The organism is Isoptericola sp. NPDC060257 (assembly GCF_042726645.1).
GTDB lineage: Bacteria > Actinomycetota > Actinomycetes > Actinomycetales > Cellulomonadaceae > Isoptericola > Isoptericola nanjingensis.
The window spans coordinates 1-40,492 of the sequence record NZ_JBHXAW010000004.1 but is presented as its reverse complement, the minus strand read 5'-3'; the positions used below and the strand labels follow the sequence as shown (position 1 = coordinate 40,492).

Here is a 40,492-nt window from a genome sequence, read left to right as displayed (position 1 = left end):
GCGTACGGCATCTTCGAGATCGAGACGCCGGGCGGCGACCCGGTCGTGGCGCAGATCAACTCCTCCTGGGCGGTGCGCGTGTACCGCGACGAGCTCGTGGAGTTCCAGGTCGACGGCACCCACGGCTCCGCCGTGGCGGGCCTGCGCAAGTGCGTCGCTCAGCAGCGCGCCCACACCCCCAAGCCCGTGTGGAACCCGGACCTGCCCGTCACGGAGCCTTTCCGCGACCAGTGGCTCGAGGTGCCCGCGAACGCCGACCTCGACAACGGCTTCAAGCTGCAGTGGGAGGAGTTCCTGCGCGACGTCGTCGCCGGCCGCCCGCACCGCTTCGACCTGCTGTCCGCCGCGCGCGGCGTGCAGCTCGCCGAGCTGGGGCTGCAGTCGTCGGCCGAGGGCCGCCGCCTCGACGTCCCGGAGATCACGCTGTGACGCCCCCGGCTCGGCTCGCCCCGGCCCTCGACCCCGCGCTCGCCCCCGAGCTGGCGCCCAGCGGCGTCACCGTGCGCCTCCCCCGGTTCGACGCCGCGGGACGCGCCACCGGCACCGAGGTGCGCGAGCTCAACGCGCCGGGCCCGTGGCACGCCCCGGCCGCGCCGATCACGTCGCGCGTCGCGTTCGCGGCCGCGCACGTCGTGCCGCAGGTCGGCGCCGAGAACGTGCCGGGCGCGCCCGCCGTCGTCGACTGGGACGCGACGCTCGCCTACCGGCACGAGATCTGGCGGTTCGGGCTCGGCGTCGCCGACGCCATGGACACGGCCCAGCGCGGGATGGGCCTGGACTGGGCCGCGACGCAGGAGCTGGTGCGCCGGTCGTCGGCCGAGGCCGCGTCCGTCGGAGCGCGCATCGCGTGCGGCGCGGGCACCGACCAGCTCGACCCCGCGTCGGTCGAGCCCGGCGAGGCGGGCCTCGCCGCGGTGATCGACGCCTACCGCGAGCAGGTGCACGTGGTGCAGGACGCCGGGGCGCAGGTCATCGTCATGGCCTCGCGCGCGCTGGCGAAGGTCGCCCGCTCCCCCGAGGACTACGCCCGCGTCTACGACGCCGTGCTGGCCGAGGCCGACAAGCCCGTCGTCCTGCACTGGCTGGGCACGATGTTCGACCCGGCCCTGGCGGGCTACTGGGGGTCCGACGACGTCGCGTCCGCGACCGCCACGTTCCTCGACCTCATCAAGGCCCACCAGGACCGGGTCGACGGCGTCAAGGTGTCGCTGCTCGACGCGCAGCACGAGATCGGGCTGCGCCGGGCGCTGGCTGGTCTCGACGGCTCGCCCGTGCGTCTGTACACGGGCGACGACTTCAACTACCCCGAGCTGATCGCGGGCGACGAGCAGGGGCACTCCGACGCCCTGCTCGGCATCTTCGCCGCGATCTACCCGGCCGCGTCCACGGCCCTCCAGGCGTTCGACGCCGGAGAGGGCGCGCGTGGGCACGCGATCCTCGCCTCGACCGAGAAGCTGGGCCGGCACATCTTCGCGGCGCCGACCTACTACTACAAGACGGGCGTGGCGTTCCTGTCGTGGCTGAACGGCTTCCAGTCCGGCTTCCAGCTCGTGGGCGGCCTCCAGTCCGGCCGCTCGCTGGCGCACCTCGTGGAGCTGGCCCGTCTCGCCGACGGCTGCGGCATGCTGCTCGACCCGGCCCTGGCCGCCCGCCGTCTGGACGCCCTGCTGGTGACGAACGGGGTGTCCGCATGAGCCTGTCGGGCACGGAGCCCACCGGGGCGGGCCACGCGTCCGACACCGACCTGAGCCGCTGCTCCCTCAACACCGCGACCGTCAAGCACGCCACGCTCGCGGAGGCGGTCGACGCCGCGGCCGCGGCCGGGCTCGGCGCGGTCGGCCTGTGGCGCCACCAGGTGCAGGAGCACGGCGCGGAGAAGGCGGCACGCATCGTGTCGGACGCCGGCCTGCGCGTCTCGTCGCTGTGCCGCGGCGGGTTCCTCACGGCCGCGGACGACGCGGGCATCGCCGCCGCGCTCGACGACAACAAGCGCGCCATCGAGGAGTCGGCGGGCGTCGGCACCCGCGAGCTGGTGTTCGTCGTCGGCGGCCTGCCCGCCCTCAGCAAGCCCGGTCGGGGCCCGCGGCCCGACGCCGGGCCGGGCGACCGCGACGTCGTCGCCGCCCGCGCCCGCGTGGCCGACCGGATCGCCGAGCTCGCGCCGTTCGCGGCCGAGCACGACGTCCGGATCGTGCTCGAGGCGCTGCACCCGATGTTCGCCGCCGACCGCGCGGTGATCTCCACCCTGGGGCAGGCGCTCGACCTCGCGGCGCCGTTCGCGCCGGAGACCGTGGGCGTCGTCGTCGACACGTACCACGTGTGGTGGGACCCGCAGCTGCGCGGGTCGATCGCGCGCGCCGGGGCGGAGGGGCGGATCGCGGGCTACCAGGTCTGCGACTGGAACCTGCCGCTCGCCGCCGACCCGCTCAACTCGCGCGGCCACGTGGGCGACGGGTACGTCGACTTCCCGACGATCTCGCGCTGGGTCGCCGAGGCGGGCTACGCCGGGGACGTCGAGACCGAGATCTTCAACGAGGAGATCTGGGCCGACGACCCCCGCGACACCGCCCGCACGGTCGGCGAGCGGTACGCGCGGCACGTGCTGCCGCACCTCTAGGGCCGACCGCCCTCCAGCACACCGGGCCTTGACACCCCGGTGCGGGTCTGTCGCCGACGCCGGCCCGCCGCACGACGCCCCGTCGCCTCCCCGGACGGCGGGGCGTCGTCGTGCGCGGGCCCGTGTCCCGCACCGGTCCCGCACCCGTCCGTACTGATCAGGAACGGAGAAGCGCGGCGGGGAGGTGTCTCCCTAGCCTGGTTCTCAGCGGCGCACGACGGCGCCGCCCCACCCACCGGGAGGAACGTCATGGCCACGTCCGAGGGTCTGAGCGCCGACGAGCGCGCGGCAGTGAAGCAGCGCGCCAAGGAGCTGCGCGAGCAGGAGAAGGCCGGCAAGAACCGTGCCGCGGGCGAGAAGGCGGTGCGCGAGGCGATCGAGCCACTCGAGGGCACCGACCGGGCCATCGCCGAGGGGCTGTACCGGGTCACCTCCGAGGTCGCGCCCCACCTCGTGCCCAAGACCTACTACGGCATGCCCGGCTTCGCGGACGCCGCCGGCAAGATGGTCGTCTTCGTGCAGCCCGCCGCGAAGTTCAAGACCCGCTACGCGACCGTCGGCTTCGACCCCGCGGCGCACCTCGACGACGGCGACTTCTGGCCGACCGCCTTCGCGGTGCTGGCCTGGACCCCAGCGTTCGAGGAGAAGCTCACCGCCCTGGTGCGCAGGGCGGCGGGCTGAGCCGGCGTCAGGCCGGCCGTGCCTCGGCGCGCGCGAGCTCGGTGATCCCTCGCGCCTCCAGCGCCGCCGGGTCGGCCGCGGTCGCGCTCGTCACGACGGTGACGTCCGTGCCCCGCTCACGCAGCTCGTGCCACAGCTCGAAGACGGCGCCGCCCGGCCCGAGCGAGGGCCGCGAGCGCGGGAGGTCGTCGTCGTCGACGTCGACCACGACGCCGACGGTGCGGGGCTGCGCGAGCGCCAGCGCTCCCCGCCGGGCGTCCGCGACGACCTCGGCGAACCGGCGGCCGAGCGGCTTGACCCGGTTCTCGGTGTCGAGCAGGCCGAGCGAGTACTCGAGGTCCTTGTAGTCGGCGAGGTCGCGCGTGACGTCGTGCGAGCACCACCAGGTGACGGCGAACAGCTCGCTCGAGGTGAGGGCCGCCTCGATGGTGCGCGAGCAGAACTCGGGCATCTCGGCCTCGGCGAGGTTCATCGACGGGGCGCCGACCTCCTGGAGCCACACCTGGCGCCGCGGGTCCGTCGCGAAGGCCTTCGACAGCTCGATCATCCACTCCGCGTGGCGCACGGACTGCGGCGAGAGGGCGCCGTAGGTCGCGGCCGTGCCGTTGAAGATCCAGGAGTGCACGGTCGTCATGTCGCCGAGGCGCGCCGCGTGCTCGGGCAGGAACGAGTGGTCGTCCCAGTACCAGAGGTGGTCGTTCTCGCTGTGCACGACGACGTGGCGCGGGTCGCGGTCGCGGGGCGCGTCGAGCAGCGAGGTGAGCCAGTGGGTGACCTCGTCCGTGGTCGCCGGCATCGCCGCGGGGTTCGGCTCCAGGAACTGGTTGAGCTCGTTCCCGAGGGTGAGGCCCAGGAAGTTCGGGCGGTCCCGCACGGCGTCGTACACGGCGGCCACGAGGGCGGCCTGGGCGTCGACCGCGCCCTGGTCGGCGAACATGTTGCCGTCGTGCCAGTTCACGAGCCAGGCAGGGACGAAGTCGAAGCCTGACATGTGCCCCTGGATGACGTCGACCGCGACGTCGAGCCCGAACTCCGCGGCGACGTCGGTGACGAGCGCGACGTCGTCGAGGGCGCGCCGGCGGACCAGCGTGCGGTTCGGCTGCAGCACGGGCCACAGCGGGAAGACGCGGACGTGGTCGGCGCCGAGCCCGGCGATCGCCTCGAAGTCGGCGCGGACGACGTCGGGGTCGACGGCCATCCACTGGAACATCCAGTCGCGGGACGGGGTGTAGTTGACGCCGAAGCGCGGCACGGTCGAAGTCAAGGTGCTTCCTCGCTGTGTCTCGGTGGGGCGGGTCTCGGTGGGGCGGGTCTCGGTGGGTCTCGGTGGTGCTGGGTGGGTTACCGGGGTGCGGGCGCCGTCGAGTCGCGCACGACCAGACGACGGCCGCTGACGGTCCGGGACTCGGCGGCCTCGCCGCGCACGAGTCGTTCGAGCAGCGCGACCGCGGTGCGCGCGCTCTCCTCGACGGGGGCGTCGAGAGCGGTGAGCCGCGGCCGCACGAGGGAGGACACCCAGGAGTCCTCCCAGGCCACGACGGACAGCTGGTCCGGCACCCGGACGCCGACCTCCGGCGCGTGCGCGACGATCTGGGCCGCGATCGACTCGCTGTCGACGACGATCGCGGTGGCGGCACCGAGGCGGCCGAGCAGCTCGGCGACCGGGTCGTCGGCCTCCGGGTCCCAGGCGTGGAAGGTGGCCTCGACCCCCAGCTCGGCGGCCGCACCCGCGAAGCGTCGGTCGCGGGTCCCCGTGTGCGCGAGGCCCGGGGCGTCGGTGACGCGGGCGACGCTGCGGTGGCCGAGTCCGGCGAGGTGGCTGAGGACGGTGGTGAACGCCGTCTCGTCCTGCACGGTGACGGCCGCGACCCCGTCCCCGACCGGCGCACCGAGCAGCGCCGCCGGGGCGCCGAGCTGCTTGACGAGGAACAGACGCGGGTCGTCGTCCCGCACGTCCACGAGCAGGAACGCGTCGACCCGCTGCTCCGCCCACCACTGCCGGTAGACCCGCTCCTCCTCGTCGGCCTGCACCAGGGTCAGCGAGAGCGACCACCCGATGTCCGCGAGCGGCTCCGTGAGCCCGGCGAGGAGGCGCATGAAGAACGGGTCGCGGCCGAAGGTGTCCCGCGACCGGGCGATGACGAGCCCGAGGCTGCGGCCGCCCTGCCCCGAGACCTTGCGGCTCGCGTAGTTCGGCCGCCAGTTGAGCTCGTCCGCCGCCGCACGGATCCGGGCCGCGGTCGCCTCGGAGACGTTGGGCCGCCCGTTGAAGGCGTGCGACACGGCGGAGGGCGAGACGCCGGCGCGCCGGGCGACGTCCGCGATCGTCACGCGTTTCGGGCTCGTTGCAGTCATGGTGCGTCCGAGAGTAGGGGGTTGACCCTCGCATGTAAAGCGGTATACGTTGCACGCCACTTGATGTGTACCGCTTTACAACGAGCGGTGTCGGAGGACGGTCTCCGACCACCCGAACGACGCACCGTAGCTCCCAGGGAGGCTCAGTGACCCACGACGTCAGCAGGCGTGCCGTGCTGAAGGCCGTGTTCGGCAGCGCCATCGCCACGCCGCTCCTCGCGAGCTGTGGGGCCCTCGTCCCCGCCTCCAGCGGGCCGGGCTCGATCTCCGTGCACACCCAGCTCAGCGGCGCCGTCGCCGGCGCCCAGGTGTTCTCGGAGGTGGTCGCGGCCTACCAGCGCCGCACGGGCCGCACCGTCGCACAGCTCAAGAACGGCTCCGACCTTCCCATCGTCTTCGAGACGAGCACCCTCGCCGGCAAGCAGGCCGACGTCGCGATCGTCAACATGATGGGGCGCACCCTCGGCTGGACGGGCGCGGGCGCGACCATCCCCGTCACCGACCTGCTCGACGCCTGGGACCTGCGGGACAAGATCCTCCCCGAGGCCGTCGCCGAGTGGACCGACGACGAAGGACGTCTGCGGGCGTTCCCCTTCACGCGCACCAACTGGCCCGTGTCGTTCAACACCGGGCTGCTCGAGGAGGCCGGCGTCGAGATCCCCACCACCTCGGACGAGCTCGTCGCCGTCGCGGACGCCCTGCGCTCGAAGGGCATCGGGCCGGTGACGGTCGGCGGCTCCGACTGGAGCGGGCAGAAGCTGTTCCTCCAGATCCTCCAGGGCTTCCTGAGCCAGGAGGAGGCGCGCACCGTCTTCTCGACCGGCAGGCTGTCCGAGAGCGCAGGTGCGGTCGCCGGCGTGGAGCACTTCGTCGAGCTGCGCGACGCGGGCGTCTTCGTCGACGACGTGCAGGGCTACACCTCGGACTCGGAGCTCACGCAGTTCAACACCCGCAAGGCCGCGATCGTGCCCGCGATGTCCTCGGCGCTCGCGCTCGTCCCGAACGAACGGGCGAAGGAGGTCACGGTGGGCGGCTGGCCGATGCCGTCCGAGGGGGGCGTACTGGCCCGCCCCAGCGTCATCAAGAGCTACAACGGCCACGGCATCTGGATCAGCGAGAACGGCGCGGACAAGCTCGACCTCATCAAGCCGTTCGTCCAGGACCTGTACTCCGACGAGGTCACCGACGCGTTCATCCTGGGCTCCGGCCGCGACATGAACCGGGTCACCGACACGGTCAGCCAGGACTTCCCCCTGGTCGCGCAGGCGTCCCGCCTCACCGACGACGACGTCACGCCCGTGATGCTGCCCGACCTGCTCATCCCCGACTCCGTCTTCGAACCGATGATCAAGGTGACCGCCATGGCCTACGGGTCCTCCGCGTCCGCCGAACGGATCGTCGACGCGTTCGAGAAGTCCTACGACGCGGCCTGACCGCCGGCGCCCCGAAAGGATCCCCATGACCGCGCTCGTCGACGCCGACGCCCCCGCCGCCACCCGCACCCCACCGCCGGGCACCTCCCGGACCCGCCGCCGGACGCTCCGCGAGCGGTTCCCGGGCCTCGCCCTGCCCGCCCTCGTCTGGTACGCGGTGTTCATGATCGGCCCCGTGGTCGCGATGTTCGTCATCGCGTTCCTGTCCTGGCCGGGCATGCTCGTCACGCCGAGCTTCTCCGGCCTCGACAACTTCGCGGCCGTGTTCTCCGACGCGACCTTCTGGGCCGCGACGCGCAACTCCGCCGTCCAGATCGTCGTCGGGCTGCCGATCATGATCGTGCTGGCGTTCCTGCTCGCGTTCTACGTGGTGCAGAAGCCCCGCGGGCACCGGGTGCTGCGCTATCTGCTCTTCATCCCGGCGCTCATCTCCGCGCCCGCCACCGCCATGGTGTTCTACGCGATGCTCAACCCGGACGGCCTCGTCAACGGCGTGCTGCGCCCGCTCGGGTTCGACGGCACGGCCTGGCTCGCGGACCCGAGCACCGCGCTCGGCGCGATCATCGCCGTCGAGCTGTGGAGCGGCATCGGCTACTCGGCCGTGCTCATCGCCTCCCGCCTCGACGGCGTGGACGCCGAGATCGTGTCCGCGGCACGGATCGACGGCGCCGGCGACTGGCGCATCGCCTGGCGCATGTACTGGCCGATCGCCCGCGACTTCATCGGCGTCGTCACGATGCTGCAGTTCCTGTCGATGCTGTTCAACTCGGCGCAGAACGTCCTGCTCCTGACCCAGGGCGGGCCCGGGACGTCGACGACGACGCTGGCCTACCTCATCTACCAGAAGGCGTTCGTCGAGGCCGACCTGGGCTACAGCCAGGCCGTCGGCGTCATCCTCTTCGTGATCGGGCTGCTGGGCATGGGCGTCATCCGCCGCGTGCTCCGCGCGACCCACTGATCCCCGACCTGCCAAGGAGACCGCCATGGCCCGGCGCACCGCAGCCCTGCCCCTGCGCGACCGCATCGGCTCGATCACGAGCGGCACGCTCGCCTGGATCTACGCCGCCCTGCTGATCGTGCCCTTCTACTACTTCATCGTCTCGTCGTTCAAGGACAACGAGGAGATCTTCGAGTCCCCGCTGGCGCTGCCGATCACGTGGGACCTGTCGAACTTCGTGACGGCGATCGACCAGGCGGACCTCTGGCTCGCCATCGCGAACTCGGTGCTGACGACGCTCGGCGCCCTGGTCCTCACGCTCGTCCTCGCCCTCCCTGCGTCGTTCGCCCTGGCCCGCGCCCGGGGCCGCGCCGGCAAGGTCGTCGAGGGCGTCTTCGCGCTCGGCTTCCTCATCCCGTCGTTCGCCGCGCTCTTCCCGACGTTCCTGCTCGCGGCGGCGCTCGGACTGTTCCACACGCGCACGTTCGTGGTGCTCCTGCTGCCGGCCACCGCGCTGCCGCTGTCCGTCGTCATCCTCACGTCGTTCATGCGGACGATCCCGCGGGAGCTCGAGGAGGCGGCGTCGATGGACGGTGCCACCTCGCTGCAGGTGCTCCGGCAGGTCTACCTGCCGATCTGCATCCCCGGCATCGCGACCGTGCTGCTGCTCAACTTCCTGTCGTTCTGGAACGCCTACCTGTACCCGCTGATCCTCATCGGCCCGGACACGGCGCAGCGCACCATCCAGGTGGCACTGCCGACCCTCAAGGTGGACGCGGGCACCGACTACGGCGTCCTCATGGCCGGCACGCTGTTCACGCTGCTGCCCGTCTACCTCGTGTACACGGTGCTGCAGCGCCAGATGCAGCGCGCGCTGCTGTCGGGGGCGGTCAAGGGATGACGGCCGTCGTCGCCGGCTCGCTGTCCCTGCGCTCCCGCATCGGCCAGGTCAACCAGCGCCTCAAGGGCTGGGAGGCGGTCCGCTGGGTCGACGGCGCGCCGCGGGTCACCGACGCCCTGCGCGCCGAGGTCGACCGGTGGGGCGGGCTCGGCGCCCTCTACGGCGTGCTCCGCGCCGACCCGTGGTCGGCGGTGCACTGGGGGAACGGCGTGCCCCCGGAGCGCAGCGCCGAGGCGTACGCCGCGGTGCAGGAGCACGTGACCCGGCACGGCGACGGCCTGCCCGTCCTGTTCGTCGAGGAGGCCCCGCACGGGCTGATGGCGCTCGGCGGGACGACGCTGCCGGTCAACCTCGCGCTGGGCGCCGGCATGGACGTCGCGCTCACCGAGGAGCTCGGTGCCCTCGTGGCGGCGGAGGCGCGCGCCCGCGGCACGCACGTTGCGCTCGTCTCGGGCCTCGACGTGCTGCGCGACCCGCGCTGGGGCCGGGCCGAGGAGTGCTTCTCGGAGGACCCGGCCCTCGCCGCGATGCTGGTCCGGGCGACGGTCCGCGGGATGCAGGGCACGACGTCGTGCGACGACGCGATCGACGGCGCCCACGTCGCGGTCGTGGCCAAGCACCTCGCCGGCCAGGGGGCCGGCATCGGCGGTCGTAACGGGTCGGGCGCCCCGATCGGGCGGCGCGAGCTCGGCGAGCTGCACCTGCGCCCGGCGTACGCCGCGGCGCGCGCGGGCGTCGCGGGGTACATGGCCGCGTACAACGACGTCGACGGCGTGCCGTGCAGCGCCAACGAGGAGCTGCTCACCGGCACGATCCGGGAGGCATGGGGCTGGCGCGGGCTCGTCATGGCCGACGGCACCGCGATCGACCGCCTGCGCGACAGCTCCCCCGACCCGGCGTCCGCCGCGGCGCTCGCGCTGGAGGCGGGGGTGGACCTCAGCCTCTGGGACGAGGCGTACACGCACGTCGAGGAGGCCCTGGACCGGGGCCTGGTCGAGGAGTCCGTGCTCGACCGCGCCGTCGACCGCGTGCTCGCCCTCAAGCACCGGCTCGGGCTGCTCGGCGATCCCGTGCCCGCCCCGCTGCAGACCCCGGCACGGGACGTGGTCGCCCTCGTCGAGCGTGCCGCGCGGCAGTCCGTGGCCCTGGTGCGCGACGACGGCGTGCTGCCGCTGCGTGCCGGGACGACCGTCGCCGTCGTCGGCCCCAACGCCGACGACCTCGACGCCCAGCTCGGCGACTACACGCCGCCGCGCCCGCCGGCGGACCCGGCCGCGTCCACCGTGCTGTCCGCGCTCGCCGACCGGCTCGGCGCCGACCGGGTACGGCACGCGCCGGGCAGCCGCCTGCGCGGTCCCCTCGACGAGCAGCCCGACGGGACCGGCGCGCTCGACGCCGTCCGGGACGCATGCTCTGCGGCCGACGTGGCCGTGGTCGTGCTCGGCGGGACCAGCCGTCGCTCCTACGACGACGAGTTCGCCGACAACGGCGCCGTCGAGGGGCCCGCCCCCGACACCACGAACGGCGAGGGCGTGGACCTCTCGTCGGTCGCGCTGCCGCAGGCCCAGCTCGACGTGGCTCGCGCGGCGCGGGAGTCCGGCCGGCCCGTGGTCGGCGTCGTGGTCGACGGCCGCCCCCGGGTGCTCACCGCGCTGCTGCCGCTCGTCGACGCCCTGCTCGTCGTCCCGTTCCCCGGCCCCACCGGCGGCGCCGCGATCGCCGACGTGCTGCTCACCGGCGCCGCCTCCGGCAGGCTGCCCGCCACGTTCCCCGTGGCCGACGGCGTCGTGCCCGTGGCGCACGACGAGCGCCTCGAGACGGCCCGTGGCTACCTCGACCACCCCGGGGTGCGGGGGCTGCCCTTCGGCGCCGCGCACGCACCGGGCGTCACGACCACCGTGCGCACCCGCGCCGCGGCCGTCCGCGCGGACGACCTCGCCGCCGGCGCCACCGTCGCGCTGTCCGTCGAGGTGACGAACTCCGGGCCCGATGCTCTCGAGCTGTCGGTGCCGCTCTACGGGCGCCGGCACGAGCGCGGCATCCGCCCCCGGCGCCGTACGCTCCTGGGCGTGCGGCGCGCCACGGTCGCGGCCGGTGCCACGACGTCCCTGACGTTCGACCTCGGCCTCGACGCGCTCGGCTCCTGGGCGACCGGCGAGCCGGCCGCGGTGCCCGTGACCGTCGGCGCGTGGTGCACCCCCGACCTCGACGAGCCCGCCGACGCCGCCGTCGTGCGCGTCACCGACCGGGAGGACACCACCCCGTGGGACCGCTGACCACGACCACCCCCCTCGACCCGGCGCCACTCCACCCGGCGATCGACGCGACGCTGCACGCGGCGGCCGAGCGCGTGCGCGCCACGTCGGGCGAGCGTGTCGGCGCGATGGTGCTCGCCGCGCTGCGGCGCACGCTCACCGACACCCTCACGGTGGGCGCGGACGGCAGCATCTTCGTCATCACCGGTGACATCCCGGCGATGTGGCTGCGGGACTCGACCACCCAGCTCACGCCGTACCTGCGGTTCCTCGCGGACTGCGCGCCCCTGGCCGCCCTCGTGGCAGGCGTCGTGCGCCGACAGCTCGCCTGCCTGGACCACGACCCGTACGCCAACGCGTTCAACGACGGCCCCACCGGCGCGCACTACGATCCCGACGACGTCTGCGACGACCCGCACGTGTGGGAGCAGAAGTACGAGGTCGACAGCCTCGCGTACCCGGTCACGCTCGCCCACCGGTGGTGGCGCGAGACGGGTCGCACGGACGTGTTCGACGACCGTGCGCACCGCGTGCTGCGGACGGTCGTCGACCAGTGGCGCACGGAGCAGCACCACGACGCGTCGCCGTACCGCTTCAGCCGCGAGACCACGATCCCCACCGAGACGCTCGCGCGTGACGGCCGCGGCACCCCGGTCGGCTTCACGGGCATGACGTGGAGCGCCTTCCGCCCGTCCGACGACGCCTGCACGTACGGCTACAACGTGCCGGCGAACCTGTTCGCCGCGCAGGCTCTGCTCGCGGTCGCCGAGATCGCCGAGGAGGTCTACGGCGACCGGGCACTGACCGACGACGCACGCGCGCTGTCCCGCGAGCTCGTCCGGGGCGTCGAGGCGCACGGGACCGTGCCCTCCCCGGCCGCCTCGGCTCGCGGCGCGCTGATCTACGCGTACGAGGTCGACGGGCTGGGCGGCGTGCTGTGCATGGACGACGCCAACACTCCGTCCCTCCTCTCCCTGCCGCTGATCGCCCCCGACGTGCTCGACGACGACGTCTGGCGGGCCACGCGCTCCTTCGTGCTCAGCCCCGCGAACCCGTACTGGTTCTCGGGCACCGTGACGGCGGGCGTCGGCAGCCCGCACACCGGACCGGGCCGGGTGTGGCCCATCGCGCTCGCCGTCGAGGGACTGACGGGCACGCCCGAGGACCGGGCCCGTCTGCTGCAGCTCGTGGCCGAGACCGACGCCGGTACCGGCCACGTGCACGAGAGCTTCGACCCGTCGGACCCGACATCGTTCTCCCGGCCCTGGTTCTCGTGGGCCGACTCGATGTTCTGCGAGCTCGCGCTGGCCGTCGCCGACGACGCGCGGGGCTGAACCGGACACTGACACGAGCCCCGGGCGGCGCGCCGTCCGGGGCTCCCGTCGCGCCCGCTACCTTGCGACGCAAGAAACTGCTATCTTGTGTGGCATGGTACCGGGCTCCGACGTGGTCCTCACCCAGCTCCGCAAAGGGGTCGTGGAGTACTGCGTCCTGGCCTGCCTGCGATCGGGGCCGGCCTACGGCCTCGAGCTCGCCGAGCGCCTCGGCGCCACGAGCACCCTGCTGACCAGCGAGGGCACCCTGTACCCGCTGCTCTCGCGGCTGCGCCAGCAGGGCTGGGTCACGACGACACAGGTCGCGTCCCCGATGGGCCCGCCGCGCCGGTACTACGAGCTCACGACCGAGGGCCAGGCGGCGCTCGAGACGTTCACCGCCACCTGGTCCCGGTTCACCGCCGACGTCCGCACGACCCTGGAGCCCTGATGACCGCAGCACCCGCGTTCCCCCCGCTCGTCGAGGCGTACCTCGCCGACCTCGAGCACGCGCTGGCGGCGAGCGAGCCGCGCGAGCGCGCCGAGACCCTCGCCGCGGTGCGCGAGCACGCGGCGGAGTCGCTCGCGCTGCACGGGTCGGACGACGCCGGGGCCCGGCGCGTGCTGGACGAGCTGGGCCCGGTGGACGCCATCGCCGCCGCATCGACCCCGGCCGCACCGGCGGTCCCGGCGGCCCCTGCGCCCCCGGCCGCCACGCCCGCCGCGGACGTCTGGCTGGTCGTGCTCGCCGTCGTGTCCCTGGCGCTCTTCGTGGTCCCGCTCGTGGCCGCCGCCGCCGTGATCTGGGCGGCCGTCCGGCTCCGCGGCGGCGTCGGCCACCGCCGCATGCAGCAGGTGGCCCTCGCCGTCGGCGCGGTCTCGTTCGTCGGCGCCGCGGCCCTCTACGTGTCGCACGTGCTGGCCGGCTGAGGGGCCCGCCGCACCGTTTCGACGCACCGAGCGTTCCCTCCGGCGGAAACCGGTTGCTAGGCTGGGCACAGCACGGCGGGAACCGGTTTCTCACGGTTTCTCGCCGACTGTCCCAGCGACGTGACGGAAGGCGACCATGACCTACTACAGCAACCCGGTCCTCGACGCGGACTGGCCGGACCCCGACGCGGTGCGCGTCGGGGACGACTACTGGCTGATCGCGTCCAGCTTCAACCGCGCCCCCGGGCTGCCCGTGCTGCACTCGCGCGACCTCGTGAGCTGGGAGCACGTGGCGAACGCGCTGCCCGCGCTGCCCCAGTCCGGGCACTACGCGCTCCCCCGCCACGGCTCGGGGGTGTGGGCGCCCAGCCTGCGCCACCACGACGGCCTGTTCTGGATCGTCTACCCCGACCCGGACCACGGGATCTTCGTCCTCACGGCCGCCGACCCGCGCGGCCCGTGGTCCGAGCCCTGGTGCCTGGTGCCGGGCCAGGGCCTCATCGATCCCTGCCCGCTGTGGAACGACGACGGCCGCGCCTACCTCGTGCACGGCTGGGCCAAGAGCCGCGCCGGCGTGAAGAACCGCCTCACGGTGGTCGAGGTGGACCCCGCCCTGCGCCGCGTCGTCGGGCCGGCGCGCACCGTGGTCGACGGCGACGAGCTGCCGGGCTTCCGCACGCTCGAGGGCCCCAAGCTGTACCAGCGCGACGGCTGGTACTGGATCTTCGCGCCGGCGGGCGGCGTCGCGACCGGCTGGCAGACGGCGTTCCGGTCCCGGTCGGTGTGGGGCCCGTACGAGCACCGCGTGGTGCTGGCCCAGGGCGACACCCCGGTCAACGGCCCGCACCAGGGCGCCTGGGTGGACACCCCCGACGGCGCCGACTGGTTCCTGCACTTCCAGGACCGCGGCGTCTTCGGCCGCGTCGTGCACCTGCAGCCGATGCGATGGGACGACGACGGATGGCCGGTCATGGGCGAGGAGGGCTCGCCCGTGCTCACGCACCCGACGCCGGTACCGGCCGCCGAGCCCGGAGAGCCGGTGCGCGGCGACGACTTCGCCTCCCCGGGCCTCGCACCCCGCTGGCACTGGCAGGCGAACCCCGCCGAGGGCTGGGCCGTGGCCGACGGCGGCGGCACGCTGCGCCTGCCTGCACAGCCCTCGCCCCGGGGCAACCTGCGCGACCAGGGCGCCGTCCTGAGCCAGCAGCTGCCGGGGCAGCCGAGCACGTGGGAGACCCCGGTCGGGCTCGTGGGCGACGCGCCCGGCACCCGCGCCGGCGTCGTCGTCCTCGGCCGCGAGTACGCCTGGGCCGGGCTGGTGCGCACGCCCGGCGGCGTCGAGGTGACGGTGCGACGGGGCGGCACCTACGGCGACGAGGAGATCCTCGCGCAGGAGCCCGTGCCCGCGGGCGCGACGGGCGTCGTCCTACGCACCGCCGTCGACGCCGAGGGCCGCGTCACCTGGGCCTGGCGCGACGACGCCCCGCCCGGGGACGACGACGCGGAGTGGCACGAGGCCGCGCCCCCGTGGCAGGCCGTCGTCGGCCACTGGATCGGTGCGGAGGTCGGCCTGTTCGCGAGCGCCCCGCTCGGGGCGGACCTGCGGCCGGGCGACGGCGGCGCCTTCGGCCCGGTGCGCGTCACCGTGGCCGGGAAGGACGCCTGATGGCCCGCTCGGGCGGCCCGACGATCGACGAGGTGGCGGCCGCCGCCGGGGTGTCGCGGGCGACCGTCTCGCGGGTGATGAACGGCCGGGCCAGCGTCGCCCGGGACATCGCCGAGCGGGTGCGCGTCGCCGCGAAGGACCTGCGCTACCAGCCCAGCCGGGTGGCGCGCAGCCTGTCCCTGGGTCGCACCAACTCCGTGGCGCTGGTCGTGCCGGACCTCGCGAACCCGATGTTCCAGCAGATCCTGCGCGGCACGATGGCGGCGGCCGCCCCGCACGACTACCGCGTCCTGGTGGCCGACACCGCCGAGAACACGGCCGACGAGGCCGAGGTCGCGCTCGAGGCGCGGCAGCGGTGCGACGCGCTCGTGCTCGCCGCGCCGCGCACGTCCGAGGACGCGCTGCTCGAGCTCCTGCCGCGGCTGGAGCCGGTCGTCGTGGTCAACCGGCACGTGCCCGGCCTCACCGTGCCGAGCGTGCGCGTGGACTACGCGGCCGGCGTGCGCAGCATGGTGGACCACCTGGTCGCGCTCGGGCACCGCGAGCTCGCGTACGTCGCCGGCCCGCGCTCGAGCGCGTCGAACGGGCTGCGCGCCCGCGCCCTCGACGACGCCCGCGAGCGGCACCCGGGCCTGCGCGTCACGACCGTGCCGTGCGGCCCCACCGTGGACGCCGGGTACCGCGCGGCGGACGCGGTGCTGGCGACCGGGGCGACGGGCGTCGTGGCGTTCAACGACCTGGTCGCGTTCGGCCTCCTCGCGCGGCTCAACGAGGCCGGCGTGGCGGTGCCGGGAGACATCTCGATCGGCGGCTTCGACGACATCGAGCTCGCCCGCTACGCGACGCCGTCGCTGACCACGGCCGCCGTGCCGCAGGCCGACCTCGGCCGTCGCGCGTGGGAGCTGCTGCACGCCCGCGTGCTCGGCACCGAGCGCACGCGGCTCGGCGCGGAGGGCATCGCCGTGCACGTGACCCCGGGGCTGGTGGTGCGGGGCAGCACCGGGCCGGTACCGCCCGCGCGCCGGCTCGGCGTGACCTCGGCGGACCTCGCGGGGCGCGCCCACGCCCGCGACGACACGGTCCGGGCGCGGTGGCGGCCCGTCGACGACGACTGGGTGCTCGGCGTCGGCGACGACCGCCCCCTCAGCCGCTACTCGCGGGGCGAGGGCATGCCCGGGGTGCACAGCCCGCGGCCGTTCCTGCACCCGGTGCACTCGGCGCAGGGCGTCGCGATGACGACGAAGAGCCCGCTGGACCACCGCCACCACTACGGCGTCTCGATGGCGGTGGCCGACGTGGACGGCACCAGCCACTGGGGCGGGCGCACGTACGTGCGCGACCAGGGGCCGACGCTGCTCGCGAACCACGGCCGCCAGGAGGCCGGGCGGACGGAGGTGACGGACGACGGCGCCACACTGACCCAGCAGGTGCACTGGCTGGACGAGCGCGGGGGCGTGCAGCTGACCGAGGAGCGGCGGCTCACGGCCGTCGTGCTGCCGGAGGTCGACGCGTGGGCGCTCGGCTGGCACGGCAGCCTGCTCGCCGGCGACGCCGACCTCGAGATCGGCAGCCCGGCGACCCACGGCCGGCCCGGCGCCGGGTACGGCGGCTGGTTCTGGCGGCTCCCGTCCGGCGACGAGGCCTTCGCGCTGAGTCCCGACCGCGGCGGCGACGTGCACGGCTCGCGCAGCCGGTGGGTGGCCGTCGTGCGGCGCACCGGGCCGGCCTGGACCACCCTCGTGCTGGCCCAGGCGTCCGGGGAGCCCGACCCGTGGTTCGCCCGCGTGGGCGACTACGTCGGGCTGGGCCCGGCGCTCGCCTGGGACACGGTCCGCACGGTGCCGGCAGGGTCGTCCCTCGAGGTCGACGTCGTGGCGGCGGTCGTCGACCGGCGCCTCGACATCACGGGCGCCGGGGACGTCGCCGACCTCGCGGTGGGACGGGTGGGCGCCGCCCGGCTGTCCTGAGGGGTGGCGGCCGAGGCCCTCCCGCCTCCTCGGCGGGTGGGCTTCCGCCGTCGCTGCCTAGGCTGGCCACGTGACGCCGGCACCGTGGACCACGCGCACCAGGACGGCCTGGAGCCCCTCGCCGGGGCGGCCGACGTGGGGCATCGTGCTGGGCGACGTCGTCCGTGCCGCGGCCCTGGTGAGCCTCCTGGTCGCCGCGGCGACGTCGGACTGGGTCGCGGTCGCGCTGTTCGCCCTCGTCCTGGGCGGATCGATGGTGCCCCGCGCGTCCGGCGCCGCCGCGTGGCTCGACGTCACGTGCGGGACCGCCGTGCTCGCCGCCGCCTGGTGCGCCGTGGCCGGTCTCTACGAGCGGGTCGCGGGCCTGGACCTGCTCGTGCACGCCGTCGCGACCGGTGCGCTCGCCGCCCTGGCCCACCAGGTGCTGACCCGGGACGGCCTCGCGACGTCTCCCGTCCGCCCCCGCGCGACGGCCGCCCTGACGACCCTCGGCCTCGGCGCGCTGCTCGCCGTCGTCTGGGAGCTGCTCGAGGCGGTGGGGCACCGGTTCGTCGACGACAGCATCCACGTGACGTACCCGGACACCGCCGGCGACCTCGCGGCGGCGCTCGTGGGCAGCGTCGCGGCGGCATGGCTCGTCGCCCGGGGTGCCGCCCGGACCCCGGCACGGGGGCTCCCGTGACGAGGGCGCCGGGTGCCCGGTTCTCGGGACGGCCGCTCCCCACGGTCTCGGTCGTCATCCCTGCCCGCGACGACGCCGCAGCGCTTGAGCGGTGCCTCGCGCTGCTCGCGGCGCAGACGCTCGCCCCGCTCGAGGTCGTCGTGGTGGACAACGCCTCGACGGACGGGACCGCCGACGTCGCCCGACGCGCGGGGGCGGTCGTGGTCCACGAGCCGCGGGTCGGCATCCCCGCCGCCGCGGCGGCGGGGTACGACGCGGCGGCGGGCGAGGTCGTGGCGCGCCTCGACGCCGACTCGCAGCCCGCGCCAGGCTGGGTGCGCGCCGTCGCCCAGCACCTGGCCGACGACCCCGCCGCCGACGCCGTGACCGGGACGGGGACGTTCACCGACCTGCGGGGCGGCCGCTGGGCGTGCGCGCTGTACCTCTCCGCGTACTACGCCAGCACCCGGATGGCGCTCGGCCACACGGCCTTGTGGGGCTCCTGCATGGCGTTCCGTCGCAGCACGTGGTGGGCCGTGCGTGACCAGGTCGAACGGGTCGACCCGGAGATCCACGACGACCTGGACCTCGCGTTCGCCCTCGGGCCCCGCCGCCGGATCGTCCGCGACCGCCGGCTCCGCGTCGGCGTGTCCGCCCGGTCGCTGCGGTACGCCCGCCGTCGACGCCTGGTGCGGGCCGTGCGCACGCTGCGGCTGAACTGGGCGGTCGCACCGCCGTGGGAGCGCTGGCGGGACCGGCTCGGCATCGCCGCCTGACAGCTCCGCCCTCCGAGCCGATTGATATCGGCGGCTGAACTATTGACGCGGGCGCCGTCCTCGGCTACGTTGTGAGAAACCGGTTTCTGAGGCGTTTCCGGTCGCAGAGCGCGACGGGCACGGGAAGACCGACACCGACGTCGGCCGCACCACGAGCAGCACGACCAGCAACGACAGGCACCACCGGGCACCCCGCCGTCGTCGACGGGCCCCGGCCGCCGCCCCGCTCGTCCCGACCCGAGGGCCACCGGGCCCGAGTCTCACGAGAGGCGCGACGATGCCCTTCAGCGCGGACCATCGACCCACCCCGCACCGCACCCCCTCCCCCCGCTCCCGCCGCCCGGGACCGCGGGCCCGCCGTGCCGCGGCGGCCCTCGCCGCCCCGGTCCTGGGCCTGACGCTGCTCGCCCCGGTGGCGCACGCGACGTCGGGCACGGACGCCGAGGCCGCAGGCCGGGCGCTGCTGCACCGCATCGGGGCCCCGCCCACGACCTCCGCGGACGGTCCCGTGTGGTCCCCCACCGCGACGGGCTTCGCGTCCGTGCCGACCGACGAGCTCCCCGCCGGCACCACGGGCGGAGCGGGCGGGCGGACCGTCACGGTGCGCGACGCCGCCGCACTGGCCGAGGCGGCCGCGGCCGAGGAGCCGCTGACGATCCTGGTGCAGGGCACCCTCGACGTGGAGCCGTTCGGCTCGATGATCGACGTGGCGAGCGACAAGACGATCGTCGGCGCGGCGGCGGGCGGCGAGCTCGTCGGCGGCGGGCTGCGGCTGCTGGAGGTCGAGAACGTCATCATCCGCAACCTCACGTTCCGCGACTCGTACGTCGCGGCCGACTGGGACGGCAAGAGCGCGGACAACGACAACGACGGCATCCGCATCGACACGTCGGACCACGTCTGGGTCGACCACAACGAGTTCGCGCGGCTCGGCGACGGCCAGCTCGACGTCCGCAAGGACTCCACCGCGGTGACGGCGTCGTGGAACTCCTTCCACGACCACAACAAGACGCTCGGCGTCGGGTGGACGGACAACGTGGTGACCACGCTGACGCTGCACCACAACCGGTTCTCGAACGTGCACCAGCGCAACGGCAGCATCGACAACGTGGCGCTCGGCCACCTCTACAACAACTGGCTGTCCGGGGTGAGCTCGTACGGCACGACGTCGCGCGGCGGGTCGCAGCTGCTGGTCGAGTCGAGCGTCTACGAGAACGCCCGCAACCCGCTCATCCTCAGCGGCGACGCCGCCAGGCTCCACCAGCGCGACAACCTGTTCCGCGGGAACTGGGGCGAGGAGCCGGCCGAGACCGGGCCCACGTTCGAGGCGTCCGACCTCTACGACTACGAAGCCGACCCCGTCGAGGACGTCGTGCCGCTGCTGAGCCGGTACGCAGGCACCCGCACCACCCGCGACGACCGGCTCGGCCGGCAGGTCACGGTGGCGCAGGACGGCACCGGCGACTACCTGTCGATCCAGGCCGCCGTGGGCGCGGCGTCGCGCTCGCCCCGGCCGGTCGAGATCGTCGTCGGACCGGGCACGTACCGCGAGGTGCTCACCGTCTGGCCGGGCGCCGAGGGCCTCACGATCCGCGGCGCGACGGGCGACCCCGCCGACGTCGTCGTGACCTACGACAAGCCCGCGAGCGACTGGGCCACCGCGACCGTCCTCGCCGACGGCGTCACCCTGCGCGACCTCACGCTCGAGAACGCGTACGACGCCGAGGCCGGCGGCCCGAGGGAGACCCTCGCCCTGCGCGACGCCGCCGGCGGCACCGTGCTGGACGACGTCCCCCTGGTGGGCGGCGGCCTCTCGACCGACGACCCCCGCCACTCCTGACCCTCCTGACCTGATCGAGGAGCAACGATGAGACTCACGACCACCCGCGCCGCCGCGCTGCTCGGCACCCCGGTGCTGGCCCTGACCCTGCTCGCCCCCGCCGCCCAGGCGGCGCCGTCCGACGGCGACCCGGCCGCGGCGGGCGCCGCCGTCCTGGAGCGCATCGGCGCGCCCACGACGACGACGGCCGACGGGCCCGTCTGGTCGCCCGTCGCGACGGGCTTCGCCTCCACGCCCACCGACGACCTCCCGCACGGCACCACGGGCGGCGCGGGCGGGGGCTCCGTCACCGTCCGCGACGCGGCCGCGCTCGCCGAGGCCGCGGCGTCCGACGAACCGCTGACGATCTACGTCAAGGGCACCATCGAGCCGGCCGAGTTCGGCTCGATGATCGACGTGGCGAGCGACAAGACGATCGTCGGGTTCGCGTCCGGCGCCGAGCTGGTCGGCGTCGGGCTGCGGCTCGACCACGTGGAGAACGTCGTCGTGCGCAACCTGCGCTTCCGCGACTCGTACGTGCCGGGCGACTGGGACGGCAAGAGCGCCGACAACGACAACGACGGCATCCGCGTCGACACCTCCAGCCACGTGTGGATCGACCACAACGAGCTCACGCGCCTGGGCGACGGGCTGATCGACGTCCGCAAGGACTCCACGGCGGTCACGCTGTCGTGGAACTACCTGCACGACCACAACAAGACGGTGGGCGTGGGCTGGACCGACAACGTGGTCACCGAGATCACGATGCACCACAACCGGTTCTCGAACACCTACCAGCGCAACGCGAGCATCGACAACGTCGCCGCCGGCCACCTCTACAACAACTGGTTCGACGGGCAGGCGCAGTACGGCACGATGTCGCGCGGCGCGTCGCAGCTCGTCGTCGAGTCGAGCGTGTACTCGAACGGCGAGGACGCGATCGTCGCCAAGGACCCGGCGTCGAAGGTCGACTCGCGCGACAACCGGTTCACGACCATCCGCGGGCGCAAGGACGACACCGGCCCGACGTTCGACCCGGCCGCGCGGTACGCGTACACGCCCGACGCCGTCGCCGACGTCACCCGCATCGTCACGGCCGGCGCGGGCACCCTCGGCGCGCCGGAGAAGGTCCGCCGCACGGTCACGGTCGCGCTCGACGGCACCGGGGACTACGCGTCGATCGGGGCCGCGGTGGGCGCGGCGTCGCGGTCGCCGCACCCGGTGGACGTCGTCGTCGAGCCGGGCGTCTACCGCGAGGTGGTGCGGGTCTGGCCCGGCGCCGACGGGATCACGATCCGCGGCGCCACCGGCGACCCGGAGGACGTGGTGCTCACCTACGACCTCGCCGCCGGCCAGGCCAAGTTCTACGGCGGCACGTTCGGGCACACCGGCTCGCCGGTGCTGTCCGTGCTGGCCGACGACGTCACGCTGCGCGACCTCACCGTGGAGAACGCCTACGACGAGGCCGCGAACGGCGGCAGCCAGGCGCTCGCGCTGCGGACGTCGGGCGACCGCACCGTGCTCGACGGCGTGCGCCTGCTCGGCAACCAGGACACGTACCTGGCCGACCCGGGCTCCGGCGCCACGGCGGCGCGCACCTGGGTCACCGGCTCGTACATCGAGGGCGACGTCGACTTCGTCTACGGCGGCGGCACCCTCGTCGTCGAGGACTCGGAGATCCGCTCGCTCGACCGCGGGTCCGCGACCAACAACGGGTACGTGGCCGCCCCGGCGACCGTGCCCGGCGGCAAGGGCTTCCTGTTCACCGGCACCCGGTTCACGTCGGACGCCGCGGCGGGCACCGTGTTCCTCGGCCGCCCGTGGCACCCCAGCAGCAACCCGCTCGTCGACCCGTCGGTCGTCGTCCGCGACTCGTGGCTGGGCGCGCACGTCAGCACGCCCGCCTGGTCGGACATGAGCGGCTGGTCGTGGCGCGACGACTTCATGCGGGAGTACCGCAACGCCGGCCCGGGCGCCGCGCCCGCCGGCGAGGTCGTCGACGGCCGCCCGCAGCTGACCGACGACGAGGCCGCCGCGCACACCCGCGAGGCGTACCTGGCCGGCGCCGACGGGTGGGCGCCCTGGCGCTGACCTGACGCGTGGTGAGCGCGGTCCGCGGGCGTGGGCCGCGCTCACCACGACGTTCGTCACAGCGCGCGCGGGGGCGGCCTCGGGGCAGTAGGGTCGACGACGGTTCAGGCCGCTGTCGCGGCCCTCGGAAGGCACCCATCCCCCGTGGCCACAGGAGGCTGCTGCATGGTTCCGGACGTGCGCCGGTGACGCCGGTCGAGGCCGTCCCCGTCGGGCGGCTCGACGTGGTCGGGGCGTGGGCCGTGCGCACCGTCGACGACCTCGCGGACGTGCGCGCGGCGCTCGAGGCGCGCCTGCCGTGCGACTGCCCGGCGGCGCAGGTGGGCCCCACCGCGGACGTCGGCGGGCTGTCCGGCCGCCAGCGCATGGTGCTGGTGGCGAGCGAGCTGGTGGCGAACGCCCTGGAGCACGCCCGGCCGCCCGTGGTCGCGCGGCTCCTGTGCGACGGCGACGTCGCCGTCGTCGACGTCGCCGACCACAGCCCGGACGCCCCGCCCGTCGTCCCGCACGACCGGGAGCCGGGCGAGGGCGGCCACGGCCTGCGCCTCGCGAAGACGATCGCCGACGAGGTCGGCTGGTACTGCACCGACCGCGGCGAGAAGCACGTGTGGGCGCGGTTCACGACCGCCGACCGGGCGCCCGTCGCCGCGCCGGAGGGCCTGGCGACCCACGGCGCGGCGTCCGGCGGGTTCTACCGCGGGGCGTAGCGCTCGGGTGTGAACGCCGCGGCGACGAGCGCGCGCAGGTCCTCCAGGCCGCCGTCCACGAGGCCTCGGGCCCGGGCCTGCACCAGCAGGTTGCCGATGGCGGTGGCCTCGACGGGGCCGGCGACCACGGGAAGCCCGGAGCGGTCCGCCGTCGCCTGGCACAGCAGCGTGTTCTGCGCGCCGCCGCCGACCACGTGGATGGCCGAGACGGTGCGCCCGGCGAGCCGCGCGGCCGTCGTGACGGCGTCCGCGAACGCCTGCGCGAGGCTCTCCACGATGCTGCGCACGTACTCCCCGCGGGTGGCCGGCACGGGCCGGCCGTGCTCGCGGCACCAGTCGGCGATCCGCCCGGGGATGTCGCCCGGCGGCAGGAAGCGCGGGTCGTCGACGTCGAAGACCGCGACGGGCGCGGTGACGTGCGCCGCCTCGGCCAGCAGCTCCTGCAGGGTGCTGGAGCGCTGGGCCGCCGTGGACTCGCGCTCCCAGGTGCGGATCGACTCGCTGAGCAGCCACAGCCCCATGACGTTGTGCAGGAAGCGCGTGCGGCCGTCGACGCCGCCCTCGTTGGTGAAGCCGGCGAGGCGGGCGTCCTCGGAGAGCACGGGCGCGTCGAGCTCGAGGCCGACCAGCCCCCAGGTGCCGCACGAGACGTAGGCGACGTCCCGGTCGGTGGCGGGCACGGCGACGACGGCGGAGGCCGTGTCGTGCGAGCCGACGGCCGTGACCTCGAGCGCCCGGCCGACCAGCTCCGCGACGTCGGGGCGCAGGGCCCCGAGCGACGCCCCCGGGTCGACGAGGGGCGGCAGGATCCCGGCCGGGATCCCCACGAGGTCGGCGAGGCCCGTGTCCCACTCCCCCGTGCGCGCGTCGAGCAGACCGGTCGTGGAGGCGTTGGTGCGCTCCGCGACCTCGGCCCCGGTGAGCCAGTGCGCGAGCAGGTCGGGCACCAGCAGCAGCCGGTCGGCCAGGTCGAGCAGCGGCCCCTCCGTGGCCAGCTGGAACACCGTGTTGAACGGCAGGTGCTGCAGCCCGTTGCGCGCGTACAGCGCCGCGGCGTCCACGCGCGCGTGCACGCGCTCCACGCCGTCCGCCGTGCGCGCGTCCCGGTAGTGGTACGGCACGCCGAGCAGCCGGCCGCCGCGCAGCAGGCCGTAGTCCACGGCCCACGAGTCGATCCCGACGCCCAGGATCTCCCCCGGCGCCTCGCGCTCGGCCGCGGCCAGCCCGTCGAGCACCTGGCGGTACAGCTCCAGCAGGTTCCAGTGCAGGCCGTCGGGCGTACGGACCGGGTCGTTGGGGAACCGCGCGACGTGCTGCAGCCGCAGCCCCTCGCGCCCGCCGAAACGGCCCAGGATGACGCGCCCGCTGGTGGCGCCCAGGTCGACGGCGGCGAGGGTGCCCTCCGCCGTCGAGGGGGTCGTGCCCGTCACCGCAGGAACGCCTGGGCCACGCCGGCGTCGACGGGCACGTGCAGGCCGGTGGTGTGCGAGAAGTCGGACGTGCACAGCGCGTAGACGGCGTTGGCGACGTGCTCGGGCAGCACCTCGCGCTTGAGCAGCGTGCGCTGGGCGTAGAACTTGCCCAGGTCCTGCTCCTCGATGCCGTACGTCTTGGCGCGGTTGGCGCCCCACCCGGAGGCGAAGATGCCCGAGCCGCGCACGACGCCGTCCGGGTTGATGCCGTTGACCTTGATGCCGTGCTCGCCGAGCTCGGCGGCCAGCAGCCGCACCTGGTGCGCCTGGTCGGCCTTGGTGGCCGAGTACGCGATGTTGTTCGGGCCCGCGAACACGGAGTTCTTCGACGAGATGTAGACGATGTCGCCGCCGAGCTTCTGGTCCACGAGGATGCGCGCGGCGTTCTTGGCCACGAGGAACGAGCCCTTGGCCATGACGTCGTGCTGCAGGTCCCAGTCCGCCTCGGTGGTGTCGAACAGCGACTTGCTCAGCGACAGGCCGGCGTTGTTCACCACGATGTCCACGCCGCCGAAGGCGAGGACGGCGTCGGCGAGCGCGGCCTGCACGGCGGCCTCGTCGGCGACGTTCGCCGCCAGGCCGATCGCGACGTCGGTCGAGCCCAGCTCGGCCGCGGCGGCCCGGGCCTTCTCCAGGTCGAGGTCCGCGACGACGACGCACGCGCCCTCCGCCGCGAGGCGGGTGGCGATGGCCTTGCCGATGCCGGAGGCCGCGCCGGTGACGAACGCGATGCGGGTCGCGAGCGGCTTGGGCTTCGGCTTGCGCTGGAGCTTCGCCTCCTCGAGCGCCCAGTACTCGATGCGGAACTTCTCCGACTCGTCGATCGGGGCGTACGTGGACAGGGCCTCCGCGCCGCGCATCACGTTGATGGCGTTGACGTAGAACTCCCCCGCCACGCGCGCCGTCTGCTTGTCTGCGCCGTAGGAGAACATGCCCACGCCGGGCACGAGGACGATCGCCGGGTCCGCGCCGCGCATGGCGGGCGGCTCCTCGCCGCGGGCGCGGGCCTCGGCGGCGCCGCGCTCGTAGTACGCGGTGTAGTCGGCGCGGTACGCCTCGTGCAGCTCGGGCAGCCGCTCCACGATCTCCTCGACCGTGGCGGTGGCCGGCAGGTCCACGACCAGCGGCTTCACCTTGGTGCGCAGGAAGTGGTCGGGGCAGCTGGTGCCCAGCTCCGCCAGGCGCGCGTGCTCGGCGCTCGCCAGGAAGTCGAGCACGACGTCGGCGTCGGTGAAGTGCCCCACCTGCGGCTTGTCGTGCGACGCGACGGCGCGCAGGTGCGGGGCGAGCGCGGCGGCCTTGGCGCGGCGCTCGTCGTCGGGCAGGGCGCCGTAGCCGTCGAGGGGCGGGCCGAAGGGCTCCGGCGCACCGTGCTCGGCGATGTACGCGGCGGCGGTCTCGATGATCCACAGCGAGCTCGCCTCGGACTCCTCGGCCGTCTCGCCCCAGGCCGTGATGCCGTGCCCGCCGAGCACCGTGCCGATCGCGTCCGGGTGGGCGGCCTTGATCTCCGCGATGTCGAGGCCGAGCTGGAAGCCGGGGCGGCGCCACGGCACCCACACGACCTTGCCGCCGAAGATCTTCTGCGTCAGCTCCGGGCCGTCGACGGCGGTCGCGATCGCGATGCCGGCGTCCGGGTGCAGGTGGTCCACGTGCGCGGCGTCGACCAGGCCGTGCATGGCCGTGTCGATGCTCGGGGCGGCGCCGCCCTTGCCGTGCAGGCAGTAGTCGAACGCGGCGACCATCTCGTCCTCGCGCTCCACGCCCGGGTACACCTCGGTGAGGGCGCGCAGGCGGTCGAGCCGCAGGACGGCGAGGCCCTTCGCGGTGAGGGTGCCGAGGTCGCCGCCGGAGCCCTTGACCCACAGCAGCTCGACGTCCTGCCCGGTGACCGGGTCCTTCTCGATCCCCTTGGCGGACGTGTTGCCGCCGGCGTAGTTCGTGTTGCGCGGGTCGGCGCCCAGGCGGTTCGACCGCGCGACGAGGGCCTCCACGGTCGGGTTGACGGTCTGCTTCGTCATCGGTGCTCCGGTGGTCGGTCCGTCGGCCGACGGACGGGGGTGGGTGCGGTGAGGGGTACGGGGGGTCAGCGCTCGTGCGCGGCGCCGACGAGGGCGTCCGTGGTGAGCCAGGCGGCGATCCGTGCGAGGCTGCGCGCGCAGCCGGGGTGGTCGGGCTGGTTGAGGTGGCCGTGCGTGGTGCCGTCCTCGCGGACGAGCAGGACGTCGACCCCGGCGGCGGCCAGCTCCGCGGCGTACGCCTCGCCGGACGAGCGCAGCCCGTCGCTGTCCGACGTCAGGACGAACGTCGGCGGCAGCCCGCGCAGGTCGTCCCCGGCACCGCCCGGGAACGCGTACGGCGACGCCGGCCCGTCGGCGTGCCCGAGGTAGTTGTCGTTCATCGCGGCGACCAGCTCGGGCGGGAAGCTGCCCCCGATGGCCTCGACCTTGGCCGCGAGCTCGTCCGAGTGCGGCGGCAGGGCGTAGTGCGCCACCGGGTAGGCGAGCACGGTGCTGCGCACCGGCGTGCCGGCGTCGCGCAGCCGCAGCGAGGCGCCGGCGGCGAGGTTGCCGCCCGCGCTCGCGCCGCCGATCGACCAACGCTCGGGCGCCACGCCGAGGTCGGCCCCGAGCGCCCAGTCGTACGCGAAGCCGACCTCCTCGGAGGGCACCGGGAAGCGGACGCCCTCCGCGCTCACCCGCCCGGCGCGGGCGCCGGACCGGACCGCTTCCTCGTCGAACGGGAGGACACGGCGGTAGTCGACGCTGACGACGAGCACGCCGGACGCCGCCAGCGCCCGCGCGACGCCGTCGGCCTCGGGCATGTCGAGGTCGCCGTGCATGAAGCCCCCGCCGTGCGCCCACACGAGGCCGGCGACCGGCGTCGTCCCCGGCGTGTAGACCCGCACCGGGAGGTCACCGTGCGGGCCGTCGAGAACCCCGTCGACGACGGTGGTCTCAGCCGTCGCCCCTGCCGTCGTCGTCATCCTCAGGCGCCCCAGCCGGCCTGCTGGCCGCCGACGCGCTCGGCCGCGATCTGCGCCAGGTAGCCGGACGCCGCGAACGCCTTCATGGGCTCGGGGTCGAGGCCCTGCTCGGCGCGCAGGTCGGCGAGGAGGCCGCGCACGTCCGTGTTGTAGGCGTCCATGAGCGCCCCGTTGGCGCCGAGCACGTCGCCGGAGCGCTGCGCGGCGTCGAGGGCCTCGGCGTCGACGAGCAGCGCCTTGGCCGTGGCCTCCTGGACGTTCATCACGGAGCGGATCTGGCCGGGGATCTTGTCCTCGATGTTGTGGCACTGGTCGAGCATGAAGTTCACCCCCGACTCCGGGCGCAGCGCGTCCGCCTGCACGATCTCGTGCATGATCCGGAAGAGCTGGAACGGGTCCGCGGCGCCGGCCATGAGGTCGTCGTCGGCGTAGAAGCGCGAGTTGAAGTCGAACGCGCCGAGGCGGCCCTGACGCAGCAGCTGCGCCACGATGAACTCGATGTTGGTGCCGGGCGCGTGGTGGCCCGTGTCGAGCACGACGTTCGCCTTGTCGCCGAGGGCGAGGCAGTGCAGCAGCGACGTGCCCCAGTCCGGCACGTCCGTGTGGTAGAACGCCGGCTCGAAGAACTTGTACTCGAGCACCATGCGGTGGTCGTCGTCGAGCTGCGCGTAGATCTCCGCGAGGGACTCGGCGAGCCGGTCCTGGCGGGCGCGGATCGAGTCCTGGCCCGGGTAGTTGGTGCCGTCCGGCAGCCAGACCTTCAGCTCCTTCGACCCCGTGGCGCGCATGACGTCGATGCACTGCACGTGGTGGGCGATCGCCTTGCGGCGCACGGCCGGGTCGGAGTGCGTGAGGGAGCCGAGCTTGTAGTCGTCGTCCTGGAACAGGTTCGAGTTGATCATCCCGATGGTGACGCCGTGCTCCTTGGCGTGCCGGGCCAGGTCGGAGAAGTCGTCGACCAGGTCCCACGGGACGTGCAGCGACACGCGCGGCGCGATGCCCGTGTAGCGGTGCACCTGGGCGGCGTCCGCGATCTTCTCGTACGGGTCGCGGGGGGTGCCGGGCGTGCCGAACACCTTGAACCGGGTCCCCGAGTTGCCGAACGCCCACGAGGGCAGCTCGATGGTCTGCTCGCCGAGGGCCTTGCGCAGCCGTGCGTCGAGCACGGGCGTCGTCGCCGTCATGTCTCCTCCTCGTCCGCGCTCCCTCGCGCGGTGCTGGTGCGGCCGGCGGGGCGACCGCGCTTTGAATCGTTTCATAGCCTAGGTGGGGCGCGAGGCGGCGTCAACCGTCTGCGCATCTTCGAACCCTCGCCCGCCGACGTGTCAGGGCCAGGAGCACGTAGACGTGAACGTAGTCCTGACGACTCGCGAGCGCTGGGAGCCGTCAGGGCCGAGAGCAGGCTTATGTGTGCGAGGTCCTGACAGGTCGCGGGCGGTCAGTCGGCGCGGCGCGCGGCGTCGAGCTGGGACTCCAGGTGGAAGACCTCCTCGAGCTGGACGAACCCCTCGTCCGGTCGCCCCTCGGCCGGCTCGAAGAAGTCCTTCATCGCGGCCTGCCAGCGCTCGTTCACCTCGCGGGCGGCCATGTCGCGCTGGGCGCGCTCGTAGTCGTCGGTGCGCAGGACGCCGACGAGCAGCCCGTCGGCGCCGAGGAACAGGCGGTAGTCGTGCCAGCCGGTGTCGGCCAGCGCCTCGAGCATCTCGGGCCAGACGGCGGCGTGGGCCGCCTTGTACTCCTCGAGCCGGTCGCGCCGTACGCGGGACACGAAACAGACGTGCGTCGTTGCGCCGTCATCGGTGAAACGGTTCATAGCATGAAACCTAGCAACACGAGACGGCGCCGGGCAGCAACCGGACCGGCGCCCAGGTACCTCTACGCTGGAGCCCAGGCGCGACGACGCGCCCGAACCCGAGGAGCAGCCCATGACGACGACCGCCCCCCGCCGCCGCGCGTCGATCAGCGACGTCGCGCGCCAGGCCAAGGTGTCGGTCGGCACGGTCTCGAACGTGCTCAACCGTCCGGACCGCGTCTCCCCGGCCACGCGCGAGCGGGTGCTCGCCGCCATCGACGACCTCGCATTCGTGCCCAACGGGTCCGCGCGCCAGCTCCGCGCCGGCACGATCACCACGGCGGGAGCCATCGTGCTCGACGTCTCCAACCCGTTCTTTACCGACGTGGCGCGCGGCATCGAGGACCGCCTCGAGGAGGCGGACTACACCCTCATGCTCGCCAGCTCCGACGAGAAGCCGGAGCGCGAGGCCCGCTACCTGCGCCTCTTCGAGGAGCACGGCGTGCAGGGCGTCATGGTCGTGCCGGCCACGCAGGACCTCGAGCACCTGGAGACCCTGCGCGCCCGGGGGCTGCGCGTCGTGCTGCTCGACCGCCCGTCGCCGGTCGACACCCTGTCGTCGGTGGCCGTCGACGACCGCGCGGGCGCCGCCGCCGCCGCGCGCCACCTCGTCGACCTCGGGCACGAGCGGATCGCCTTCCTCAACGGCCCGCACACCATCCGCCAGTGCGCCGACCGCAGCGCCGGCCTGCACGACGCGCTCGTGGAGCTCGGCCTCGACCCCGCCGAGGCACTGGTCGAGATCACGATCTCCACCCTCAACGCCGACGGCGGCCAGGCCGGCACCGAGCAGGTGCTCGCACTCGCCGAGCGCCCGACGGCCACGATGTGCGTCAACGACCTCACCGCCCTCGGCGCCCTGCGCACGCTCCGCGCCGCCGACGTCCCCGTGCCGTCCGGCATGGCGGTAGTCGGGTACGACGACGTCACCTTCGCGGGCGAGCTGGCCACGCCGCTGACGTCGGTGCGCCAGCCGACGCACCAGCTCGGCCACCGCGCGGCGGACCTGCTGCTGGACCCGGACGACGTCGTCGAGCAGGTGACGTTCCAGCCCGAGCTGGTGGTCCGCGAGTCCACCATCGGCGTCGGCTGACCCCACCGCCTCGACTGTCGACCGTGCACCGCGCTCAGGGCGCACCGGCCCACGGAGCACCGGTGGGTGCTCGGCGGGCCGGACGTCGAACGCCTCGAGCGGGCAAGGAGAACTCACCCGGAACAACCGGGTTCATCGGCTGGGGACGAGCGCGGGTGCCGCGATGTGACGGCTCGCGTCGGCGAGCCGACCGCAAGGCGGCCGCCGTCAGTCGTTCGCGAGCATCTGCTCCGTGAAGTAGTGCCAGTACGCCCTGACGATGGTCTGAAGCAGATCGGCGTCGCCCTCGCGGACCGCCGCTGAGATCGCCGCGAGCTGCTGGGCCTGCTCCAGATGCACCAGGAGGCCCTGCCTGGCGAACACGAGCCTCTGGATGTGGGGCCGTAGTGCGGACGTCAGTGTCGCGAGCACCGCGTTGTCTGCTCGCGCGATGAAGAAGTCGTGCAGCTCGATCGCCCGAAGCGGGTAGTCCTCGGGCGAGGAGAGCGCGGTCCGCAGCTGCTCCTCGCTGAGCGTCTCGAGCCAGCGCACGTCGTGGTCCGACAGCCGCGGCAGGGCGAGGCGGCTCGCGTAGCCGACCAGTTCGGCCAGGACGTCGCCCACCTGCCTGAGATGGTCGGGGTCCAGGTCCGCCACCCGGCTGCCGCGGTTGACCTCGATACGGAGCAGGCCGCTCTCGGCCAGTCGGCGGAACGCCTCGCGTACGGGGGTGCGGGACACGCCGAGGAGCTGCCCCACCTCGGACTCCTTGACGACTTCGCCGGGGGCGAGCTCGCCCGAGACGATCGCGTCGAGCAGCACCTGGTACACGCCGTCGACGAGGGCGCTCGTGGCGGGAAGGGGACGGCGGGGTGGACTGAGCGGCACGGTTCCTCCATCGGTTCGGGACGAGACTAGAGGCTGGAGCGCGGCGGGCCGTGTCGGGCCTGCCGAGCACGCGGGGTTCCGGGTACGACGGCGGGCCGACGCCCGAGGGCGGCCGGCCCGCTGTGTGTGCACTGCTCGCGTCATCCGCGTCGTGCCGCGCGCCTGCTCCGCACGCGCAGCAGGACGGCACCGGCGAGGACCAGCCCCGCGGCGGCCAGGACGAACCAGCCCAGGCTCGCCTGTACTCCGGTCATGGCCAGCACTGCTGCGCCACCACCGGTCACCATCGGCATCCCGTCGCTCATGATCTGTGTCACCTCCTCTTGTTTGTATCCGTGTATACATGCATACTAAAGGTGTCAGCACGAAGAGTTCAACCCCGAACCTCGAAAGAAGCGCGATCATGACCACCGTCACCACGACCCGCCCGGCCACCACCCCGACGGCCGTCCCCGCGACCGCCCCGCGCGGCGCGACCGCCACGTTCGACCTCGCCGTCGTCGGGCTCGGCTATGTCGGCCTCCCGCTGGCGCAGGAGGCGAGCACCTCCGGCCTGCGTGTGGCCGGCTTCGACATCGACGAGGCCCGGGTCGACGGGCTGCGCGCCGGCCGCTCGGCGGTGGACGACATCAGCGACGACCAGGTCGCCGCGATGGCGGCGGCGGGCTTCGTCGCCGACACGGACGAGCGGCTGCTGCGCCGTGCCCGTGCCGTCGTCATCTGCGTACCCACGCCCCTGGGAGCCGACGGCGGGCCGGACCTCTCCGCAGTCCGCAGCGCCGTCGTGACGGTGGGTCGCAATCTCCAGCCGGGCACGCTCGTCGTGCTGGAGTCCACCACGTTCCCGGGCACCACGGAGGACATCGTGGCCCCCATCCTCTCGGAACAGTCCGGGCTCACGGCCGGTGCCGACTTCCACCTCGCCTTCTCCCCCGAGCGGGTCGACCCGGGCAACGGCACCTTCGGCGTCCGGAACACGCCCAAGGTCGTCGGCGGTCTCACCCCGGCCTGCACCGACCGCGCCACCGCGCTCTACTCCGCGTTCGTCGACCGCGTCGTGCCGGTGTCCTCACCCCGCGAGGCGGAGACCGCGAAGCTCTTGGAGAACACCTACCGCCAGGTGAACATCGCCCTCGTCAACGAGCTCGCCCAGGCGTGCCACGACCTCGGCATCGACGTGTGGGACGTCATCGGAGCCGCGTCCACCAAGCCCTTCGGCTTCCAGCCGTTCCGGCCCGGCGTCGGCGTCGGCGGGCACTGCATCCCGATCGACCCCATGTACCTCAGCGCCCACCTGCGCGAGCAGACCGGCCGGCCCCTCCGCATGGCGGAGCTGGCGCAGGAGATCAACGTCGGGATGCCCGCATACGTCGCGCGCCGCAGCCAAGACCTGCTCAACGACGCGGACATCACCCTGCGAGGCGCCCGGGTGGTCCTCCTCGGCGTCGCGTACAAGCGGGACATCTCCGACGACCGTGAGACGCCCGCCCGCCCCCTGGCCCAGGCGCTGCTGAGCCACGGCGCCCAGGTCGAGTACCACGACCCGCACGTCTCGGCCTGGGACGAGCCCGGTGTCCGGCGCGTCGACGACGAGGACCTGCGCGCCGCCGTCGCCGAGGCCGACCTCGTCATCCTCGTCCAGAAGCACAGCGCCTACGACCTGTCCGGCCTCGCGGCGACGGCGCAGCGCTTCTTCGACACCACCGGAACGCTCGACCAGGCCTCCGACCGGCTCTGACCACGTCCATTCCACTCGATACGTCATCGCCGGAGAGCATCATGACCGCACCATCACAGGAGCACGCGCCCCTCGGCGCCACGCGGGTCCCGGGCCGCGTCCGCTGGGTCCTCGTCGCCGGGGCGGGGCTCGGCATCGTCTGGGCCACCCATCGGCTGGCCTTCCTCGTGACCGGCCACAGCCCGGTGCTGTGGGTGTACGTCGCCGGCATGGCCTTCCTGGTCTGGCAGCTCGCAACCGCCGCCTTCGACCGACCTGCCGTCGCGTCCCCCGACGGCGCGGCGCGCCTGGCCGCCGCGCGGGTCGCCGTCCTCGTCCCGGTCTACAACGAGGCCGACGACATCCTGCGCGGCAACCTCGAGGCGCTGCTGCGCCAGACCCACCCGCCGGCCGCCGTCTGCGTCGTCGACGACGGGTCCACCACGGGCGACTACGCCACGGTGCGGGACTGGTTCACCGAGGCCGCGTCGCGCGCGGGCGTCACCTCGACCTGGCAGCGGCAGGAGAACGGCGGCAAGCGCAGCGCCCAGGTCGCCGGCGCGCGCACCTACCGGGACGCCGACTTCTACGTCACCGTCGACAGCGACACCCAGCTCGACGTGCGGGCGATCGAGGAGAGCCTCCAACCGTTCGAGGACCCCCAGGTCCAGTCGGTGGCGGGCACGATCCTCGTCACCAACTACCGCACCAACGTCCTGACCCGCATGCAGGAGGTCTGGTACCTGTCCATGCAGATGGTCGACCGTGCGGCGCTGTCGCGGGCCGGCGCCGTCCTGGTGAACTCCGGCGGGATGGCGACGTATCGCGCCGCCATCCTGTGGGACCACGTCGACGAGTACCTGACCGAGACCTTCCGCGGGCGTCCAGTACACACCTCGGACGACAGCCTGCTGACCCTCTTCGCCCAGCAGCGGGGGCGGACGGTCCACCAGCCCAGCGCCTTCGCGTTCACGGCGATGCCGTCCACCTTCGACGGGCACCGGCGCCAGCAGCTGCGCTGGATGCGGGGGTCCTTCCTGCGGTCGGGCACCCGGCTCCGCAGCCTGCCCCTCGGACGGTTCTCCTACTGGTACCACGTAGCCAGGTGGGCGCAGTACGCCGCCGCCACCGTCGCCCTCGTCGTGGTCCTCGCCTCCGGCGCGCTGTTGAACCCCATGACGATCCTCCTGGGCGCGTGCATCGTCGGGAGCGTCCAGCTCATCGTCGCCTCGACCTACCTCGCGCTGCGGCGCAACGACCAGACGACGGGCCAGCGACTGGCCGTCTTGGCCTGCGCCCCCCTCGTCGGCCTGTGGTCCGTGACCTTCCTGCGTGTCTTGCGCTGGTACGCGATGGCCACCGTCAGCAACGTCTCCTGGGGAACCCGGCAATCGGTCGAGATCACGGGCAGGGAGGCGCCCGCCCAGCGGCCCGTCCTGGCGCTCGACGACGCGTGACGCCAAGCCCGGTCCTGTTGCGGCCGGGTGTTCGGTGGCACAGGGGCCGTGCGCGCTGGTGTACCCATCGCGGCAGCGCGCGAACCTGCGCCGGTCGGGCTCGAGCTATCGATGCGGTGGGCGACGGTGACCGGGTGGTAGGGCGGCGGTGGTCGCTGCGGCCTGGCGTCATGCCCGGCGACGCTGGTGCAGGCGAGCCACGGCAAGCGCTTCCCCATTGAATCGATACATGAAAGACTCGGGTCATGCGACGACGCACGACACCGGAGTCCACCCCGACCCCCCGCCCCTGGAACGCCGGCCTCGACGGTCTCGGCTTCGGCGGTGACTACAACCCCGAGCAGTGGCCCCAGGACGTGCGCCTCGAGGACCTCGAGCTCATGCGCGAGGCGGGCGTCACCATCCTCAGCGTGGCGATCTTCTCCTGGGCCACGATCGAGCCGCGCGAGGGCGAGCTGGACTGGACCTGGCTCGACGAGACGATGGATCGGCTGCACTCCGCCGGCATCCGGGTCGCGCTCGCCACCGCCACCGCGTCGCCGCCGCCGTGGCTCACCCGCAAGCACCCCGAGATCCTGCCCCGGCTGGCCGACGGCACCGTGCTGCAGCAGGGCGGCCGCCAGGCCTACGCCGTCACCCACCCCGTCCACCGCGACTACGCGCTGCGCATGACCACCCGCATCGCCGAGCGCTACCGCGACCACCCGGCGCTCGCCGTCTGGCACGTGGACAACGAGATCGGCTGCCACGTGCCGCGCGACTACTCGGACTCCGCCGCGGCGGCGTTCCGCGACTGGCTCCGCGCGCGCTACGGCACGGTCGACGCCCTCAACGAGGCGTGGGGCACGGCCTTCTGGTCGCAGCGCTACGGGTCGTTCGACGACGTGCTGCCGCCGCTGGTCGCACCGACGTTCGCCAACCCGACGCAGCAGCTCGACTTCCACCGGTTCTCCTCCGACGCGCTGCTCGACTACTACCTCGACCTGCGCGACACGCTGCGGGAGATCACGCCGGACGTCCCTGTCACGACCAACCTCATGGCGACGGCGCACTGCCGGGGCATGGACTACTTCTCGTGGGGGCCGGAGCTCGACGTCGTCGCGAACGACCACTACACGTACCCCGCGGACCCCGAGCGGCACGTGGACCTCGCGTTCTCCGCCGACCTCACGCGCGGCGTCGCGGGCGGCGCGCCGTGGATCCTCATGGAGCACTCGACGTCGGCCGTGAACTGGCAGCCCCGCAACACGCCCAAGGCCCCGGGCGAGATGCTGCGCAACTCGCTGCAGCACGTGGCCCGCGGCGCGGACGCGGTGATGTTCTTCCAGTGGCGCCAGTCGAAGGCCGGCGCCGAGAAGTACCACTCGGCGATGGTGCCCCACGCCGGCCGGGACTCCGACGTCTGGCGCGACGTCGTCACGCTCGGCCGCGCGCTGCGGGCGCTGGGCGAGGTGCGCGGCTCGCGGGTGCGGTCGCGCGCGGCCGTCGTCGTCGACTACCCGTCGTGGTGGGGTTCGGAGCTCGACTCGCACCCCACCCAGGACCTGCGCTACATGGACCAGGTCCAGGCCTGGTACCGGGCGCTGTGGCGGCTCGGCGTCACGACCGACCTCGTGCCGCCGGGCGCCGACCTCGACGGCTACGACCTGGTCGTGCTGCCCACGACGTACGTCGTCACGGACGCCGACGCCGCGAACGTCGCGGCCGCCGCCGAGCGCGGGGCGACCGTCGTCGTCACCTACTTCTCCGGCATCGTCGACGAGCACGACCACGTCCGCCTCGGCGGCTACCCGGGCGCGTTCCGCGACCTGCTCGGCGTGCGCACCGAGGAGTTCCACCCGCTGCAGCAGCCCGAGTCGGTCCGCGTGGTCGGCAAGGCCGTCGGGGGCGAGGCCACGGCCGACCTGTGGACCGAGAAGACGCACGTCGCCGACGGCACCGAGGTGGTCGCGTCGTACGACGACGGCGCCCTCGCCGGGCGCCCGGCGGTCACCCGCCGCGAGGTCGGGGCGGGTCGGGCGTGGTACGTCGCGACGCGGCTCGACGACGCGGGCCTGGGCGCGCTCGCCGAGCGCCTCGTGGCCGAGGCAGGCGTGGTGCCCGACGTCGTCGCGCCGGCGGGCGTGGAGGTCGTGCGGCGGTGGGCCGACGACGGCGCGACGGGTGCCGCGACATCGTGGCTCTTCGCCATCAACCACACGGACGCCGACGCGACGCTCGGCACGCCGGGCGCCCCGGTGACCGGCACGGAGCTGCTGAGCGGCGACGCGGTCGAGGGCACCCTCGCCGTGCCCGCCGGCGCCGTGCGCGTGGTGCGGGTCGACGGATGACCGACCCGCACCCACAGCGGCCCGGGGCCGGGCCGGTGGGGCCGTACGCGTTCGTGTTCTGGAACGACGACCTGGACGACGACGTCGTGCTCGCGCAGCTCCGGGAGATCGCGGACGCGGGGTTCGTCGGCGTGACCCTGAGCGCGCGCGTCGGACTGAGCCGGCGGGTGGGTTACCTGACGGACGAGTTCCTGCGGCTGGTGCGCGTCGCGGTCGACGAGTGCGCGCAGCTGGGGCTGGCGGTGATGCTGTACGACGAGGCGTCGTACCCGTCCGGCTCCGCCAACGGCGCCGTCGTGGCGCGCGACCCCGCGTTCGCCGCCCGGTGCCTGGTGCCGGTGACGCACGACGTCGACGTGCAGGTCGGCGCGCCGACGGGCGACCCCGCGGACGCCGGGTACTGGCGGCCCGCGCTGGGCCGCGACCTCGACGCACGCCTGCTCACCGTCGTCGCGCGGCGCGTGGACGGCGCGGACGATGACGCCGTGCTGCTGCCGGTGCGCGCGCCGGGGCTGGTGCGGCTGGACCTGCCGCCCGGCGCGTGGCGCGTCACGGCGGTGTTCGACGCCGCCAGCGGGGGCACGATCCGCGGGGCGCACGCGGAGCAGGACGACGGGTCGGCGCTCGCACCGCCCGCGGCGGACCTGCTGAACCCGGACGCCGTCGCGGCGTTCCTGGAGCTGACGCACGACGCCTACGCCGGCGCGCTCGGGGAGCACCTGGGCACCACGGTGGTCGCGATGTTCACCGACGAGCCGTTCCTGCTCGGCCGCGGGCACCGGCCGCTCGCCCGCCCGTACACGCCGGGCCTGGAGACAGTGGTCGCGGCCGCCCTGGGTATCAGCGAGGCGGACGTGCTGCGTCGGCTGCCGGGCCTGTGGGACGGCGAGGGCACGCGCCCCGGAGGCACGGACCCCGACGCCACGGGGTTCGTGCGCGACTGGGACGACGCGGTTCGGGCGCGGCTGCACCGCGTGTACTACGACGCGCAGGCCGCGTGGTGCGCCGCGCACGGCCTCGCGCTGACCGGGCACCCTGCCGAGCCGGACGACCTGGGCACCGCCGCGCGCCTCCACTGGCCCGGACAGGACACGGTGTGGCGCTGGGTGCTGCCCGGCGACGACGCCGCGACCAGCGGGCTCGACGGCCCGGAGAGCACCGCGCCGAAGGTCGCGGCGAGCGCCGCCCGCTCCCGGGGCGGGGTGCCGGCGGTGACGGAGGTGCTCGGCGCGTACGGCTGGCGGCTGAGCCTGGACGAGGCGCGCTGGCTGCTGGACTGGTACCTGTCGCGCGGGGTGACGACGCCCGTGCTGCACGCGTTCTTCTCCTCCGTGCGCGGCGGGCGGGCGTTCGAGAGCGAGCCCGACCTGGGCCCGTGGAACTCCTGGTGGCCGCACCTGCCGCCGCTGGTCCGGTACGTGCGGCGGGTGGCGCAGCTGCTCGACGCCGCGCCCCCGGTCTGGCCGGTCGGCGTGCTCAGCCGCGCCGATGCCGCGCCGTCCGGCCCGGTCGTCCGGGCGCTGCTGGAGGCGCAGGTCGACTTCGGATACGCGGACCGCGACGACGAGCGCGCGGCCGCCGGCTACGCCGTCCTGCTCGACCCGGCCGACGGCGTCCCCGACGTCGTCACCCTCAAGGAGCATCTGCGCGCGGCCGGCGCCCCGGTGGTGGAGGCCGAGCCCGCCGCGCCCGACCTGCGGGCCGTGCTGCTCTCCCGCGGCGCGGGTACGTCGTCTTCCACGAGGGCGAGGCGCCGATCCGCTCCTGGCTGCGGCTGCCGTCCGTGCCCGACGACGCGTGCTGGTGGGACCCGTTCACCGACGCCCGGCACGCCGTCGAGCGCGACGACCACGGCCGCGTGCTCCTGGAGCTGGCGCGTCGCCGCACCCTGGCCCTGGTCCCGGCCGCCGGGCACCCCGTCGCGAAGGTCGGCCCGGCGGCGGGGCGCCGCGTCGAGGTCACCGGCTGGCGCGGCACGGTCGAGCGCGTGGTCGGCGCCCCGGACGCGATCGCGGACGGCCCCGCCGACGTCGTGCCCCCGGAGCTGCGGCTCGGCGACTGGACCCACGTGCCCGGCCTGCGCCGGCTCTCCGGGTCCGTGCGCTACACGGCCGAGGTGGACGTGCCGGACGGCGCGGTCACGGCACGCCTCGACCTGGGCGAGGTGGGGGACGCCGCCACGGTGAGCGTGGACGGCGTCGTCGCCGGGCACGCGCCGGCCGCGCCGTACGTCGTCGACCTCGGCGCCCTCGCGCCGGGCTCCCGCACCGTCGAGGTGCTGGTGAGCAACAGCGCCGCGAACTGGTACGAGGGCGACCGCCGCCCGTCCGGGCTGATCGGCCCGGTCACCCTGACCTGGTGACCACCCGGGCGTGGTGGGCAATCCCCTGGCGGCGGCGGACGGTGGTGCGTAAGGTCACGGCGATGGGAACTCTGTGAGCACTCCGGCGCCGACGCGTCGAGCAGGCACGACCGCGCTGCTCCGCGTCGGCGTTCGCACGCCCGCCGTCCTCCACGACCGCCGACGCCGGCGACGGAAGGAGTCCCGCCCGTGGACCCGTCACAGCTCACCCTCACCGACATCACCCTGCGCTACGCCGACCGCGTGGTGCTCGACCGCCTGTCCCTGACCGTCTCGCCGGGCGAGCGCGTCGGCGTCGTCGGCGACAACGGCTCCGGCAAGTCCACCCTGCTGGCCGTCGTCGCCGGCCTTCTGGAGCCACAGAACGGCACGCGGGTCGTGCGTGCCCCGGGCGGGCTCGGCCACCTGCCGCAGACCCTCGACCTGCCACCTGCCAGCACGGTGGCCCACGCGATCGACCACGTCCTGGCGGACGTCCGCGCGCTCGCGGCGGAGGTCGCCGCGCTCGAGGACCGGCTCGGGACGCTCGACGGCGCCGCCCTGGACGACGCGCTGCGGCGGTACGCGGAGCTCACCGCGCGCTTCGACGCCCGCGACGGCCGCGGCGCCGACCGCCGCGTCGACGTCGCGCTCCATCGCCTCGGGCTGCCCGGCCTGGACCGCGACCGGGCGCTCGGCACCCTGTCGGGCGGTGAGCGCTCGCGCCTCGCGCTGGCGGCGACGCTCGCCGCCGACCCCGAGCTGCTGCTGCTCGACGAGCCGACCAACGACCTCGACGACGACGCCCTCGACTGGCTCACCGAGCGGCTGCGGTCGCACGACGGCACCGTCGTCGCCGTGACCCACGACCGCGCGTTCCTCGCGGACCTCACGACGACGCTCGTCGAGGTCGACGGCGGTCGCGCCCGGCGCTACGGCACCGGGTGGTCGGGGTACCTCGCGGCGAAGGAGGCCGAGCGCGAGCAGCTCCGACTGGCGTACGAGCGGTGGCGCGCGGACCTCGACCGGCAGCGGCGGATCGCGGCCACCAACGTCGAGGCGATGGAGCAGATCCCGCGCAAGGTCCCCATCGCGTCGTTCGGGTCGGGGGCGTTCCGCCTGCGGTCGCGGGCGCACGGCGCCACCGGGCGCATCCGCAACGCCAAGGAGCGGGTGCGGCGCCTCACCGACGACCCGGCCGCACGGCCCGCCGACCGCGCCGTGTTCCGGACGGACGTCGCCACCGCCGCGCCCGTCGGGGCCGGCGG

At 74.3% G+C, this 40,492-nt stretch carries 33 protein-coding genes and 1 pseudogene; 25 read left to right on the top strand and 9 right to left on the bottom strand.

The window, feature by feature from the left end; genetic code table 11:
- The 4 genes and pseudogenes from ACFWEK_RS00865 to ACFWEK_RS00850 all read left to right on the top strand — a co-directional run.
- Window positions 1–429: pseudogene (locus ACFWEK_RS00865) on the top strand (gfo/Idh/MocA family oxidoreductase); the annotation flags it as partial.
- A gap of 71 nt (window positions 430–500) precedes the next feature.
- Window positions 501–1,694, top strand: a complete 1,194-nt coding sequence (locus ACFWEK_RS00860; RefSeq protein WP_430548099.1) for a dihydrodipicolinate synthase family protein — start codon at window positions 501–503, stop codon at window positions 1,692–1,694.
- Window positions 1,691–2,617, top strand: a complete 927-nt coding sequence (locus tag ACFWEK_RS00855; RefSeq protein WP_430552765.1) for a sugar phosphate isomerase/epimerase family protein — start codon at window positions 1,691–1,693, stop codon at window positions 2,615–2,617. Before ACFWEK_RS00860 ends, ACFWEK_RS00855 begins: the two co-directional genes overlap by 4 nt.
- 249 nt (window positions 2,618–2,866) lie before the next feature.
- Window positions 2,867–3,298, top strand: coding sequence for a hypothetical protein (locus tag ACFWEK_RS00850; protein WP_430548059.1), 432 nt, complete (start codon window positions 2,867–2,869; stop codon window positions 3,296–3,298).
- A gap of 7 nt (window positions 3,299–3,305) precedes the next feature.
- Here the strand turns inward: ACFWEK_RS00850 and ACFWEK_RS00845 are convergent, their stop codons facing one another.
- Window positions 3,306–4,562, bottom strand: a complete 1,257-nt coding sequence (locus ACFWEK_RS00845) for a glycosyl hydrolase (RefSeq protein WP_430552764.1) — start codon at window positions 4,560–4,562, stop codon at window positions 3,306–3,308.
- Window positions 4,563–4,639: 77 nt separating this feature from the next.
- Window positions 4,640–5,629 carry a LacI family DNA-binding transcriptional regulator gene (locus ACFWEK_RS00840; protein ID WP_430552763.1) on the bottom strand — a complete coding sequence of 330 codons (990 nt, stop codon included), beginning with the start codon at window positions 5,627–5,629 and terminating at the stop codon, window positions 4,640–4,642.
- A gap of 170 nt (window positions 5,630–5,799) precedes the next feature.
- Here ACFWEK_RS00840 and ACFWEK_RS00835 point away from each other — a divergent pair, with 170 nt between their 5' ends.
- The 14 genes from ACFWEK_RS00835 to ACFWEK_RS00770 all read left to right on the top strand — a co-directional run bounded on the left by ACFWEK_RS00835 (window position 5,800) and on the right by ACFWEK_RS00770 (window position 23,109).
- A complete protein-coding gene (locus tag ACFWEK_RS00835; RefSeq protein ID WP_430552762.1) occupies window positions 5,800–7,086 on the top strand; it encodes an ABC transporter substrate-binding protein in 1,287 nt (428 codons plus the stop codon).
- Window positions 7,087–7,111: 25 nt separating this feature from the next.
- Window positions 7,112–8,044, top strand: a complete 933-nt coding sequence (locus tag ACFWEK_RS00830; protein WP_430548063.1) for a carbohydrate ABC transporter permease — start codon at window positions 7,112–7,114, stop codon at window positions 8,042–8,044.
- Between the two features lie 25 nt (window positions 8,045–8,069).
- Window positions 8,070–8,924: a carbohydrate ABC transporter permease gene (locus ACFWEK_RS00825; protein ID WP_430552761.1), complete on the top strand. Its 855-nt coding sequence runs from the start codon at window positions 8,070–8,072 to the stop codon at window positions 8,922–8,924.
- The gene (locus ACFWEK_RS00820) at window positions 8,921–11,200 is read left to right on the top strand and encodes a glycoside hydrolase family 3 protein (protein WP_430552760.1); all 2,280 of its coding nucleotides are present in this window, start codon (window positions 8,921–8,923) and stop codon (window positions 11,198–11,200) included. Before ACFWEK_RS00825 ends, ACFWEK_RS00820 begins: the two co-directional genes overlap by 4 nt.
- Window positions 11,188–12,513 carry a glycoside hydrolase family 125 protein gene (locus ACFWEK_RS00815; RefSeq protein WP_430548066.1) on the top strand — a complete coding sequence of 442 codons (1,326 nt, stop codon included), beginning with the start codon at window positions 11,188–11,190 and terminating at the stop codon, window positions 12,511–12,513. The genes ACFWEK_RS00820 and ACFWEK_RS00815 overlap by 13 nt, the downstream gene beginning before the upstream one ends.
- 94 nt (window positions 12,514–12,607) lie before the next feature.
- Window positions 12,608–12,943 (top strand): PadR family transcriptional regulator, encoded by a 336-nt coding sequence (locus tag ACFWEK_RS00810; RefSeq protein ID WP_430552759.1) that lies wholly within the window; start codon window positions 12,608–12,610, stop codon window positions 12,941–12,943.
- A complete protein-coding gene (locus tag ACFWEK_RS00805) occupies window positions 12,943–13,422 on the top strand; it encodes an HAAS signaling domain-containing protein (protein WP_430552758.1) in 480 nt (159 codons plus the stop codon). The genes ACFWEK_RS00810 and ACFWEK_RS00805 overlap by 1 nt, the downstream gene beginning before the upstream one ends.
- Window positions 13,423–13,558: 136 nt before the next feature.
- Window positions 13,559–15,088: a family 43 glycosylhydrolase gene (locus tag ACFWEK_RS00800; RefSeq protein WP_430552757.1), complete on the top strand. Its 1,530-nt coding sequence runs from the start codon at window positions 13,559–13,561 to the stop codon at window positions 15,086–15,088.
- The gene (locus ACFWEK_RS00795) at window positions 15,088–17,055 is read left to right on the top strand and encodes a DUF6807 family protein (RefSeq protein ID WP_430552756.1); all 1,968 of its coding nucleotides are present in this window, start codon (window positions 15,088–15,090) and stop codon (window positions 17,053–17,055) included. Before ACFWEK_RS00800 ends, ACFWEK_RS00795 begins: the two co-directional genes overlap by 1 nt.
- 70 nt (window positions 17,056–17,125) lie before the next feature.
- Window positions 17,126–17,737 carry a hypothetical protein gene (locus ACFWEK_RS00790; protein WP_430552755.1) on the top strand — a complete coding sequence of 204 codons (612 nt, stop codon included), beginning with the start codon at window positions 17,126–17,128 and terminating at the stop codon, window positions 17,735–17,737.
- Window positions 17,734–18,492, top strand: coding sequence for a glycosyltransferase family 2 protein (locus ACFWEK_RS00785; RefSeq protein WP_430552754.1), 759 nt, complete (start codon window positions 17,734–17,736; stop codon window positions 18,490–18,492). The genes ACFWEK_RS00790 and ACFWEK_RS00785 overlap by 4 nt, the downstream gene beginning before the upstream one ends.
- Before the next feature lie 277 nt (window positions 18,493–18,769).
- Entirely contained in the window at window positions 18,770–20,332 is a 1,563-nt protein-coding gene (locus ACFWEK_RS00780; RefSeq protein WP_430552753.1) for a pectinesterase family protein, read from the top strand.
- 27 nt (window positions 20,333–20,359) lie between these two features.
- Window positions 20,360–22,402, top strand: coding sequence for a pectinesterase family protein (locus ACFWEK_RS00775; protein WP_430552752.1), 2,043 nt, complete (start codon window positions 20,360–20,362; stop codon window positions 22,400–22,402).
- A gap of 185 nt (window positions 22,403–22,587) precedes the next feature.
- The gene (locus ACFWEK_RS00770) at window positions 22,588–23,109 is read left to right on the top strand and encodes an ATP-binding protein (protein WP_430552751.1); all 522 of its coding nucleotides are present in this window, start codon (window positions 22,588–22,590) and stop codon (window positions 23,107–23,109) included.
- Here ACFWEK_RS00770 and ACFWEK_RS00765 read toward each other — a convergent pair.
- The 5 genes from ACFWEK_RS00765 to ACFWEK_RS00745 form a co-directional block, all read right to left on the bottom strand.
- Window positions 23,094–24,539: a rhamnulokinase family protein gene (locus ACFWEK_RS00765; RefSeq protein WP_430552750.1), complete on the bottom strand. Its 1,446-nt coding sequence runs from the start codon at window positions 24,537–24,539 to the stop codon at window positions 23,094–23,096. The two genes, ACFWEK_RS00770 and ACFWEK_RS00765, sit on opposite strands and share 16 nt — an antisense overlap.
- Window positions 24,536–26,602 (bottom strand): bifunctional aldolase/short-chain dehydrogenase, encoded by a 2,067-nt coding sequence (locus tag ACFWEK_RS00760; protein ID WP_430552749.1) that lies wholly within the window; start codon window positions 26,600–26,602, stop codon window positions 24,536–24,538. Before ACFWEK_RS00760 ends, ACFWEK_RS00765 begins: the two co-directional genes overlap by 4 nt.
- A 65-nt stretch (window positions 26,603–26,667) precedes the next feature.
- Window positions 26,668–27,567 (bottom strand): alpha/beta hydrolase fold domain-containing protein, encoded by a 900-nt coding sequence (locus ACFWEK_RS00755; protein WP_430552748.1) that lies wholly within the window; start codon window positions 27,565–27,567, stop codon window positions 26,668–26,670.
- A gap of 2 nt (window positions 27,568–27,569) precedes the next feature.
- On the bottom strand, window positions 27,570–28,751 hold the full coding sequence (gene rhaI / locus ACFWEK_RS00750; RefSeq protein WP_430552747.1) for an L-rhamnose isomerase: 1,182 nt from the start codon (window positions 28,749–28,751) through the stop codon (window positions 27,570–27,572).
- Window positions 28,752–29,005: 254 nt separating this feature from the next.
- Window positions 29,006–29,380: an L-rhamnose mutarotase gene (locus ACFWEK_RS00745; protein ID WP_430552746.1), complete on the bottom strand. Its 375-nt coding sequence runs from the start codon at window positions 29,378–29,380 to the stop codon at window positions 29,006–29,008.
- 112 nt (window positions 29,381–29,492) lie between these two features.
- Here ACFWEK_RS00745 and ACFWEK_RS00740 point away from each other — a divergent pair, with 112 nt between their 5' ends.
- Entirely contained in the window at window positions 29,493–30,512 is a 1,020-nt protein-coding gene (locus tag ACFWEK_RS00740; RefSeq protein WP_430548081.1) for a LacI family DNA-binding transcriptional regulator, read from the top strand.
- Between the two features lie 207 nt (window positions 30,513–30,719).
- Here ACFWEK_RS00740 and ACFWEK_RS00735 read toward each other — a convergent pair whose 3' ends face one another.
- Window positions 30,720–31,523, bottom strand: a complete 804-nt coding sequence (locus ACFWEK_RS00735) for a GntR family transcriptional regulator (protein ID WP_430552745.1) — start codon at window positions 31,521–31,523, stop codon at window positions 30,720–30,722.
- On the bottom strand, window positions 31,520–31,696 hold the full coding sequence (locus ACFWEK_RS00730; protein ID WP_430552744.1) for an LPXTG cell wall anchor domain-containing protein: 177 nt from the start codon (window positions 31,694–31,696) through the stop codon (window positions 31,520–31,522). Before ACFWEK_RS00730 ends, ACFWEK_RS00735 begins: the two co-directional genes overlap by 4 nt.
- Before the next feature lie 86 nt (window positions 31,697–31,782).
- Here ACFWEK_RS00730 and ACFWEK_RS00725 point away from each other — a divergent pair, with 86 nt between their 5' ends.
- From ACFWEK_RS00725 to ACFWEK_RS00700, 6 genes are all read left to right on the top strand, one after another.
- Window positions 31,783–33,117, top strand: coding sequence for a nucleotide sugar dehydrogenase (locus tag ACFWEK_RS00725; RefSeq protein WP_430548084.1), 1,335 nt, complete (start codon window positions 31,783–31,785; stop codon window positions 33,115–33,117).
- Window positions 33,118–33,158: 41 nt separating this feature from the next.
- Window positions 33,159–34,553 carry a glycosyltransferase gene (locus tag ACFWEK_RS00720; protein WP_430552743.1) on the top strand — a complete coding sequence of 465 codons (1,395 nt, stop codon included), beginning with the start codon at window positions 33,159–33,161 and terminating at the stop codon, window positions 34,551–34,553.
- A 245-nt stretch (window positions 34,554–34,798) separates the two neighbouring features.
- On the top strand, window positions 34,799–36,883 hold the full coding sequence (locus ACFWEK_RS00715; protein ID WP_430552742.1) for a beta-galactosidase: 2,085 nt from the start codon (window positions 34,799–34,801) through the stop codon (window positions 36,881–36,883).
- Window positions 36,880–39,069, top strand: a complete 2,190-nt coding sequence (locus ACFWEK_RS00710) for a hypothetical protein (protein ID WP_430552741.1) — start codon at window positions 36,880–36,882, stop codon at window positions 39,067–39,069. Before ACFWEK_RS00715 ends, ACFWEK_RS00710 begins: the two co-directional genes overlap by 4 nt.
- Window positions 39,000–39,245 (top strand): hypothetical protein, encoded by a 246-nt coding sequence (locus ACFWEK_RS00705; protein ID WP_430552740.1) that lies wholly within the window; start codon window positions 39,000–39,002, stop codon window positions 39,243–39,245. The genes ACFWEK_RS00710 and ACFWEK_RS00705 overlap by 70 nt, the downstream gene beginning before the upstream one ends.
- 189 nt (window positions 39,246–39,434) lie before the next feature.
- The coding region (locus tag ACFWEK_RS00700) for an ATP-binding cassette domain-containing protein (RefSeq protein ID WP_430552739.1) at window positions 39,435–40,492 on the top strand (1,058 nt) is incomplete at its 3' end.

Excerpts from the sequence above, each read along its gene's own strand:
- ACFWEK_RS00850 (WP_430548059.1), top strand. The coding sequence starts at position 2,867 with ATGGCCACGTCCGAGGGTCTGAGCGCCGACGAGCGCGCGGCAGTGAAG.
- ACFWEK_RS00720 (WP_430552743.1), top strand. The coding sequence starts at position 33,159 with ATGACCGCACCATCACAGGAGCACGCGCCCCTCGGCGCCACGCGGGTC.
- ACFWEK_RS00715 (WP_430552742.1), top strand. The coding sequence starts at position 34,799 with ATGCGACGACGCACGACACCGGAGTCCACCCCGACCCCCCGCCCCTGG.
- ACFWEK_RS00820 (WP_430552760.1), top strand. The coding sequence starts at position 8,921 with ATGACGGCCGTCGTCGCCGGCTCGCTGTCCCTGCGCTCCCGCATCGGC.
- ACFWEK_RS00795 (WP_430552756.1), top strand. The coding sequence starts at position 15,088 with ATGGCCCGCTCGGGCGGCCCGACGATCGACGAGGTGGCGGCCGCCGCC.
- ACFWEK_RS00855 (WP_430552765.1), top strand. The coding sequence starts at position 1,691 with ATGAGCCTGTCGGGCACGGAGCCCACCGGGGCGGGCCACGCGTCCGAC.
- ACFWEK_RS00825 (WP_430552761.1), top strand. The coding sequence starts at position 8,070 with ATGGCCCGGCGCACCGCAGCCCTGCCCCTGCGCGACCGCATCGGCTCG.
- ACFWEK_RS00740 (WP_430548081.1), top strand. The coding sequence starts at position 29,493 with ATGACGACGACCGCCCCCCGCCGCCGCGCGTCGATCAGCGACGTCGCG.
- ACFWEK_RS00775 (WP_430552752.1), top strand. The coding sequence starts at position 20,360 with ATGAGACTCACGACCACCCGCGCCGCCGCGCTGCTCGGCACCCCGGTG.
- ACFWEK_RS00725 (WP_430548084.1), top strand. The coding sequence starts at position 31,783 with ATGACCACCGTCACCACGACCCGCCCGGCCACCACCCCGACGGCCGTC.
- ACFWEK_RS00760 (WP_430552749.1), bottom strand. The coding sequence starts at position 26,602 with ATGACGAAGCAGACCGTCAACCCGACCGTGGAGGCCCTCGTCGCGCGG.
- ACFWEK_RS00735 (WP_430552745.1), bottom strand. The coding sequence starts at position 31,523 with ATGACGCGAGCAGTGCACACACAGCGGGCCGGCCGCCCTCGGGCGTCG.
- ACFWEK_RS00755 (WP_430552748.1), bottom strand. The coding sequence starts at position 27,567 with ATGACGACGACGGCAGGGGCGACGGCTGAGACCACCGTCGTCGACGGG.
- ACFWEK_RS00810 (WP_430552759.1), top strand. The coding sequence starts at position 12,608 with ATGGTACCGGGCTCCGACGTGGTCCTCACCCAGCTCCGCAAAGGGGTC.
- ACFWEK_RS00780 (WP_430552753.1), top strand. The coding sequence starts at position 18,770 with ATGCCCTTCAGCGCGGACCATCGACCCACCCCGCACCGCACCCCCTCC.
- rhaI (WP_430552747.1), bottom strand. The coding sequence starts at position 28,751 with ATGACGGCGACGACGCCCGTGCTCGACGCACGGCTGCGCAAGGCCCTC.
- ACFWEK_RS00710 (WP_430552741.1), top strand. The coding sequence starts at position 36,880 with ATGACCGACCCGCACCCACAGCGGCCCGGGGCCGGGCCGGTGGGGCCG.
- ACFWEK_RS00800 (WP_430552757.1), top strand. The coding sequence starts at position 13,559 with ATGACCTACTACAGCAACCCGGTCCTCGACGCGGACTGGCCGGACCCC.
- ACFWEK_RS00745 (WP_430552746.1), bottom strand. The coding sequence starts at position 29,380 with ATGAACCGTTTCACCGATGACGGCGCAACGACGCACGTCTGTTTCGTG.
- ACFWEK_RS00830 (WP_430548063.1), top strand. The coding sequence starts at position 7,112 with ATGACCGCGCTCGTCGACGCCGACGCCCCCGCCGCCACCCGCACCCCA.
- ACFWEK_RS00805 (WP_430552758.1), top strand. The coding sequence starts at position 12,943 with ATGACCGCAGCACCCGCGTTCCCCCCGCTCGTCGAGGCGTACCTCGCC.